This is a genomic window from Candidatus Zixiibacteriota bacterium, from assembly GCA_036480375.1.
Classification (GTDB): domain Bacteria; phylum Zixibacteria; class MSB-5A5; order GN15; family JAAZOE01; genus JAZGGI01.
Window position 1 is genome coordinate 230687 of record JAZGGI010000024.1, and the last position, 57671, is coordinate 288357.

A 57671-nucleotide genomic window follows, 5' to 3' on the forward strand; every position below is an offset into this window, starting at 1 on the left:
ATGATATTGGTGATCGTCTGACAAAAGATGTAAACGGCAATCGCACCTATGATGAGATTTATCGCGATGTCACTTCGCCGACTGCCACCACCCGCAGCGAACCTTATATTGACGGCGATTCTTGTCTTGGTGAACAATTTATCGACATTAACCGCAACGGTGTCTATGACCTGGGGATAGATAGATTTGTTACGGCTCTTGATCCCGAAATTAATATGGATCTGAACCGGAATAACCGTTATAACGGCCCCAACGATCCTTGGGAGCCGGGTATTCCTTATATAGACTTTAACGATAACGGAGTTTATGATCCTCCCAATAATCGTTATGATCCGGGCGAACCATTTGTTGATTTAAATAAAAATGGCAGGCATGATTTGGGCGGTGACAATAATACCGCATTTCTGAATTACGGGTTTTTACAGTCGGGTTCGTCAAATGAATGGGTCCATGAGGAAGTAGATAGGTATACGGCCAAAGGTAACTTCAAAAAAGCGATCGGACGGGCCCACGAAATAAAGGCCGGTTTCGAGTACCGTAATGAAATGGTTGGCGTTTCGGTTATCGAAGGATTGCAGAGGCGAAACGACGATACTCTCGATAACAATCCGTATTCCGGCCGCGGGCGAGTACGTGATTTTTATTCTCGCTCACCCAAAGTTCTCGTCCTCTATTTTCGCGATAAGATTGAGTATGGTTCGTTGGTCGCTTCTTTGGGAATGCGCGCCGACTTGTTCTTCCAGGCTAATTTAAAAGGCACGCCCACGGTTCAGGATGAAACCGGTCACAACATTCAGGATATCCGTAATAAGTTTTCTCCGCGTGTTTCCATTAACTACCCGATTTCGGAAAGAGCTATGGTGCGCTTCAATTATGGCCATTTCTATGAGTTGGCGGATTACGACAGAATGTTTAGAACCGCCAATCCCTTCCAGAGCGGAAATGTACCTGTTATCGGGAACCCAAATCTGGATTATACGAAAACCATAAACTATACATTTGGCGTTAATTACGCTTTCACCGATGAGTATTCAATTAAACTGTCCGGTTACTATAAGGATTACTTCGATATTATCGCGCAATCTACCTATGACCGCGGGGGAGTTACTCTCTTTTCATATTATGACAATACCGATTATGCCCGAGTCCGCGGGTTCGAAATGGAGTTAGCCCGTGAAGCGGCTCGGTTCATTAACGGTACGCTCAGTTATGAGTATGCTTTCGCCTACGGAAAATCTTCATCGGATTCCGAAAACTATCTACGTCTGGTTGAAGGTGACGATATCTCAATCGATGAAAATCCCTTAGGTTGGGATATTCGGCATCGCATTGGTCTCTGGCTGCAATTGTACTTCACCAACCGCGATCATCCTAAGCTATTCGGAATAGGCATCCCCAATGACTGGGATATGTCGGTCTACTGGCGCTTCCAGACGGGATACCCCTACACCCCGGATCGTTCCTTCCCGAATATGGTTCTGGACGTCGGTGAAAGCCCGCTGACTAATTCAATGCGCAAACCCTCGACTTCAAATACGGATATTAAATTCCGTAAACGTTTTCGGATTTCGGGTATGCAGTACACATTTGAAGCTCAGGCCAATAACCTATTCGATAATAAAAATGTTGTGGGAGTATCTAGATTTACCGGCCGCCCCGACACCAATAATAATCAAAGCGGTATCATTGGTGGAGGTACTGAATTTAACGCCTATCCCGGCAACTGGGGACGCGGACGTCAAATAATTCTGGGATTTGGAGTCCAATTCTAATTATGAAAATAATCTGCCGTTTGATATAGAAGCAATGGGAGAATGCGGATGAAAGTTGAAAGAAAAATATCGGTATATAAACTTACCTTGTTATGCTTTGCCGTAATGTTAGCGGTCTATCTGCCGGCTGATGTTTACGGACAGGCCAAGGTAGGTACCTCGGGGGCGAAATTCCTTGACATCGGCGTCTCGGCCCGGGCCATGGGTATGGGTGAGGCTTATTCGGCTATCGCCAATGATGTCTCTGCGATATATTACAATCCCGCCGGACTGACTCAAATGTTTTCCCGGGAAGCAATGTTTACTCATGTTGATTACTTCGCCGGAATAACATATGATTTCGGAGCTGTGGCTTTCCCGGTTGAAATGTTATCGGGTGTCATAGGAATCGGTTTTTATACGCTAAATTCCGGGGAAATACCTTATACGACTTATGCCTATCCTGATGGTACCGGAGAAATGTTTTTCGCCAATGACTATGCAGCCACACTCACCTACGCGCGCAGCCTGACTGAGCATTTTTCATTGGGTGTTACATTCAAAATGCTGGGTGAATACTACGACAATGAATCCGCGACCGGCTGGGCGGCCGACGTGGGAACCCTATACGACACCGGTTATCGGGGATTCAAGATTGCTATGAGTATTGTCAATTTTGGCCCGGATATGACAATGATTGATCAATCATATCCGCTGCCAATTAACTTCAAATTCGGCAGTTCTTTCAATTTTATTGAAAACCCGGATCACTTTGCGGTGTTTGCTCTTGAGGGCGCTCACCCTTCGGATAATCTGGAACAGTACAACGCCGGTTTGGAATATTGGTATCTCGAGAAGTTCTCCCTCAGAGTCGGAAATAGATTCAATTATGATTCCGATGGATTTACATTTGGCGGCGGTCTGAAATGGCCTCTGGGAGAAACCAGCGAAATTAGAATCGATTACAGTTACCAGGATATGCACTTCCTGCGAGAGATTCACAGATTTTCATTTTCGATGGCCTTTTAAGGAGTAAAGCATGTTTAGAAATTCTGGAGGATATAAAATGTCTGCGATTCGCCTGCCGATTATTCTGGGCCTGGCCGCGATTGTCCTGGCAATGATAGTCAATATCGGATGTGAACCCGACCGAACGGGAACGGCCACGCCAAACTCGGCACCGCAAGTATTTATGGTGAATACGCCACCCGATAGCGCACAATTCTCGCGTAACCCGGAACTAAGCTGGTACGCGACCGATATAGATGGATACATCGCGTTTTTCCGTTACGCGGTTATAATTGATACCAACTTAATCCTGAATGGCCAGCTGGTAACACCGGAAGTATTCATTGAGCAGGCGTCTGACGCCGATTTTGGATGGGATTCTTTGGAAGTCGACCTTGATCATCCTCAATCCACCGCCACAATCAGGCTTTATGGAGATACCCTCGATCCGGTCAATGTGTTCACCAAACAGTACTTCTTTGTCCAGGCGCAGGATGATCGAGGCGCCATGTCTGAAATTGAATATCGAATGTATTCGCGAAACAACCACTACCCCAATACGCATGTGGGTGGAGGTACCACCTTTATTAACGCCGTTGACGCCAATTCTCCCTCGCCCGGCGTTCGTATGTCATGGTGGGGAGCTGATTCAACCGACTGGGGTCGAGCCGATCCGCCGCTCGAATATGAATGGCGACTCTACGGCCCGTTCGATGAAGACGATGATGTTATCGTCAATATAGTCCAGGAAAACTGTACTTTTGATCCGACCACCAATAGCTATATCAACTGCGATGAATTCGATGTTCTTGACCTTTCGACGATTCCCGATACCGTTTATGTAAATGTCGGCACTGAAGATAATCCGCAGTATATCGGTAAGGCACAACCAGTAGTCAGATCGAAAGGTCCCAATTATGCTAATGATAATACGGACGTTTGGGTCACTGATCGGGAAACGACGTTATATAATGTTTTCGAAGGGTTAGGCTTGGTTTTCAGTAGCAAGTATAAGTTCATTTTTTGGGTTCGCTGCCGAGACGACGGCTTTGTACCCGATCCGTCCCCCTCATTCGGTCAATTTCTTCTTTATGAAGCGAAGTTCGAGCGCGATGTACTGCTATTTGAGGAAACCGGATATATCAGTACTGATGGCCGTTGGCATCCCCGGACAATGGACACGACTAAGGCGGTTTATACTAATCTGATTCATAATGCGGGCTATACAGAATTTGATACATTGCAGTCAGGTAAAGATTTTTTCAATAGACAAACTTTTAATAGCCCAATTTCCGGTGATGTTCTTGGTGTCAAAATGCCGGATCTTGTGAATTTATTGTCCCACAAAATTATAATCTATAATTCTGATTTCGTATCCGGTGGCCCCAATGAATTAGGCTCCGGGGCGCTTGTTGGAGGCGGTTATGGTATTTATTTCGCTATTGACATGGGAGCAAGCGCGTTTATGTTAACCCGGAATATAGCCAACGCACCAGATGGAGAGAGTGAGCATTTTGCACGTTACGATAATATGAGTCCTGATTTTAAACAACACTTCGGGATTAATGCCGTAAATGTCGAGGCCTGGCTTTATTATGTGGCCAATCCAGATTATGCATTAAACCCAATATTTACAGAGCAGTTTATCGGTGCTCATTCTAATCATGAAGACTATCCGCATATTGATTTGAATTATGGTGAAGGATCGCTTTTGGACACTCGCTACCTTCGCTGGATGCTCAAACAAGATTACATTTTTACCGGTTCGCCGGAAATTGGCGTTTGCGAAAAAACCCAATTTGCCGCGCCTCTTTACCTTTATCTCTCCAAATACGGCGATGAATCAAGATTCCATGGCAAGGTTTGCGGCGTCCGACAGCAAGCTGGAGATATGAGAACGGCCGCGTTCCTGTTCACTCCGCTGGCGATGGACGAAGCTCCCATGCAGGAAGCTTTCAATACGACGATGGAATGGCTTTATGAGAAATTCGCGACCGGTGAGTCAGTATCAAGTCAAAGTCCCACCGGTCCTCAATCCTCATATGGAGATATTGCCGAACGTCGCGAAAGGATTAATCAATTCCTGAATTATCTTGATAATTTCGCAACTCCGGAAGAGAGAGAAAGATATGGCGTCAATATCAAACCGGTAGTCGTTAAATAATAAGAACAAAGAATTCTTAATAAAAAAAAGCCCGCCTTTACACAAGCGGGCTTTTTTTATTGTCAATTTGATTAATTATCAGGCCATTTCCTCATACAAATCTCAGCCAAAGAATCCGCTTGGCGATTTTTCCCCAGAGAGCGATACCCTGAAATTAAATTAATGAAAGCCTCCTTAAATTCCGAATCGAACTCAATCGCATTTCGGGAAAATAGAACCGATTTATTAAACTCTCCATTGATTCCATAAAGATATCCCAATTGATAATTAGCCAGCTTTAGTATTCTCTTTCTCGCGGCTTGTTCATCTTCAATATTCTGCCTGAACGAAATCAATCGGCGGTGATTCGTTAAGGCGTCTATAGCTTTCAAATGATTATTAATCGCCTCCGATAAACGTCCAAGATTAGATAAATACAACGCCTCTTCAAATAAATAAACAGGATCGCCATTTAAATACTGCCTGATAGCCTTGCGGGTTTCCTCAATGTCATTTTTGACGGCCGTGTCGCTAATACCCTCTACCGCTCTTAAAAGATTAACGGCCGCCTCTTTGTAATAAGGCTTTATATTAAGGGCCGCATCGGCGTAATATACAGCCGAATCATATTCCTTATTGAGAATAAATATTGCCGCCAGGTTATTTGCCGCTTCCGATGATTTGGGATTATAAAGCAACTCCATGCCGAAATACCGCATCGCTTCCCGCGTATTTCCCGTTTTTAAATATGTAATTCCCAGGTTAACATGGCCGTTTTCGAACATGGGATTGATATTTACCAGAGAATCAAATCTTGCCCTGGCCGCCCGATAATCTCCGGCCCGCAAATATTGATTGCCACGGATATAAAGAGCCTGATGATTATCAAGCCTTGCCGTCGCGGGAGAAAGATTGGATAATACAATTATCAATAGCAGCGTTGCCGCTATCGAAATAACGGATCGTGATATCAATTTGCCCGCTCGAAAATTCTCATAGACGATGTTGATGCCAAATCCGCCAATGATGCAAAGTATCGGAACAATCGGCATCCTGAAGCGCGAACTGATAAAGAAAAATGATATCGCCAGGCCATATATCGCAATCAAAAAGTATAAAGACATAACCGATTTACGCGCTTTATCAAAAAACAAAGGCACAATCGCCAATCCCAGGATGAATATTAATGGCACCGGAAATTTCGACAATACTTTATTGTCAAACACCGTCATTCCCAGCGGAATATTATTGGAAAATTCACGCCCGGAAAAGAAAAGTAACAGTTTCTTGAAATACAATTTTGAAAATTCGACCGGATGCGATAAAATATAATCAAATCCTTTACTTAGCCAATATCTTGATTGAGCGCCATATTTAATTTCCTCTCCGGTTTCACTTCTCGCAACGTAATTGGCGTCATCAAGAGTCCACTCTCTACCAAAAGGCGGCAATATGGCCGATACTCCGTCGGCTTCAGGATTATTGCCGATATAAAAGTTTATGCCGCCCTGATATGAAATCGGTATCAATTGACTTGAAGTGATGTAGTTAATGACAGTTACAGGCGCGATTGTAATCAGTCCCACGATAATAAATACGAATGCCGGTTTTAGATTTAACTGCTTAGTTTTTTCCCTTCTGGCTCGATTAAAATACCCGTAGATTATTACCGGTAAAAATACAAGTATGGTCGGCCGGGTGATTACCGCAAGTCCGAAGAACAAACCGGTCAATAACGGAAACTTAAAATCATGCCCCCTTAAATAAAAATAATAAACCAACATGGACAACAGGATAAATAGCGAATCTAATAGTAATTCACCTTCATAATACGCGCTTAACGGATATGCCAGATAAATCACAGAAGCGCAAACCGCGGCCAACTTATTCGAAATCTTTTTCCCGATCATATAAATAATCGTGATAGTCAAGCATCCAAGGGCCAGCTGGACTATTCGCACGAATATTAAAGATCCCGATGATACTTTTAGAAGTAAAGCAAGGAAGAAAGAATAAAAAGGCGCCCGGAAATAGGGAGCATTGGTCAGAAAATCGCCCTGGCCAATGACCGTTGCCCATTTATAATGGTATAGCTCATCTATCGATAATGCCGCGATCTGATTGGCGTCCTGAATTCCCCAAAGAAGATATATCAATTTCACAAAAATCGATATCGCGATAATTATAATTAATGGCTTGTCAAATCGATTTCTCATTATACAAATATAGTAAAGCCCTGAAATATTCAGCAAGGATTAAACATGGCTCAATATGCAATAACTATCATTTATGAATAATTTTGCAGAACCGGGCAATTTTCAGGCATACTTCGACCTCAATTTGACCATTCCGATTAACTCGTTGTCGCGCAATAATATCGAGCACCCTGTAATTATTTTGTGCAATGATATGCGCATAGTTAATCCCCTAAAAATCCTCAAAATACGACGGCACATCAATTGCACGAACATGAACGGAACCACTTTTCAAGGAGGCAAGAAGATGAAGCCTGCCGCCGTTACATTGATAAAGATCATACTCTTAGGATTTCTTATAACCGGCATCGCGGTCGCCGAAGTTACCATACCTGAATCAGTTAATAATCGGTTACAATCTACCCCTCCGACTTCAGAAATAGAATTAATACTCAGTTTTGAAAATGATCTGGTTACGCCCGATTATTATGGCGCCAAATCAGGAAAAAAGAGCGTTCGCGTTGATAGATACCGCCAGGTTGTCAATCGGCTGAATCAAAATATTAATTCCTTGAAAAACGCCCTCAAACCACAATTGCAGCTTATGCTGACTGAAGGAAAAATTTCAGAATATGAATTTTTTACAGTATCCAAATCCTTATTAATCAGGACAACAAATGAGCATGTTGATGAATTAATAAATTTGCCGGGTGTCAGGCTGATTAATCTGAATTCAGAAATCCCACTCGTCGCTCCGGTCGCTCAAAAATCGCCGTCATATATGGCGACATCGTCTCTGGCGAATTCGGCCCTGGCCGATATAAACGTTCCGTATTTATGGTCTCGGGGTCTGACCGGTAAAGGCAGCTTAATCTGTTCATTTGATACCGGGGTTGACGGCGACCACCCGGCCCTGACTGATAAATGGCGCGGAAATTACACCCAATCGGCATCTGCCGCATGGTTCGCGCCGCGTGGCGACTCCCTGCCGTATGATAATCTTGGTCACGGCTCTCACAGTATGGGCATTATGCTCGGCTCCACTGGTACCGATACTATCGGCGTAGCTCCCGACGCCCAATGGATATCTGCCGCCGTTATCGATCAGGGAGCCAATCTCAGCGCCACGATTGCCGATATCCTAAACGCTTTTGATTGGGTAATAAATCCGGACGGCGATATGAATACAATGGATGATGTCCCGGATGTCTTGAATAATAGCTGGGGCGTGCCTCAGAACATTTACAGTGACTGCAACAACACTTTCTGGACAGCAATTGAAAATATTGAAGCTGCCGGAATCGTTGCAATTTTCGCCGCCGGAAACGAAGGTCCTGACCCCCAATCTTTAAGAAATCCTGCTGATTTAGCCGGCTCGCCATTGAATTCTCTGGCAGTCGGTTCCGTCAATCAAAATACAAATATTATCGCCGATTTTTCCAGTCGGGGACCGTCTTCTTGTGGCGGAGCCATCAAGCCCGATATTGTCGCCCCGGGCGTAAGCATCTATTCTTCGTTTAAGGATGGTACCTATCGCTTAATGTCGGGCACCTCAATGTCGGCTCCTTTCATTAGCGGCCTCGTGGCCCTGATGCGCCAGTATAATCCGGAAGCCACCGTCACCGAAATCAAAGCGGCTTTATTGTCCGCCACAACCGATCTGGGAGTATCAGGCGCCGATAATGTTTACGGTCATGGATATATTGACGCCTCAAAAATATTTGATTTTCTGCCGGTACCAAACGTCCCTCACTTTACGGTTGGAAGCTACTCCATTTCCTCTGGCGGAGACGCCTACGCCGATCCCGGAGAAAACGCCGGAATTTCACTAACCATAAACGAACCAACCGGCAAAGCCGATTCGGTAGACGTCTGGATGATATCGCAATCTGAACATATTACCATCCTGCCCGATACAATCCGGTTTTATTTCGCTCAAGGCTCTAACTACGCCACCAATTATACTCTCTTCTCCGCTTCAATTTCAGCCAATGCCGTCTCCGGTGAACGGGTATCTATGAAAATATTTATGAACATACCGGGAATTCCTCAAGTCGATACCGCCGCAATATCAATCTTGATTGGTCGTGATATACCGGGTCAGGTTATTGAGATTAATTCCGAAAGCATTCAATTTTCTGTTTCCGATTTTGGTCAGTTTGGCTTTGGTTTAGGTTCAATCTATCAGGCCGGCGGTCATGGATTTAAGTTCAACAACAGCCCGAACCTGCTTTATGAAGCCGGTTTAATTATCGGCCGTAATCCTCAATTGATTTCAGACGGCATCCGCGACGAAAACGGCAAATTCAAGAGAAGTGATTTCCTGCCGGGAAACGAATTCTCAACCTACCAAAATGAGTTTGGTTTCGATGCCGTTGAAAGCAATTTTCATGACGGCGCTTCATTTCCGCCGATTCCGATTGAAGTAAAACAAACCGCTTGGACGACAAATCATAATTACTCGATTCTTGTCTTTGATATTTACAATCCGTCTCCGGAACGGCTTGATAATCTTTCAGCCGGATTCTTTTGTGATTTTGATATGGATCGATTCAACGACGCCCTTGGTTACGATAGCATGACCAGTATTGTATATCAGTACAACCCCAGCACCCAAATTTATGTGGGATTAGTCGGACTCAGCATGGGCGAATTTGTTATCACAGCGGGCCAAAATGAAACCGATGCCAAATCGGGTTTCACGCCGGAACAAAAATACGAATTATTGACTTCAAATGCGCCCATTCCCGTTAATGAATCAAACGGCGACTGGCACTTTTCTATATCGCAAAATTCAGGCACTATTGACGCCTTTGCAGCCTCAACCTTCGCCGTTGCCATTATTGCCGGAAACTCTCTGCAGGAACTGCGTGAAGCCGCCCTGATCGCACAGAGCGATTATGGTCTGGTTTTGGACGCGAAAGAGGAGGTAGCGTTATTGCCGCACGCTCTGGAACTATCCCAAAATTACCCCAATCCGTTTAATCCGGAAACTGCAATTCAATTCGTTCTGAAATCCACTCAGCATGCGACGCTTGACGTATATAATATAATCGGTCAGAACGTGCGAAATTTGTATGACGAAATCGCGCTCGCCGGGGAACATAATGTCATTTGGGACGGTAAAGATAATAACGGTCAACGAGTCGCGTCAGGCGTTTACTTTTATCGCCTGACTACCGCCGTTGGAGATTCCGAAACCAAAAAGATGATTTTGATGAAATAGGCTTGATAAATAAATTAGATATTTTATGTTTAGCTTTGGTTGAAATTCATGAAAGGATTTGGTGATATAATGAACCGGTCTGGACTTACAAAAATAGCTGGAATACTATTGACGATTATCATTCTGCACGGAGTCTCTCTTGCGGCGGCTCCCTCAGAAGAAGTAATATTTCGCCTCAAGGAATCGGGTCAGCTTGATTCATATCTGGATCGACTACGCCAATTGCGCGAAGCGGGAGCTGACACGCCGGGCAAACCTCTGTTGGAGCAAAGATTGGCCGCTAACAGCCAGGCCGTCTATACCTATCACGTCGTAGTTCTCCTGATTGATTTTTCCGATATGCCCTACACTGTTGGCAACGCCGATCCCACACCGGAAGAATTCGATTCCCTGCTTTTCTCCGATAATCGCAAAAATCCAACCGGATCCATGAAGGAGTTTTATTATGAAAATTCCTACGGGAATTATGTCATCGAGGGCGATGTGTTCGGTTGGTATTCGGCTCCGTATGGACACGACTTGTTCACCGACCCGTTTAACGCCCCGACATTGGTCGCCATGGCAGTTAACGCCGCCGATAATGATGTGGACTTCAGCAAATACGATAATGACAACGACGGATATGTCGACGGTGTTATCGTCGTCCATGCCGGAACGGGGGCCGAGGAATCAGGCGATCCGACCGATATCCACTCCCATAGCTTTAATATCGGTCAGTCAATCCTCGTTGACGGCGTCAGAGTATACAGATATACTATTCAACCGGAAGAATCATATATAACGAGTTCTATAATCCAGATTGGTGTTTTTTGCCATGAGTGGGGTCATATCCTGGGCCTTCCTGATTTATACGACACCGATGCCGACGCCGAAAACGAGGGTGTCGGTCGCTGGTCTATCATGGGTTCCGGCAACTATAACAACCAGTCCAAATCACCGGCTCACTTATGTGCTTGGTCAAAATACCAATTAGGATGGCTCGAACCGATTCGGGTGACGGTAAATGAATTAAACGTTGATATCCCGGCAATCGAATTTAATCCGGTCGCATATTTACTTTCCAGAAACGGAGGCGGGTCCTCGGAATACTTCCTGATTGAAAATCGTCAAAAGCTCGGCTTTGATATCGGACTTATGGGTGATGGCATCATAATTTATCATGTCGATGAATCACGCACAAATAATCGTAATGATTGGCATCCCTTAATTTTTATTGAGCAGGCCGACGGCAAATATGATCTTCAATACGGCCGAAATCGAGGCGATGCCAACGATCCTTGGCCCTATCTGGATAAATACGATTTTCACGATAAAACCGAACCCAGTTCCAAATACTATAGCGGAATCTCCTCGCAAGTTGCCTTATGGAACATTTCCGAATCTGACTCGGTTATGTCCGCCGACATTGATGTTACCTTTTCACGACCCTTGTTAACGGTTATGTCGGTAATGTATTCAGACCTCGCCTACGGAAATCAAAACGATGTCATTGAAGCCGGGGAGACCATTCAGCTTTTACTTGCCCTGCAAAATGACTGGGGCGACGCTGAAAACGTTGTCGCCACTTTAAATATAGACGATCCCTTGATAACAATAGAAGAGGGTACCGCCGAATACGGTTTGATCGCCACCGGAACGAGTGCGGTCAGCGCATTTCCTTTTGAATTTACCGTCCCATCCGAATATGCGTCACGAATTGACTCATTCTATTTTGACGTCAGCGCCAACGGGGGGTCATATACTATTTCATTCGCAGACGAAACAAATGTCGGCAAACCGCAGATTTTAATCGTTGATGCCGATGACCAAAACCCGGACAGCCTTGAAAAGGTCATTACTCAACCCCTTTACAACAATCGCAAACCGGTCCGGATTTGGGACCGCACCGATCAGGGATTACCTTTACCGGCCACGACTTCTAATTACCCTATCATGATTTGGCAGACCGGCGATTATCGAGACGATTTGTTGACGACTGAAGATATTGCCACTATGAAAGTTTATATGTCGAATGGCGGTAATCTCTTCCTCACTGGCGAAGGATTGGCTAAGCAATTATCGACACAGGATCCTGATTTTCTCAATAATTATCTGCGGGCAGAATATGTCGATATGCAGTACGGACTAATCCCCGCTCTCAATCCGACGGATGGACCTATCTCATCTGGGTTAAAATGGATGTTTTTGAATTTCCAATTGGCCTTCGACCATATTACTCCGACCGCCGAAGGCGTTGCAGAATGGGAATACGTCACGACTCCGGGAGAATACGGCGGGGTTTCATATAGCGGCGATAATTACAAATCTGTGTTTTTTGCCTTTAAGATGGAGGGTATTCGAAATACGGACCCTCAATTTACTCCCTCATGGGAGATAGTGGATCGCATAATGGAATTTTTTGGCGCAATTCCTACCGATGTGGAAAACCCGGGAGAGATGGCCGTTAACCTGCCCCAGCGATTCAAACTCTACCAAAACTATCCCAATCCCTTCAACCCCGTTACGACGATCAACTATCTCATTACCGGTTCTGGAGCGCGGCTCGATCATACCAGCATTGATATTTTCAATATTCTGGGTCAACACATTTTGACGCTGGTGAACCGCTACGAAATACCGGGAGAATATCAGGTTACCTGGGATGGTCACGGCAAGAACGGCTTGCCAGTGGCGTCCGGGATTTACTATTATCGATTAACGCGCGGCGCCCATAGTGAAATGAAAAAAATGGTATTTTTGAAGTAGAAGTGGTTCCAGCTTCATCTTCTTTATAAAGGCCGGTGTTCACTGGCCTTTATTTTTATTTGGATTTATTTCGAAATTGTTCGATTTACCTTTATTTTCCTCCCATCCGATTATCGGTGTTGACACTCGAACAAAAACGGCGTACTATTGACTGTTCTGGAGTGTTCTATGCTGAGTACGGATAAACTCATTATTGGTCAATACCAACCCGGTCAGGGATTTACCTATCGACTTGATCCGCGAACCAAAATATTGATAATCTTTATGGTCATGATCTGGGTTTTGGCGATTACTAATCTTGTATTTTATCTTTGCCTGATTGCGACACTCTTTACCTGGCTGCTTTCATGCCGCCTGGGAATCACTCGAATCTTAAACAATCTGAAACCAATCATCTGGTTTGTGACCTTTACGATTCTTATTCATTTTGTGTTTTCGGGGAAAAATGATCCGGTCAAAATATTCCAAATCGGTGAATTTAGCGTAAGTGCGACGGCTTTGAAACTGGCCGCAATTTATTCGGCGCGCATAGTCATTTTTGTTCTGGCTACTTTTGTGATTTCCCTGACAACCAGCCCATTAGCGATCTCTGAAGGAATCGTATCTTTAATAAAGCCGCTGAGATGGCTGAAAGTACCGGTTTATGATCTGGGTATGATTTTATTTATCGCTCTGCGCTTTATTCCGGTTTTGACCGGCGAATTTGAAATGATCCGAAAAGCTCAATATATACGAGGAATAAGTTTGTCGGGTAATTTGTTTTCCCGAATTAAAAAATCTATCGCGCTAATCCTTCCGGTTTTTTTCGGCGCTATGCGGCGAGCCGATGAGCTTTCGGTCGCTATTGAAACGCGCGGCTATAAGAGCGGCCAACCGCGCAGTTCGCTCCGGCCTCTGCGGTTTTCAATGGTCGATATTTCTACCCTCAGCTTGTTGGTTATGATCGCAATTGGTTATATTGCTGCGCGGAATTTGTTATAATGAGCAGAAATATAAAACTGAAAATTGAATATAACGGTTCCGATTATTCCGGCTGGCAATACCAGCCGAAACAAAAAACGGTGCAGGGCGAGATTGAGAGAGCGATCAAGAAAGTAATTTCAAAAAAAGCCACTCTGTACGTTGCCGGTCGCACCGATGCCGGAGTTCACGCCCGAGGGCAAGTAGCCAATTTTAGGACAGAATCAAAATTAACTCCATCTAAATTACGAGATGCCTTGAATTTTTACCTGCCGAATGATATATTGATTGTTTCGGCGCATGAAGTTCCGATTGATTTTCATGCCCGATATGATGCGATTTACAGGCATTATTGCTATAATATTGCTGGCGAGCGCTCGGCCTTTGACAATGATAGAACCTGGCTGGTGCGCGCGTCTTTGAACAGAGCGGCTCTTGAAAGGGCGGCCGATTATATAATTGGAGATCATGATTTCGCTTCGTTTTGCGTATCAAGTTCTTTGAAAGAAAATAATCATTGCCTGATCTATCACTCGCGATGGATAAGCAATAAGAAATGTTTGAGTTATGAGATAACTGCCGACAGGTTTTTGCATACGATGATCAGGTCGTTAGTCGGTTTAATGATAGAATTCGCGCGCGGCGCGATTACATTTAAACGCTTTAAGGAAATATTTCACGGCGGCGACCATTCCGCCCTGCCCCGGATAGCCCCGGCGCTGGGCCTTTGTCTGGTTGAAGTCGAATATTAAAATATGGGGAGATAAAAATGAAGTTTTTTATCGACACGGCCAATCTCGATGAAATAAAACAGGCGGCCGATATGGGGATTTTGGATGGCGTTACTACGAATCCATCTTTGTTGGCCAAAGAAAAGGGCTCCTACAAAGAGATCCTGACGAAAATATGCAAAATCGTTCCGGGATCGGTATCGGCCGAAGTGGTGGCGATTGATGCCGAGGGCATGATCAGGGAAGGCAAAGAACTGGCCCGAATAGCGGACAATATAACCATCAAAATCCCGACCATTCTGGAAGGTCTCAAGGCGATTAAATCTCTCGCCGCCGAAGGCATCATGACCAACGCGACGCTCGTTTTTAATCCTATGCAGGCTTTGATGGTCGCCAAAGCGGGAGCGACTTATGCCTCGCCGTTTATCGGTCGCATCGACGACATGTCTCATGACGGCATGCGATTAATCGAAAAAATCATCGTCATATATGAAAATTACGGCTATGAAACGCAGGTTTTATCGGCTTCGATTCGAACCACGCAGCACGTCATCCAGTCAGCCTTAATGGGCGCCCATGTATGTACAATGCCGTTTAAGGTTATCACTCAGTTGATCAAGCACCCGCTGACCGATATCGGACTCAAAAAATTCCTCGAAGATTGGGAAAAGGTGAATAAGGGCTAATAATGATAGAACGATATACTCTCCCGGAAATGGGAAGCGTCTGGATGGAGCAAAACAAATTTGAAAGCTGGCTGAAAGTCGAAATCGCCGCCAGCCGCGCCCTGGCCGATTTGGGCATAATCCCTAAAAAGGCCTTCCGGGTTATCGAAAAGAAAGCCGCCTTTAGCCTCAAGCGGATCGAAAAAATCGAAGCCAGAGTCGATCATGATGTGATTGCCTTTTTGACTTCCGTCGCGGAGAAGGTCGGGCCCGAAGCCAAATTTATTCATTACGGCATGACCTCTTCGGATGTTCTTGATACGGCTACAGCTTTATGCTTGAAACAGGCGTCCGAGCTTATTGATAAAAAAATAATTCGCGCTCTCTCGGCTATACGCTCTTTGGCCAAACGGCATAAACTAACACCGATAATCGGGCGCACTCACGGCGTATTCGCCGAACCGACTAGCCTGGGATTGAAATTCGCCATGTGGTACACTGAGCTTAAGCGGGGACAAAAGAGATTCAAAATGGCTGCCAATGAAGTCGCCGTTGGCAAAATTTCCGGAGCTGTCGGCAATTTCGCCAACCTCGACCCGATTGTAGAAAAAAAGGTCTGTCGCGAACTTAAACTCACACCAGCGGAAGTCTCTACCCAGGTCGTTCAGCGTGACCGTTATGCCGCCTATTTAAATACCATCGCGTTAATCGGGTCGTCTCTGGAAAAATTCGCGACCGAAATCAGGAACCTTCAGCGCAGTGAAATCGGAGAGCTACAGGAGGGATTTGCCAAAGGTCAAAAAGGTTCTTCGGCCATGCCTCATAAAAAAAATCCGATCACAGCCGAGCGCATCGCAGGCTTATCCCGAGTCTTGCGCGGCAATGCATTGGCCGGGATGGAAAACATTGCCCTCTGGCATGAACGCGATATTACTCACAGCTCGGTGGAACGAGTTATTATCCCCGATAGCTGTATCTTAATCGATTATATGCTGGAAAAATTTATCGGTGTCCTGAAAAATCTGATCGTCAATAAAAAACGCATGAAAGAAAATATTTTTATGACCGGCGGCCTCGTCTTTTCGCAACGACTTCTGCTTAAACTTGCCGGTCCGGTAGGCAGTCGAGAAAAGGCTTATCGAATTGTACAAATCAATGCAATGGAAGCTCACCAGGGCAAAGAAACATTTATTAACCTTGTCAAGTCCGACCCGCGCGTAACGGCTCATTTATCGCCCGAGGAAATTGACGAGTGTTTCGGTTTGGATTATTATTTGCGAAACGTTTCCAAAATATTCAAAAGGGTATTTGGATGACTATTGCCAGAGACGGATTGCCTATTATTTTTGGAACCTTGGTACCGGGAATTATAATTCTCGCTCTGTATTCATCATATCCGCATTGGTGGTTTATGCTTATCGGAATTGTTGTATCAATCTTCGGCTTATTCTGCGTTGCCTTCTTTCGCAATCCGAAACGCAAAATTCCGGATGATAGTTCATCAATTGTTTCTCCTGCCGATGGAAAGGTGATTAAAATTCTTGAAGTTGATGATGAATATGTAGGCACGGCCTACAGAGTCGATATTTTTCTATCCATCTTTGACGTTCATCTGAATCGCATTCCTTTCAAAGGCCGCGTTGATTTTGTAAATTACCGGCCGGGAAAATTTATCTCGGCCTTCAAAGATAAAGCCTCGGAAGATAACGAGCGAACCGATATCGGGATAGAAAGCAATCGCGGTAAATTCCGGGTGGCGCAGATTGCCGGCCTTATCGCGCGTCGAATCGTTTGCCGCCTTAAGAAAAACGATGCCGTCAATATCGGTCAGCTCTTTGGCATGATAAGATTTGGTTCCCGAACCGAAATTACCTTTCCGAAAACATTTTCGCCCGTTGTAAAAGTAGGCCAACATGTCAAAGGCGGAGAAACTATTGTCGGGAGAATCGCCTGATATGCCGAATTACCGTCCCATATTTCCTGGTATTTTTACCGCCGGTAATATCTTGTGCGGCTTCTTGTCTTTGATATACGCCGCCGAAGGAAAACCGGTGGCCGCCGCCTGGCTTATCGTCTTTGCCGGGATTCTCGACGCTTTCGACGGCAAAGTCGCTCGTTTATCCGGAGGCGTAACGGATTTGGGCAAAGAGCTGGATTCATTGGCTGATTACATATCTTTCGGCATTGCTCCCGCATTCCTTATTCATACGTTTAAGCTTAATGTTTTTGGTGAAGGGGGCCTAATCGTTGGATTGATGTATATAACTGCCTCCGGCTACCGCCTGGCTCGCTTTAACCTGCTCTCATCATCTGACGAAAAGCAGAATTTCCTCGGCCTCCCGGTTCCCATTGCCGCGATGGCGCTGATAGGCTATATAATTTTCTGCCATCATCTATGGGGCCAGATTGAGTACGCCGAATATCTCATCGTTATGATGATTCTTTTCTCGGCCCTGATGGTCTCTCAAGTGGAATATTATGCCTTGCCGGATAATTTTAATACTCGCGAAAACAGAATTAAATTATTATATATAATTGCGCTGGCGATAGCCGGCCTAATTAAGCCGAGACTATTAATGTTCCCATTGTTCATTATGTATATTTTGGGAGGATTAATAATGGAAGGTGTCAGAATTATAAAAAGCAGTAAGCAAGAATGAACATGCGGTCTGTTTTGCTATTTGAAAGGAATAGAAGTTGAGCAAATCAAAAGCGGTTGTATATATTCGTCTCAAAGACGGAGTTTTGGACCCTCAGGGAAAAACTATCGCGCATGCGATGAGCAATATGGGGTATAACGAATTCGAATCCGTCCGTAGCGGACGCTTTTTTGAATTGGAATGCGACTCACGACCCGATTTGGAAAAAAGAATTGACGAGATTTGCCGTAAGCTCCTGGCCAATCCCGTTATCGAAAACTATAAAGTGGAAATGATCGCATGAAATTCGGTGTCGTAACATTTCCCGGTTCCAACGGCGATTATGATTCCTATACTGCCGCAAAATTCGCCCTCGGAAAAGAAACAACCTTTTTATGGCATAAATCGAGCTCCCTCGAAGGATGCGATGTCGTTATCCTGCCCGGCGGATTTTCATACGGCGATTACCTGCGCAGCGGCTCGATCGCGAGATTTTCTCCAATTATGAAATCTGTTATCAAATTTGCCAATTCCGGCGGCATTGTAATCGGCTTTTGCAACGGATTTCAGGTCCTGGTGGAATCCGGACTACTTCCCGGCGCCCTGATGCGCAATTCTCATCTGCGTTTCCGTAATAGATTTGTATATCTCAAGGTGGAAGATTATAATACGCCGTTTACCAACGCCTGCGCCCCCGGAAAAACGTTAAAGATTCCGATTGCTCACGGCGACGGCAATTACTATAATTTTCAATCGGAACTTGATGATCTCGAAAAGAATGGCCAGATTATTTTCAGGTATGCGGAAGAAGACGGAACAGTTACTGAAAAGGCGAATCCCAACGGGTCGCTTCTCAATATTGCCGGGATTTGCAGCAAAGAAAGCAACGTACTGGGAATGATGCCGCATCCGGAACGGGCCGCGGAAAAGATTCTTAATTCCGATGACGGCCTATATGTATTTAAATCAATGGCCGCTCATTTTGAAAAAAAACCGGCTAAAACGGGCTAAATGCCAAATATCGGTTTGATATGAAAAGACGCGAAGTTATCTTTATTGTTACCAGTTTGATTCTGGGAGCTGTCATCGGCGGACTGGTGGGAGACATAATCGCGACCTATCTTCCACCCGGAGCGGCCAAAACCTTGTTTTCCAAATCGATTCAGATCGGAATCGACACGACTCGATTTGATTTTTATGCGATCGCCTTTACTTTTGGACTCATGATAAAAATAAACTTTTTATCGGTTCTGACCGTAGTATTAGTGATTGTTTATTTTCGCTGGTGGTATTTATAATCGGCGACTAAAGGAGGTATTATTATGTTAAGTATGCCCGGATGGGGCGAATTACTGGTAGTGTTTCTGCTTATCCTGCTTCTTTTTGGCGCCAAAAGAATTCCCGATATCGCGACCGGATTGGGAAGAGGAATCCGCGATTTCAAGAAAGCCCTTAAAGATACACAGGATGAGATTACAAAGGATAATTCGAAGACCGAAAAACTGGAAGACAAAAAAGATGATTGAATTTACCGATAGTGACACGCAGCGGGTAATTGATGTTTTGGGAGCTGACAAGTTTACTTTTACGGAAGATCACTATCGCGTTAAACTTGAAAACCGTGAAGAACGCCGCCTGCTGACCCTCGAGATTTATCCTAAAATAAAATTGGGCGATAAGGAAGGCATGCTGGTCGTGGTCTATACAGCCAGCGCCCATTTGCAAATCCACAATTGCAGCGGATATGTGTGTAGTGAAGAATTGGGCGAAGTTACCTTCGTAGCCGAAACCAACGGAATCCTTTCGGGACTTGTGGTCGAACAGGGCGCCGCCTGTTCATTCTACGCCGGCATCGATCGTAAACTTATCTCGTCGGATTTTACTAAATTGGGAGTAGAGGTAATGCTATCGGGAATCGCCCTCTCATTGGCCGAAGAAATTATTGACAAGGATTCTCCGGATAATACCAAAGAATAATCCCCAAAAGGCTGATCAAATCAGCCCCCCTATCGAGCGATACTGAATGATTCCACAAAATCAACCAATAACTTCTTTATATCCGTAGCCTTCTGGTATCTTTCAACCGGATTCTTCTTTAGAGCATTTAGGACAATATGATCATAAATCGCCGGAATTCTTTCGTTAATAGTAGAAGGCGGCACCGGGTCTTTATTGATAATGCTGTAAATCAGGGCGGTCATGTTCTCACCCTTGAACGGACGACGCCCGGTCAACATCTCATAAATCACAACGCCCAGAGAAAATATATCACAGCGGCGATCAACTTCTTTACCCTGGAGCAGCTCCGGCGAAATATAATTGGGTGTGCCCATGGCGATACCGGTTTTAGTCATCGAGGATGAATCGACGCGAGCAATACCGAAATCCATAACCTTGACCGAATAATCCTTGAGGACCATGATATTGGCCGGCTTAATATCACGATGGATGATTCCCTGTTCATGGGCGTAATTAAGAGCGTTACAAATCTGAATGATAATGTTGGCAATTATCTTATAGGAAAACTGGACTTTCTTGTTAATCAAATCTTCCAGAACCTGACCCTCGAGGCATTCCATGGCAATGTACTGCATCGTGCCTTCCGAACCAACATCGTATATCGTTACGATATTTGGATGAGACAGCTTTCCGGCCGCCTGAGCCTCACGGAATAAGCGATCTCTTAATTCAGAAAGTTCTTTTTCATCAGACACAAAATCAAGGCGAATAGTCTTCAAAGCGACCGGCCGGTCAATAGCCGGATCAACTCCCTTAAAGACCGTTCCCATGGCGCCCTTGCCAAGAACACCAGTTACTTTATACCGTCCCAGACTTTCAATCCTATCGGCGTCTCTGAACACCTGAGCGTTGATGCCGGGAGATTCATTGGCGAATTCGGATAACGGTTCCGAAGCAACCGGTTCGATTTCCGGATCCTGCACCGACTCGTTCGACGAGGGAGCTGGAATAATCTGATCGGAAATTGATGCCCCCTGGTGCTGATCATAGGCTGTTGTTTCGTCGGTGCTTGAATCCTCATGAGATTCTACGGCGCTGGTTTCGGCATTGGACATTCCGGTCGCGGTCAATTCCGGCGTTTGGGCGGGCAATACTTCTGTTTTCTGAAATTCAGGCTCATTTCCGATATCGTTTAGTTTGCGAACGGGAACATTCCCGGCGGAAACTGTCTCATCTTCCTTGTCCTTTGATTTACCCAGAAAACTAAATAGGTTGGATAATTCCAGACTGCCTCCCTCACCAACCTTGGAGTTGTCCAATAACGGGGTGGCCAACATCATCAACAATATTTCAAGACCGAAATACAAAAATCTTGGCATTAATTGATATGAACTGAATAAGACATAATTAAGATTGGCTATGATTATTATTCCGACTAACAGGATAATCATTCGATACATAAGGATCACGCGCGGCAAGATAAACGCGAACATAAGTCCTAATCCGATAATTATTAATATATCCAGCCCGATCGAAAAATTAAAGGTTTCAACATAATTAGCGTGAACGATATTTTCGATAATATTGGCCAGCAGTTCACTCTGGGGCATCTGTTCAGCAACCGGAGTATTGAAATTGTTTGTCATTCCGGTAGCCGTAAGGTTAACCAGGACCGCTTTGCTTTTTAAATTCGAAAGATTAATTTTCTCGTCAATCAAATCGATGGCGCTGTATTCTTTGAAAGTTGATCCTCTGGTGCCGTAATTTATCAGAACACGTCCGTTTTCATCGGTGGGCACGACATGAGATCCGAATTTTACCGACTCTCCGCCAAATACTTTTATTTCGTTGGCAGCATAACCCAGATGCATGGCTGCCGCCAATAACGCCGCGGAAGGATAATAAAAGCCGTCATAGTTGGCGACAATCGGAGCCCAGCGTACCGTTCGGTCGGGGGCGTATTCGGTATAAATAAATCCCAATCCGTCAGTGTATTCGCAAATCAAGCCGGAAGGCAGAAAAGGCTTACGAACATTCAGGGCCTGATGCTCATCCAAAAGTCCCAAATCTGAATCCACCTGAATCGAGCTTTTGTATAAATACTCCGGACGCGACATTCTCTGATTGGAATAATCCGATAAGGCGATATCGTAAATTAGGATGATATTGTTGGTCCAGGAAATCTGATTGCCTAATATTTTTGTCTTTCCCGTGGTATCTTCAGCCACGCGGGATGGCAACTCAAGGTTCAACAACATCGATTTGGGTTCGGCTGAATTGCACACCGCGACCAAATCCGCAACCAATTCATAATCCCAGGGCCATTCTCCGATAGCATCCACTGATTTGTCATCGATATTAACCATTATAATATCCGAAGCGGGATTGCTGCTGCCTTTTATGGCGTACATAAGATCATCGATTTTCCATTGCAGTTTTTTCATTCCGGTAAAATCGCCGAGATACAGGCTGATTACCAGAACCGCAATCAAAGTATAAAGTAAATATGACGATAAGTTCTTTGGCATAATCGTCTCATCCATCTATTTTCCGTTGGCCAGACGACTGGCTAAATATTCGGGCAATTGAGCTTTTCGCATTTTCTGCTGAGCCCGTTCCAAATCATATTCCGTTCGGCAAATATCAATTTGGTTTTTGTCCGTATCAATTATCGCGAAACAAGCGTCGGCATTGCCGTCACGGGGCTGTCCGACCGATCCAACATTTATAATATATCTGCAATCCGGCTTGGCATCAAACGACGTGATTGTATCGGTCATCGAAACCGAACCGTCCGGATGCATACAAAACACGCACGGTAAGTGAGAATGTCCCACGAAACAAATCTGCTGAGAAAAACGCTCAAAGCATTCCTCGGCGTCGCCGGGAGTCAACATATAATTCCAGTCGGCGGGGCAATCAGGAGTGGCATGGACAAAATAATAATCGAGAAAATTTGCCTCCATATCAAAATCGGATAAAATCTCAATTGTCTTTTGCCTCATCTTATCCTGTGTCCACATAATTGATTCTTTGGCAACGGGATTGAAATTACTTGAATTATCCAATCCCAGAGCGACATAATCATGATTACCGAGGAGTTTTATATCGCAAAACTTGTTTATCATTTTAACGCATTTGTTCGGATCGGCGCCATAACCGACGGCATCACCCAGGAAAAAGATCTTTTCGGCTTTTTGTCTCTCTATTTCTGCGAAAGTAGCGTTTAAGGCCTCAAGATTAGCATGAACATCTGATAGAACGGCCAGTTTCATATGTTAATTCCCCTCAACAAAGCGGAATGTCGATTTCCCGACTTGAATAATGTCGCTGTTTTTAAGAAGCGTCCGTGTTACTACATCTCCGTTAACTTTGGTTTTGCCGCGCCGTCCGAGATTGACCAGGTAATGATCGTTTCCTTCCATGACAATCTTGGCCTGAATACCGGAAATCATAAATCCTCTCGCCTGAACATGAACGAATTTGGCCTTTCCAATAGTCGTGACATCCCGATCAATCCTGAATTCCGATGTCCTGGTATTTTCCAAACCCAAAAGAACTGTTCCGCCCACCCGCGAAACTAACTCGCGTTCCCTGCGGTCATTGTCAACCAACTCACGCTGTTGCTTGGTATTTAATATCATCGTGCCGTCCATCTGTCCGGCGCGATCGGGCTTATCTGTTTCCTGATTAAACTCCAGAGAATATTTCCCAATCGTTATGATATCCTGATCCCGCAGCATTTCTTCAGATATCCTGCGGTTATTAACGAATACACCGTTTAGCGATTCATTGTCGATGATAACGGCGCTATCTTCGTTAAACTCGATTTGAGCGTGCTTGCGCGAAACCCCGCGATTTTCCAAAACGATATCATTATCCTTGGTCCGTCCGATACTGATTCGTTTTTTCTCCGTAACTACCTTTTCAATGACCTTTTCATTGAATTTTACGACTATTTCGGGCATAGGAATCTCCTCTCGATATTACTTCGCTCGAAAGTATAAAAGTCTAATCATAATTCCCGACCGGTAAATAAATTACGCCGGAGTTGCTAAAATTATGGTCTTCTGTTATTTTGTCGGCATGATGATTGGAAACTTAAATATAAAGGGGAAAGTCCTTTGCGCCCCAATGGCGGGGATTTCAAATCCTCCTTACCGAATTCTGGCGCGACGTTTCGGAGCTGCTGTCGTTTATACGGAAATGGTCTCCAGCCATGGACTTGCTTATGGGGGAGAAAAAACCGAGAAATTGCTGGATTTTGGATCCCAGGAACAACCAATCGGAATCCAACTCTTCGGCGCTGATCCCGACATTATGTACCGTGCGGCACAAATTGTTTCAAAGCGAAATCCAGCTATAATTGATTTGAATTTTGGCTGTCCCACCAAAAAAGTCGTCAAAAAAAACGGTGGCGCGGCTGTACTCAAAGACCTGGGATTAACCCGCTCTTTAGTCGAAGCGGCTGTCGCCGGCAGTAATTTTCCGGTAACCGTAAAACTGCGCTCCGGCTGGGATGAAACGACCAAGGTTTATATTGAGGCCGGGCGGGTGTGCGAGCAAGCCGGAGCTTCAGCTATTACTCTCCATGCCCGCACCAAAAGTAAACAGTTCAGCGGCCATGCTTGCTGGGACGATATCGAACGACTCAAGCGATCTGTGTCAATTCCGGTGATAGGCAACGGCGATGTATGCTCCGGTCCGGACGCCCAAAGAATGCTGGATTCAACCGGCTGTGACGCCGTTATGGTCGGCCGAGCCGCAATGGGCAATCCCTGGATTTTCCGTGATATAAATCATTACCTAATGCATAAAGAGGTTTTACCGCCTCCGGATTTGAAGGAAAAGACTGAAATTATTTTGGAACACGCCCAAATCCTGGCTTTAGGTATAGGGGAAGACCGGGCCGTTCTTCAAATGAGAAAACATGTCGCATGGTACGTTAAGGGAATGATCGGCAGTAGCGAAATCAGACGCCGGGTCAATAAAACTGAATCTTTCTCGGAATTGGGAAATTTGCTGTCAGATATCGCGAGTGGGAAAACGAGTAAGTTTCACGATTAATCGGGTTAATTATTTCACACCTTAAGTTTTTAATTAAAAATTGGTTGCCCCATTTAGTCGATGATTTTATATTCTCTCAAATTACTCTGATAATCAATTTAGAAAGGATGAATTCTCGACTATGAAAATATTGACGATTGCCGAGCAAAAAGGAAACGAATTATCAAATATAAACTTTGAATCGATAGGTGCCGCTAAAACCCTGGGCGGAGATGTAATAACCGTATTAATCTGTGGAAAGGTCGGAGATATGGGCGATAAACTGGCGGCCAAAGGCGCCCGGGTTCATGTCTTCGCCGACGCCCAACTGGAAAATTTCAATGATGAATCGTACGCCAGGATTTTAAAAAACTTTATTAAAAGAGAAAACCCCGACCTTATCATCGGCTCAGCGACATTTTACGGTAAAGCCTTGATTGGTCGTCTGGCCGCGCTATGTGGCGGGGGCCTGGCATCCGACTGCACCGGACTTTCGATGGATGGTGACACGGTCACGGCGCTCAGACCCTCCTATGGAGGAAATGTTTTCTTCACCGTACAGAACAACTCCGCCGCGCCGTTTTTTGTATCCCTGCGTCCCAAGGCGTTTCCGGAAGCGGGCGATGGAGATGCCGGTCAGGTTACGGCTGAAGACATTGACCAGGGGCTTTTGGCAACGAAAGCCAAAGTCACCGAACGGGTTACCGCGACGGGAGGCAAGGTCAGCCTTACCGAAGCCGATATTATCGTTGCCGCAGGACGAGGCATCCGGGGTGCAGAAAATTTCAATATAATTGAAGAAATGGCCGATTCGATCGGAGCCGCTGTGGGAGCATCACGAGCCATAGTCGATGCCGGATGGATTGATTATTCATATCAAGTCGGCCAAACCGGTAAGACCGTCAATCCCAAACTGTATTTCGCGATTGGTATCTCGGGAGCCATCCAGCACCTGGTTGGAATGCGTTCATCGAAAACGATTGTGGCTATTAACCGCGACAAAGACGCCCCGATCTTCAATATTGCCAACTTTGGAATTGTCGGCGACCTCTTTGAAATTGTTCCCGCCCTGACCGCCAGACTCAAAGAGGCAATGTAAAATCTTAATCAAAAGAATCCCGCCGAAATGCGGGATTTATCTAACGGACAAATTTCATGAATAAATTATCCGTTATTGACATCGGAACCAATTCCGTTCTTTTTTCAATTTTCGATGTCAAAAGTAACATCAAAGAAATTCATTTTAAGAGATTTTCACCCCGAATAGGCGAAAATCTTAAAGGAAATAAACATCCTCGCATCAGCGACGAGAATTACAAAAATTTCCTGAAAATGCTTAAAAGGTTAAAGACCTTTTCCATCAAACAAGGCGCCGAAAGAATTATAATTGCCGCGACCAATCCGTTGAGATTAGCCCAAAACGGACAAGCCATCAGGCGCCGGCTTGAAATCGATCTGGAAAATGAAGTGCGCGTTTTATCTCCCGAAGAGGAAGCCTATCTCTCATTTATCGGAGCCGTAGGATTTCATAGAGGCAATAAATTCGCCGGCGTTATCGACCTCGGCGGCGGCTCAACCGAGTTGATCTCATATAAAGGCGCCAATAGAAAGGCTTTTATTTCGCTTCCGGAAGGAGCGGTAAGTTTAACGGAAATTTTCGACGCCCGCTCAAAAGTCAATGAAAACAGATTCTACGAATTTGAAAATTATCTATCGCGTTATAACGAATCCATTGCGGCCGTCAGACCTTTTATGAGCGCCCGAATACATCTGGTCGGCGGGACATCATCGGTTCTGGCTTTCCTGCTTGATAATCAATTTCACAATCGAACAGAAGGCCTGAATATTCCCCTTAGCAGGCTATCCGATCTTGTCAAAAATCTGGCCTCCCGGAGTTTGGCTTCCCGTCGTAAATTACTTGCGGTCGATAAAAAACGAGCCGAAATAATTTTTGCTGGAGCTTTTTGGCTGTTATATTTGTTTAAACAATTGAATATAGAAACGGCGATTGCCAGTCCTCGCGGCCTCAGGCATGGATTAGCTCGGGAATTTGTTAGAAGACATTCATTTACCGCTTGACTTTGCCGTCCGATTGAGTAGATTGGCTTGGCATTGGAGGAATATGTAAACTTCGCTAATGTGTGTGGAGTAGATGAAATATATAACGATTTGAATCGACCGGCCGCTGCCCCGTCCGATGTTTTGGGGTGCGCGGTATTTTTTATTGGCGGGAAGGAATTAAATGTTTTCAAAGTCATTATACTCTCTGACAATCATATTAATCCTGATAACTTCACATCCGGCGCTGGGCCGGATGCTTTATTCCGTGGAAGAGGCGGATTCCGGCTTAACGTCTAACTCATATATTGAGATTCTTCATCATGAGGATATTCTCTGGATGGGGGGCGGCAGAGGCTTAAGCTATTCTCCGGATGGGGGATTGTCATGGTTTACTTATAATGCCCAGACTGGATTAAACTCAGATGAACCGTCGGCGATTTTTGGCCGCCCCGGACAATTGTGGGTGGCGACTTCGCATACCGAACCGTATCAGGGTGTCAATTATCCATTCGGTGATGGATTTAATCTAACCTATGACAACGGCCAAAACTGGGAAAGCATGGCGCCTTACGAAGCTTCGGGGTTCGGCCGTATTTGCTATGATCTGGTGGGCAACGAGAAAAGCACATATGCGGCATGTTTTCACGGCGGTTTAATCGTCAGTCATAATTCTGGCCAGGACTGGTCACACATGTTTCTCTCGAGCGTCGATTCCGCCGATTGGGCCGCCGACAATTGGGCCGATTTGGTATCGGGGCGGTACTATGCCTGCTTCGTTGATACCTTGCACGCCGATACTATGGTTGTTTACGGCGGTACCGCTAAGGGCATCCAGAAATTCCTTTATATACCCAAACGTGTCAAGCAGGGCGGCAATAACATAACCGCTATTGCCGGTAATAACGATTTTATCTACGTCGCACATGAAAATGGAGTCAGCCAGGCCGATTCCGCGCTTAATATTTTCCACACCTCCGGTCTTGATACCGGACTACCCAGCCACTGGATTCGAGAAATGTTTGTCTTTGGCAATAAAGTCTGGGTTGCCCCCTTTGATCCGGTTGATATGTCCGGATTGGGTTTGTATTATGTCGATAATGCCGATCAACTCTGGAGTGTTTTCGATGACTCGCTAACCGGTCCCGGTGACTTCTGGACCAAACATTCCGCGACATACTTTGAAGGTGATGGCGCTGGAATATACGATTTTAAAAATTTTAACGATTCGATATTGTACATTGCCGCCGGAGATAGCGGCGTTTTTCACTCCGTTGACTCTGGATCGACCTGGGAAAGGTTCTATATCGATTCTTCTGACATGAGTTTTACTTCACGCCGCAATCAAGTGCTCTCGATTGATGTTACTGAAGATTCAGTCTTTCTCGGCACCCGGGCGGGATTAGTAAAGGCGTCTTATGTACCTCCGTTTACATTTGATTTCGACACGCTGATAACTTTTGAGGAAAACGATTCCACCGGTTCCGTTGTCTCTATCGTTAGACATCATTATGTCACCGATTCCGCCGGTGATTATTCGTTCAAATGGATTGCCGTTGAACCAATCGATCCCGGCTCAGGTTCGGGAAACTACGCCGCCATTCAGATATTCGATCAAACCGATAATGCTCTTCATATACTTTTCAGCGATAACCCGCCAACGATAATAAATGATATAGCGGTTTCAGATTCTTTCACGACCTTTGCCACTTCAACCGGGCTCAGCGGAAACTACAATATCAACCTTACCGAAATTAACAGTTTCGCCTTTGTTACTAATGATAACTCCACCGGCCAAACTCTCGTTAGCTATAAATTTCAAACCGCGGACTGGGTCGGAAACCGCCTCTTTGCCGGTTCGACCGGAGGATTCGGATATCGGATAGATAATACCTCATGGCGCGTCTTCCGAGCTAATACCGATTCTTTAAAACATGATTTGGCTGTCGTGCGAACTCGTGCCAATACAAGCTTACCCGGCGATTGGGTCGTCGTTCTGGATCAACAGATTACCGGTACCGATACTGTCCTTTGGGCCGCCTGCCGGGGAATAACGGACTCAGTGCAGCAATACAATTCAGTCGCCTACAGCGTCGATTTTGGCGATAGCTGGACGCGGGTTCTGACCAACGAAATGATTTGGAATTTCGCCTTCGATCAAAACGGCGGAGCGTATGCCGCCGCCTCTAGCGGCCTTTACTTTGCCCCCAATTCGAGGGATGAATGGCACAAGGCTGAAATTATTGATCCTTTTACCAAAGATACTATCTGGGCCGAAACAGAAATTTATTCCGTCGAGGTCGTTGACTCAATTCTCTGGATCGGAACTTCATTCGGAATCGCCTACCGGCCAATCGAAAATGTCGACAATTGGAGCATTATCAGGGTTTTCAAATCAACCGATGCCGCCGCCGATGTTTTTGCCGCGCCTGTCCCGTTTTCGCCTCTCAATCCAAACGGCCGCCTGACCATTCACTATCGCGTAGAGCAAAGCGCCTATATAACAGTTGAAATTTACGATTTTGCCATGAATCTTGTCGCCGTCCCCTCTGAGAATAGATACCGTGAAGGCGGTGAGGATTATTTCGAAACCTGGGATGGTTATAACCAGAGCGGCGAGGTTGTCGCTACCGGGATGTATTTCTTTAAAGTTTCATACTCAGCGGGTCAGGAATATTGGGGACGTCTGGCGATAATACCTTAATTGGAGATATGTGATGAGAATACTTGTGATTAATATAACTCTCTTTTTTATACTGGCGCTATTGGCTTCAACTGTCCTGGCTGAAGGTGATGGCGGCCAGCCCGCCGTATTCAAAACCATGGCCCTGGGAGGTCGTGCCTCAGCCATGGGTGGCGCCTTTACCGCGATCGCTGAAGGAGGAGTGGCTCCATTATATAACCCGGCCGGGATTGCCCAAAGCCGCAAGCATATTATCTCCTTTTCCTACCGAGCTATGCAACTTGACCGACGCCTCGGATACGCCAATTTTCAAATGCCCGCAAAAGAAATGGCTTCATTTAGCGTAATTTGGGTTCATGCAGGTACCTCACCGTTGCAGGAAAGAGACAATCAAGGCAATATCCTGACGGGCCTCGAAACAACCTACAGTGAGAATCTTATTGGTGCGACCTTCGCCAAATTATTTGGCGAGAGTCTCTCTTTAGGCGGCAAAGCATACTATATCCAAAACACTATTTCCAATATTAATGCCTATACCGTTGGTATCGATTTCGGGGGTTTGTTTAAATTGGATATGAGAAAAACTACCCTGAAAAATGTTATTCCACTATTGAGAATGGGAATGGTTGTTGAAAATTTAGGCGCGACTTACAAATGGACAACAACCAGCTACTGGCAAACGCGAGGGTCCGAGAGGGGCTCGACTTACGAAGAAAAATTCCCGATAAATTATCGCACCGGCATAGCATTGGAAAAACCGGATAAATATATTTTCTCGGCCGATTTTGAAGTAAACTCGGAATCGCAATCTAAATTACATCTCGGCGGTGAATATTCTTATCGTAAAATGTTGTTTTTGAGAGCTGGCTTAAACGATGGTCACCCGACGTTTGGAACCGGGTTTCTAAAGATATTTACATCCTTCGCTCTTGCTATAGATCTATCGTATCTTACCGACCGAGTAGGTGAAGGCGATGATATTCTCGTTTCGTTTGACGTTTTTCTTTAATGATGGATTAAGATAATGATAAATAAAAAATATTGCATATCGATCCTAATAGAGATTTTAATTTTATTAATGGTGACCGTACCCGTTCTCGCCGAAACGGGACTACGCAACATGCTAAACTTGACTGGAGCCCGTCAATCGGCCATGGGCGAAATGGCAATGCTTGCCGGCACCGACCCGTTTAACCTGGAATATAACTCCTCATCGATTACGGGAATGTCTCGCGGCCAATTAGGCGTTTCCTATAATAGCTTTATTCAAAACCGGAACACCAGCACGCTGGCGATGATATTTCCCGCCGTCGGCGCCGATTTCGGAATGCATCTTCGTCTTTCATCTATCGACGATATTGAAGCCCGCGACGAAACTCCCAGTGCCGATCCATTATATACTTTCACTGCCCATGATTTCGCAATCAAAGCGTACGGAGCCTATGATATTACCGACCAATTCTCAGCCGGTTTATCTTTAGGCTATTTGCTTGAAAAAATAGATATTGATCGAGTCTCAACCATAGTTATGGGACTAAGTTCTCGCTATAAATTCAATCATGGCATCACTGCCCACGCCTCTGTCGAAAATTTGGGCGGAAAATTCAAATATATTTCGAAAGAGATGGATGCTCCGACAATTATAAGAATCGGCTCTCAATTTAATAAGAATGTTTTTGGATTCGCCGTCGATTACGTCAGTATTAAAAGCGGGGAGAGTCATATTCATCTGGGAGCCGAATATTTATACAATGAAATTTTATATTTGCGGGCCGGATATCAAACAGGTTATGACAATAAGAATATTAGCGCGGGCTCAGGTTTTGTGTACAGAAATTTGCGAATCGATTATGCATTTATCCCTTTTAAATCAGATCTGGGTAATTCTCATCGCTTCTCGCTTATTTTAGATATCAAGTGACGAAACCACAGTTTTCTAAGAAATGGTTATATCTCTTTTCTCGATTCATTTATGATATCCTTCCAATTTATACTTTATTAAAAACTATAAGCTAAATCATCCTTAAAAGGCATATAAAATCAAAAAAGTGTCCATTATTGAACATTGATTATCTCATATACGGACATATCGCCATTTCCTCGATAAACTTAATGTGCTATCATTTAATGTCTTACGTATATTGGCATTATCTTTGCTACATACCTAACGATTATGTGAGTAAAAAGCGGTCCTATAGCAATGTGGTGGAAGTGAGAGATCAATCATGTCGATGAATCGAAAAATGGAAAAGAAGAAAATAATCCCCAAAAAGGATTTTTTACGGTATTGAATCAATTGCGCTACTCCTCACGTAGAAATATATATATGATGCGAAAAATGCTAATTTTATTTTAAGCTTAGGGAATTCAAATTATGATCAGGCATTATATTAAGACAGCCGTTAGAAACCTTCTCAGAAAAAAACTCTTTACCGCTATTAATATCTTTGGATTGGCAACGGGACTTGCTTTGTGCCTTCTGATTCTTGGGTATATCAGTTACGAAACCAGCTTCGAGGATTTCCATGTCAATAAGGATCGCATCTATCGCCTGCAGGGCAAATATGCCGCCGGTGAAATCGAGATGGCCTCGGCTCGCGTCTGGGGACCACTGGGACAGTCATTGATTGAAAACCTTCCCGAAGTTGAATCGGCTGCAATTTTCCGTGTGCACGATATCAAGAGTTTTTATACCGGCCAAGAACGTCACCGCATTATAAATGAATATGAGGGAGCCAGTTATACTCACGGTAAGAAAATGATATTTGCCCAACCTGAATATTTTGATGTTTTTACATTCTCGATTAAAGTCGGGAATCCTCAAATCTCTCTAACCGACCCCAATTCCGTACTGATTACCGAAAAAGCCGCTGAACAGTATTTCCCCGATCAGGATCCCCTCGGGCAGGATATAATTATTAATGACAATATCAATGCGACAATTACAGGTATTCTCAATAACATCCCTCAAAATACGCAATTATATTGTGATTTTATACTCTCCTATTCTACTCTGGAACGAATGGGGGAAGATATTCATGCATGGGATACATTGGGCAATGACTACGTCTATCTCTTGCTTCGGGAAAATACCAATCCGGATGAACTCCTGCCGAAAATTCCCTCTATTCTCAACCGCTATATCTCGCCGGATGAAGTCGAAAAATATACATTTATGCTTAATCCTTTAAAAGATATCTACTTCGCGACTTTCTTCTCAGGCTATCGGGGTGAACTTTATCCTGGAGGTGAAATCTCGCTTATTTACGCTTTTGGATTAATCGCGCTCTTTATCCTATTCCAGGCCATCACGAACTTTATAAATCTCTCAACCGCCCAATCGGCCGACCGTATCAAGGAAGTTGGCGTCCGCAAAGTATTTGGCGCCATGCGCAAACAACTCATTCCCCAGTACCTCGGTGAATCCATCATCATTACCGGTATCGCGACGTGGATAGGAGTCGTGATCTACAATGTCTGTAAACCCTGGTTCCAGAGTAGCCTTCCGCGGGATATGCTTGTTGACTTTTATAATGATCCGTTTATGCTTATCGCCACGATTGCCCTTATTCCAATTGTCGGAATATTGTCCGGCTTCTATCCGGCTCTGTATTTGTCGCGCTTTACGCCGATTTCAATCCTCCAATCGCGGTCGAGTATGAAATCCACTAAATCTCTCCTTCGCCGCATTCTGGTTGTTTTCCAATTTGGCGTCGCGGTAGTTTTTATATTTTGCGCAACAATTACGGTTCGTCAAATCTCCCTGGTTACTACTATGGATATGGGGATTGAACAGGATAATATTATCATTATGAATTTCGACGGTGAGGACGCGTCGGCTACTTCTCTTCTTCTTAAAAATGAAATTCTAAATAAGTCGCGTGTCGTCTCGGCGACCGCAGGCAACCAATTCCCCGGCGTGCGCTCCAACACTTACGCGGCCTATTATCCCAATGACGAGAGAAAGGACGAAGAGAGATTTATCACATCATATTTCGCCGGCGATGAAAATTTCCTATCGATGTTTGGCATGAATCTGGTCAAGGGTAGAAATTTTTCCGATAATTCCGCGGCATACGATATCGAGGTAATTATTACCGAAGCTGTTGTTGAAGAAATGAAATGGAACGAACCCATCGGACGAAAGCTGTACGCCGGGGAAGACGTCGCTTTCGAAGTTGTTGGTGTCGTCAAGAATTTCTATAGTTCGGCCGTGGGATACGGTGATCCGGAAATGTCAGTGATAAGAAGGTCCCCTAAATTATTTGGTGCCGTCGCCGTTAAGTTGCCGGCTGATGATATCAACGAGGCTCTCGCTTCTGTTAAATCCGTCTGGCAGGATATTTATCCTGATCGGGCCTTTTTATATTCATTTCTTGACGATGCTATCAATAAGCAATTTGATGATATTCGCGGCCAACAAAAAATGTTCGGAGCCTTCGCTATAATAGCCATTTCCATCGCTTGCCTCGGTATATTTGGTCTCGTCTCCTTTACTGCCGAACAGCGCACCAAAGAGATCGGGATCAGAAAAGTCCTCGGTGCAACGGTTCCGGGTATTGTTAAATTGCTGTCGCGAGAATATGTCATTCTGGTCGCTATCTCCAATATAATCGTGTGGCCGATTTGTTATCTCATGATGTCTGATATGCTATCTTATTTACCGGTTCGGGTTTCTCTTGGGCCGCTATCTTTCGGTTTTGTGGCCCTTGTAACGTTTCTTATGGCTATGCTTGCCGCCAGCTATCAATCAATTAAGGCAGCCAACAAAAATCCGATCGATGCTCTAAGACGCGAATAACAAAATCAATGTTTACAATAAATCCTGCATAGAGACAACCCGCGAGGACTGTCTCTATTTATTTGTACGTCGAAATCCTTGCGGTTTCGACATCCATAAAGATTTGTAGGGATGGAGCCTGCAAGGCTCCAGCCAATTCCCCTGCCAATCACACTACCAAAAGATTTGCTGTCCATCTTTTATCGTAAAGATGCGTTCTTCCCGACCGCCATCTGATGAAATCAGCCAATAAAGACAGCCCGATGGAAGCTCATCAATTCTGACCGCGCTATGCGCCGCGCTAAATTCCTTTAAAGTCTGCCAACCATTGTCCCAGTAAGAGAGGGTATATTCTTCGCCGATGGTTAATGAACCCAATTTACTTGTTTCGGTAGATGCCGCCATTGCCCGTTTGGTTACTCCGGATAGATTAATTGATATGGTACGGCCGGTATCCGGAATCAAATATTCTATCCGGCAATCTTCGGTAAGTATGAACGGAGAAGCCAGCGCAACGATTTCCTTATTCTGATAACTGGCGGGCAGATAGACAATACCATTTCCCATATCCGTAAATGTCACCCGGCCGTCTTCGATTCTTCCCCAATGAATTGGCCGAAATTCACCGCTGTTGAAAACACAGATATAGCCGATGTCTGCCGAGTCGGGAATCTCTTCGGTACAGGATATGGCAACATCACAAACATCCATATAATCAGCCGTGACATCGGTGTAGTATTTTCGATTTAACCAGCGCGGAAGGGAATCTTGCTTGTTGGGCTGGAAAACAAGATTGCCCATCTGCTTATCAAATGTCTTGCGATATACTTTGGCGGCCTTATTGTGCAATTTGTATTGCCCCGGATCGGCTTCGGCTCCCATAAAGGGAACGACCGTACCGTTGGCCGTCAAAATAGCATTCCAGGCATGATTGTTTCCGGTATTAGCCCAATAGGGAGTGAAATCCGACGTGACCGCCAGGGCGTTTGCCCGCAATGCAAAAATAGCCATATTGGTCATATCCTCACAGCGGCCCAATCCTGACGCAAGCATCTCAGTCATACCTTGGTCGGTGGGATGGAAATAATAACGGGGATCGAATCCAAACCAGGTGCGGACATCTTTATTTATAAATCCGGCGGCCTCCACCGGATCTTTGGAGTTTTCAAGCAGCGTATCAATACCGGCATATTTTTTGACAAAGTGCGAACGCCAATCTTCCAGAGGTTCGTTACTGCCCCGATAGGGCAAGACATAGCGGCAAAATTCATCGAAATTCAAATGCCCGGCCCAGGGTTTTTCCCGCCAGGCGGTGAATGCCAGGTCAATTTGATTTATCAAAAAATCGGCGCTGACAGTTTCCATATCCATGATTTTATCTGTCGATTCATAATCCAATTCGCCTCGGGTCTTTTCGATAGAGTCGATAGCGATTGTCAATACTTCATAATTCTCATATGTCATAGGATCAATTTCAACGGTATTTTCCGATGTGTCGAATAAACGGTAAGTGACATAACAGTGATCTTCCATATTGCCTATCAAAAAGTAAGCGGCCTGCAGTTTCAGGGAATCGCCGCTGTCTTTGTAATGATCAATTACGCGGATAAGTTCGGCTCTGTTGTCACCTGCAAAATTCAAAGCCTCGGAAACATTTTCCGGGTAATTATCCATATTTGAACACGCCGATAAAATCGACACCGCGCCAACAATCAAAAGAATCAATAATATTTTCACTTTTTAATCTCCTTTAAGTAAAAATCAATAGTAAGTAAAATGCGAGGGATAGTCAATATTTGGAAAAGGATATAAGGAATAAGCAGCATTTGTAGATTATCGGTTGGAATTCCTGCGGTTCCGACATCATCTGTATTACATGTAGTGGTAGGTCGGTGTTCCGAGTGAAGACCCGACAGGGTCGATGCGAGAAACCCGACAAATTTGTGTAGCGACAACTCTCGAGTTGGCCCTATTGTATGTTTGCGTGTAGCGACAACTCTCGGGTTGTCGTTTTTATATAATTGTGTGTTGGGACAACTCGAAAGTTGTCGTAAGCAAGTATATGTAATTTCCTGTCATGCCAGCGAAAGCTGGCATCCATGCTGAGCTTGAATAATCCTGGATTCCCGACTCGTTCTCCCGCAAAACGGGAAAACTCTCAGTTGTAGTGAACGAGCCCACCGGGCTCCTGCCAATCGCGCGAAGCGCGATATAAATGTTTTTGGCGGCATCACAGGGATGCCGGCCAGCTTCCTGAAAGTTGGCTCATTTTATCAAAATTTATCAAAGATGCAGGGACGGTTTTCTATTAAAAATTTAAGTCTTTTATCTGAAATTTCATGACCCAATTTATGCTTGACCACTAAATCACCCAACCCCTTTTTCAGAAGTATTTTCCAATGTTTTGGGTAGTTTTTGCGTAAAAACTCGATTTTACCATATTTTATTGGTATAGTACAACACCAACAACCAGAACGTAAAATAAAACCCGCAACGGGCTCTTTATCATATAATCCATTATATGGAAGTTTTTCAATTTTATGATAATTCCATACATCTTCTTCAGTCCAGTTTTGAATTGGATGGCATTTCCAATGACTCTGCGTTTTTGAATAAAAATAATCACCATATTTACGAGCGGAAAATTCTCTTAGGCGAGACTCAAATCTAGTCAGTCCTGTAAAATATAAGTCAAATTTGTATTTTCTTAAGATTTTTGCAAGAGGATATTCCTTTAAATACCTACAACAATTCTTAGTTGCATCCTTATGACCCTTTCTGGAAAATAGGGGAAAGCCATAATTCTCCACAACCCACCAGAAGTTTTTGGTAGGTTTAGTTACGATGATGTTTAGCTTCCACGTATCGACGATATAATTTTTAAATGAGTATGTATCTGGATATTCGACCAATGTATCATTGAATAATACGGTAATATCCGGGCGATATTTATAAACTAGGTCAAGCACTACCATTGAATTTTTGCCAAATGAGCACGCTATAACTGGATCTTTATGCTTAGTAAGACATTTTTTGATCAATTGTTTAGCGGAACTTATTTTTTCCTTTAATACCTTATCAACTACCATTCAAGATTACTTTCTCTTTTGATATACTTTTCCGTTTCCATTAGCTATACAAATTATATTATTCAAGATTTTATCATTTTTTTTCATCCAAGAGGTATGAATACGATTAATTTCGCGCCATGCGTGCCAGCACCCAGTGGGATTATCAGTATTTACTTTATTCGTGAATTTTATGTAACCATATATCGACGGACAAGAAAGCATATAAAATATCTGATAAGAATAATCAAAAACGGCAAATTCTAAATCGTGATAATTAGTCACAATATAAAAAGTATAGGTACATACAGAAACTACAGTGAAAAAAAGAAGAATGCCGCATAAATGGAAGAGTAGCTTACATGTATATCCTTTTTTATATGTTTGATGGACAGCTTTTGGGTAATTTTCCATTATCGCTCCATGGAAAATATCGTTAAACCAAATTCGGATATGATCATATGATTCTTTTGTTATGAAATTATGACATGTATTTATATCTTCATTACAAATTTGACACCTTGTTATTAAATAATTACTTGGGAATTCGTTCTGGAAAAATCTGATTGCCTTTTTCTTGCCAACGCCTCTTTGAAGTTTATCTGGGCTAATATAAATTACTTTAATTAATGGAATTCCAACAAGTGAAAGGGATGGAATTGCTATTAAAGTTGCAAAACTAACTAGTGGTACAGAAATACCTAATATATCTTGAAATGTGAATAAATAGAAATAGGCTATTAGAACGAATGAGTTGACCAACAATAACTCTAAACGATTCTTAGGATTTGTAATATAGTCTTTTGGCTTACTAATTAAATCACTAAATTGTCTCACATCAATTACCACATACTATAAATGTTGAACTAATTTTTTCAATATATAAAATATTTATTTCAATAATCCAGCTAAAATTTCTTCTGATATAATCTCAACACCCAGCTTCTTTGCCTTATCGAGTTTACTGCCTGCTTTTTCACCGGCCAAAAGATAATCGGTTTTTTTCGATACCGACGACGCTACTTTACCGCCGGCGTTTTCGATGAGCTTTTTGAAATGATCGCGTGGTTTGGATAATGTTCCGGTTATCACAAAAGTCTTTCCGGCGATCCCTTCAACTTCCCGTCGTTCGCTCTTGAATGCCGTAAATTTGACTCCACCTTTTTTCATCTGGGAAATTATCTCTTTTCCCGCATCATTCGATAAATATCCGACAATCGATTCGGCCAGGATCGGCCCGATTCCGCTAATTGAATCCAAATCCTCAAACGAAGCAGAAATCAAATTATCAATCGTACCAAACCTCTCTGCCAGCGTCCTCGCCGCTGTTTCACCAACTCCGGGAATCCCCAGGGCAAAAATAATATTTGGAAGCGGCCGACTTTTCGATTCATCAATCGCATCAAGCAGATTCTGTGCCCGTTTATCCGCCATCAAATCCAGCGGCAGCAAATCTTCCTTTGTCAAAAAATAAATATCGGCCGGAGACTGCACCAGTTTCTTCTGAGCCAATTGCAGAGCCAGCTTACCGCCCAACCCTTCAATATCCATCCCGCCTTTGGACGCGAAATGAAAAATCTTTTCGACAATCTGCGCCGGACAGGCGGCGTTAATACACCTGTAGGCCGCTTCGCCTTCGAGCCGGAATATCGGTTCATAACACGATGGACAGCTATCGGGAAATTTAACGGCATGACTTCCTTCGGGTCTTTTGCTTTCGATAACTTCAACCACTTCGGGTATCACGTCCCCGGCCCGTCGGACTATTACCGCATCGCCGATATGAACGCCTTTCTCGCGCAGTTCATCTTCATTGTGAAGAGAAGCACGCTTGACTTCAACGCCTCCAACCCGCACCGGCTTGAGAGCCGCCACAGGGGTTATGATTCCCGTCCGACCGACCTGGAATATGACATCCTCGAGAATTGTCTCAGCCGTCTCGGCGGCGAATTTCCACGCCACCGCCCACCGGGGAGCACGGCTTACCTGCCCGAGTCTTTGTTGAAATTCGAAATCATTAACTTGTATGACAGCGCCATCAATATCGTAGTCAAGATATTGTCGTCTTTCAACAAGATTTTGCAATTGATTGTGTAAGTTTTCCAGATTACCTATATTATACACTGAAAATTGATCTTCTCGAATTAAGAACTTTTCGTTTCTTAAGAGCTCCAGAACTTCAGAATACTTATTAAGCCTAGGCAAATCTTGTTGTGAAATACCATAAGGCCAAAACTTTAAATTACGGCTAGCCGTAATTCGACTATCTAACTGCCGAACCGAACCTGCTGCGGCATTTCGTGGATTCGCAAAAGGCGGTAATCCAAGCGATTCTTGCATTTCATTTATACGTTTAAATTCATCTATAGGCATTACCACTTCGCCGCGGATTTCAAGAAGCGGATATATTTTTGCAGTTTCTTGCGATAGATGTAAAGGAATGTATTGAATAGTTTTTATATTTGGAGTGATGTTTTCACCAATTCTCCCATCGCCACGAGTTGATCCTGTAATTAATTGCCCGTTTTCATAAACCAATTCAATCGCAAGTCCGTCATACTTTGGCATAAAAATATATTCCATATCTATAAGCGCCCAGTGTCCCAAGAATTTTTGAATTCGCATGTCAAATTCCTTGAACTCTTCAAACGTCGTCACCTTCTGTAGCGACAACATCGGAATACGATGTTTGACTTTTTCGAATTTCTCCGACGGCGGAGCCCCAACGCGCCTGGAAGGAGATGAACTCGTTACCAAATCCGGATACTGCTTTTCTATCTCCAGCAGGCGGTCAAACAGCCTATCGTATTCGGCGTCTGATACGGTTGGATTATCGCAGATATAATACTGGTAATTGTGCTCTTCAATATCTTCGCGCAGTTTCTCCAGTTCGCGGATAATTTTCTCAGGTATATTTTTCGGATTCATACTGTAATCTATATGAGAGTGGCGGCTCAGTCAATATAAGATTACAGATACGTTTTATCGCTCAGCCCGGTCGGAGCGGGGGAGAGTTTCTCTGCGATTATCGCTGTCGTCCCACCGTCGGTATTGAGCTCCCCCTCGATATAAAAATACCGAAACCGCCGAACCGTCTCATGATATTTCCTATAACTCTCCGGAAACAAAACGACCTCAAATGTATCCCGCAAATCCTCGAACGTCAAAAAAACCATCGACTCTTTTTTCTCGCGCGTTTTAATCCGTTTGATATCCGCCAGCCATGCCGAAATTGCGACCCCATCTTTGGAACCGCTCAATTCGCATACTTCGGAAAACGTTTTTCCATCGTAGGCTGGGAAGAGCTTCAACGGATGTTCGCTCGCCGAAAATCCCAGAATCTCGCGCTCACACAGGAATTTTTCAAATGGTGTAAAGTCAGGTAAATCCGGCAAATACCCGGCCCGAGGAATAATCAACTGTCCTGAGAATATATCATCATCCCCGGTCTGTTTAATCGACAAAGCCGCCCCCACCGGCTGCCGCTTCCCCCGGCGCAATCGCAATCTCCACAGAAGGCAAGGACGAATCGTGTCAATACTATCAAAAGCCCCAACCTTAATTAGATTCTCCAGTTCCCCTGCCGACAACCGAACCTTTTCGACAAAATCATCAAACGACGCGAACGGCTTCGTCTCCAATATCTGTTCAATTGTATTCTCACCCAAATCCCGAATACGCCCCAGTCCCACATACATGATATCCCTGTCAACTGTCTCGTGCCAGCCACTTTTATTTATATCCGGATGCTTGATCTTCACTCCCAGCCGCCGCGCCTCGGCGATATAAATTGCCGCCGGATAATACCCACCCCCATTATTGAGAACCGCCTGCATAAACCGCGCCGGATAATGGGCCTTGAGATAGGCCGATTGATACCCCAAATACCCGTAGGTTGCCGCATGAGCCTTGCAAAACCCATACCCCGCGAATAAAGCCAGTAGCTTAAAAATCTCAATCGCCTTTTTCCTCGAAACGCCATTCTTGACCGCCCCGTCCAAAAATTGATTACATAACTTTTTGAATTTTCCGCTTTTGCGCCCCTTGGTCATCGCCCGCCGCCCCAATTAAATCCTCAACGGGAGCCGTACCCCATAAAAGCGAAAAATTACTTCGACAACCCGGGAGTGCGTAACTCATAGCCGGTCGCCTTTTGTTTGTATTCATTGCCGAGCGCCAGCGTCTGTCCGGTCGTCACCGACAAAAATCCGAACCGATTGCGGATATCATCGATACTCCCCAAAAGTCGTTCGTTTTTTTCGGTGCGGTCGAAAATAAACGACTCCGAGTAAACCGAATTTTTCAATCCCGACAAATTTACGCCAACGAACCGAATCCCCAGGCGGCGTTTGTACATCGTCGTAAACATCCGTTTGGCGTGCTTATAGAGAACCTTCTCATCCCAGGTTGGAGGTGAAACCGATATATGTCCCTCGATATTTTCAAAATCGGCATAACGAAACTTGACTGTCATCCGCGCCGTCTTCTTACCGATATCGCGCAGCCGTCGGCAGGCCCGCTCCAGGAGATAATAATAATGACCCAGCAGAATTTTCCGGTCAGTGAAATCTTTGGCCAGCCCGGTTTCCCGATTAACCGAACGAATCGCCGAAAAATCACGAACAAGCGGCCCGTCCTTGCCGATCGCATACGACGCGAACTTGCGCCCATTCTGCCCGAACAGCTTTATCAGGTAATTTTCAGGAATCGCCTGCAATTGCCCGATTGTTTTGACCCCCATCTCGTTCAGTATCCGTTTCCCGACCCGTCCGATTCCGGGGATTTTCCCGACCGGCAGGGGACAGAGAAATTCCTTTTCGGTCCCCGGTTCAACAATTGTCAAATTATTTGGCTTGACGATTTCCGATGCGATCTTGGCTACCACCCGCGAAGACGCCACTCCAACCGAAGTGCTCAGAACCAACTCCGACCAGACCCGTTTCTTGATTGTTTTGGCAAGCTTTTCCCACGATGGATACAACCGCTCCAAACCTGTGATATCAAGACAGGCTTCGTCCGGAGAAATCTGATCCAGCTTTGGAGTAAACTCCCGTAAAATATCCATCAACCGGTCGGAGTACTGCTCATAGACAAACCAGTCGCCCTTGATAAGAACTCCGTCGGGAATCAATCTGGCCGCCTCGCGCAGGTTCGTCCCCAGTTTGACTCCCCGGGCGCGGGCTTCATAGCTGGAACAGTAAACGATTCCCCGCTCGTTCTTCAACCCGCCGACCATCACCGGCTTCCCGCGCAGATGCTTATTGATTGACTGCTCCACCGCCGCCAAAAACGCATCCACATCTATGTACAAATACATCACCATAATTTCTTTCACGTTCTGTCAGGTCCTGATTTCGCGAAGCGAAATTGTGACCTGACAGTTTCCGCATAGGCCGAAATCCCCGCGGTTTCGACAGTCGTCGTTCTGTCAGGTCTTGATTTTGCGAAGCGAAATTGTGACCTGACAGTTCCCCCGTAGGTTGAAACCCCTGCGGTTTCGACAATTGTGGGTGCTCCACAGGGACGGGGTGTGTTCTTATCTCCGCATGATTATTCTACGGCAATACTGTACAAATGTACATCACATATTTGGAAAAGTGATTGCAATAAACACACAACTATTTAATGTTAATGGCATAACTGATAAAAAAAACTAAAATAGCATAACTAAACCTATATGAAGGAGCTTATGCCAGTCGAGGAATTACATGTTCTAAGTAAGTCGTTTCAGGCCTTATTTAATGACGCAGATTATTTTCTGAGCGAGGCAAAGCGACTTAAACGAAAATTAGATAACGATTCCGAATATTTTGATCAGAATATATTATCAAGAGTGCGGGCCTGTTCTAGGGCATGTATAATTGCAAGCGTAGCAGGCTTGGAGTCATTCGCAAATTCAGTTTTGGAAGCGTTCAAAAAGCATGATATTTCGGTTCTTGATCCTGAATGGATGAATAAAAAGCATAGGAGCAGAGATCTTGAGTACTGGCCGGTGTGTGAAAAGATACGGTTTATTCCCGTACTGTGTAATGTTGAAAAAAATCCCCCACAGGACTATTTTGCAGAAGATAATAAAGACCTTGAACAGTTGAGTGAATATGCGAAAATTAGAAATTCAATTGTCCATGGTAGAGTTACAAAAATAAAATTTAATATAGAAATTGGCAAGGATGGAAATCATTTAGTTGATGATAATCTCGATGAAAACAAATGGCCTATTACAGGTATTCATAAGGAAGTATATAGGTTAGAATTTGGAGATGCTTCTTCCGTTTATACATGTGTGATCTCGGTCGTGAAGGACATTCTTATATATATGAATAGTCAAGTATCTAAAAGATTTTTACTGTATCAAGAATTTTATCCAAAATCTCAAGAGAATTTAGCAATTGTGCGCGAAAATGCTGAAAAAGAACCCAATTGGTACTTGAATATTAAGGAGAAATCATGAAGAAAATATCATTTAGGCATAGCGCTGGATATGGAAAAAGAATGGAATATTGGATTATCGGCAAAATGCTAAAGGAAGGCTTGGACGTATATGTTCCAGTTGTTGATGATTTTGGTATTGATGCCGTTATAAGAAAAAGGGATGGTTCCTTTTGCGAAATACAAATAAAGGCTCGTTCAAAGGATGTTATTTTTGGAGATGCTGCCCTCTTCGCTGCAATAACTCATCAAAAAAGAAATAATTATTATTTTGTGTTTTACTCTGAGAGAATGGACATGATGTGGATTCTATCATCCAACGAGTTTATTAAAGAATCGGTTGTAAATAAATCAGGAAAAAACATAGGGAAAAGATCAATTTGGTTCAACGGTAAGAGAACTCGTGAAAATAGAGAAATACCAAAAGACAAATTTAACAAATATGTTGCTTTTAACTTTGATCGATTTAAATAAGTACGTTTCCATTTGGAATCACACAATTATCCCACAATTCCCCCATTGATTCCGAAACAATCATCATTAAGTAGTATGGATTATCAAAAGAAAACAAATGCACCCGTGGGCGCACGTCGCGACGAGCCCGAGATGATATTCTATCTTCTCCACAAAAGACAGGGACACCGCGCGACAGCCAAAAAACAGGCCCCCGCCTGCCTGAATCACCACCGAGTTGATATGACCAAAAACGTTAATCTGAGGAAACAAACCCATTTTAGAAGTTGCTCACTGTTCCGTCGGTTCCTTAGCGAAGCGGTGAACCGACGGAGGTCAACCGCGCGACAGCTGAAAACAGGCTTTTGCCTGCAAAACGAACCCAATTTGCTGTAACCTGAATAGAGATATGAACTAACAAGGAATTTACAAAAAATAAAATGTGGATAACTCTCAGATATGAAGGAAATTATTACTGGCACCCCGCATTCAGCGCACCAATCAATTCCCCGCACGAATTATTGGCAGGGGCGCAGGGGGATGTTGGCAGGAGATTAAAAACACTCAAAGCCGTATCGCAAAATATCGGATCAAGATTAAGATTACCGCTCGAATCGGCTTGCGGCGCAATCCGGTCAATCCAATCACCGCCGCTATTGCCAAAAATATTGGTACATGAAATCTGCGGTATGCTGGTTCCATCGGATGATAGCACCGCCCCACCCTGGGTGGAAAACGCGATAATACAATTTCGAATAGGAGGCGAGGCTCCGGCAATAACATAAATCGCTCCGCCGACAATCGAAGAATTGCCATAAAAGGTACAATTCTCGATAACCGGATCGCCGCCTTTGGCGCGAATCGCGCCGCCGCTGACCGGAGCCGTATTGTTCTTGAAAATGCAATTCCTGATAGTCGGCGACGATGAACGAATCTCAATCGCTCCCCCATTATTATGATTGCCGTTTCGAATTGTAAATCCATCAATGACGATTCCGTCTTCCTTGGCTTCGATGTCAAACGCAAGGTGCTGATGGAAACTATCAGCCTGACAATCTATAACGGTTACCCGGGGTCCGTTCTCGGATTTTATGACGATATCTTTCCCATTAAATGTGATATCACGATTGCCAAATCCTTGATAAACGCCGTCAGCAACCAGAATGGTATCACCATCGGACGCCTCATTTATCGCCGCCTGAAACGTGGCTTCATTACCCGGTACGCGGATGATATGATCGTTTATTACAGGAGGGGGAGTAATTTTATCATCATCCGAATCGCACCCAGCGATTATAAAAACAGCCGCGAAAAAAAACGAATATGGAACCGAAAATTTCATCACTCTATTACTCAATAGCGATTAGGTTATCTAATAATTGTTACGAGAAAACGAATGATATTTTGGCAAAATAAAAGCGGAAGGCAGAAATGCCTCCCGCCCTGAATTAATTTGCGAGCTCAATGAATTAAAACCTCGAAAGAGCCTCTTCGACTGAATCAGTTACGTCAAAAACTTCAGAAAGCCGGGTAATAGTTATGATTTTATCGATCTTCTCCGTCAAATTGGCCAGTTTCAATTCCCCTTTTTGATCCTTGAAACTCGTCGAATGATGAATCAACCGACCCAGACCGGTCGAATTAATCCAGGCGCAGCCGGACAAATCCAAAACTGCCCTGGTTCGTCCTCGGCCAATCAGGGCGTATAGCTTTTCGTCCAGTGGAAGAAAATCATCACCGCCCATGATTTTGCCTTTAACTTCAATGACGTCAATACCGTCTTTTTCATAATGCTCAAATTTCATCAAAAGTCCCCTTCTGATTTTTAAATTCCTATATATATACGTTTTTTCAATCAAGTTTGTCAAAAGTTACGAAATTATTTTAAATAGGCAATGAATTTATTTTGACATTATTTGACATTGCCGTGGGACAGGGGTATAATTGATTGAAATTATGATCGGAATATACCGATTGTAATAGAGTTTTTACATGTAAATAAGGGCGGATTTTATGATAAATCTGGATAGCATATTCAAACCTCGCTCAATTGCCGTAATTGGCGCCTCCTCAAGGCGCAATACCATCGGCCGCGAGATTTTACATAACATGATTATTTACGAGTTTAACGGCAAAATTTTCCCGGTCAATCCCAAGGCCGGCGTCATTCACTCCATTAAGGCTTATTCAACGATTCTTGACGTTCCCGACGCCGTTGATCTGGCTATAATCGTCATTCCCAAGGAATATGTCGTCGACGTTGCCAAACAATGCGGCGAAAAAGGCGTCAAAGGCCTCATCGTTATTTCGGCCGGATTCCGAGAAATTGGGGGTAAAGGTATCGAGCGTGAAAACGAACTTCTAAAAGTCGTTCGCGATAACGACATGCGCATGGTCGGGCCAAATTGCTTTGGAGTAGTCAATACCGATCCCAATGTTAGGCTTAACGCAACCTTTGGAAAAGCCCGGCCCAAAGCAGGCAATATTTCTTTTGTGTCTCAGTCGGGCGCGTTAGGCGAAGCCATCCTTAATCTCGCGGATCAATTAAATCTTGGCTTTTCCATGTTTTGCTCGGTAGGCAACAAGGCCGATATTTCCGGTAATGATTTGGTCGAGTACTGGCGCGACGACGAACAGACTAAAATGATTTTGATGTATCTGGAAAGTTTCGGTAATCCAATGCGATTTACGAAAATTGCCCGTCAAACGACTCACTTCAAACCGATTGTCGCCGTAAAATCAGGCCGAACATCTCAGGGAGCCAAAGCCGCCTCGTCGCATACCGGGGCTTTGGCCGGAGCCGATGTCGGTTCGGACGCTTTGTTCAAGCAATGCGGAGTCATGCGAACGACTTCCATCGAGGAATTATATGACGTCGCCATAGCTCTGAGCCGCCAACCGGTGCCCAAAGGCAATCGCATCGCGATTGTTACCAACGCCGGAGGTCCCGGAATTCTTGCTACCGACGCCATTGCCTCGCAGGGCATGCAATTGCCCCCTTTGCCGGCCAAAATAAAAAAAGAGTTGAAAAATTTCCTGCCCGAGGAAGTGTCTTTGAATAATCCTCTTGACCTCGTGGCCGGAGCCGGTAAAGAGGAATTCAAATTAGCCCTTGAAGCGGTCAGCAAAGATAAAACTTATGATTCGATTATTCCCATTTTCGTTCAGCCGATAACTATCGATGAGCTTGAAGTGGCCCAATCGATAATCGACGCCAAAGAAAAATCAAAGAAGCCGTTTTTCGTCTGCTTCATGGGCGTCGGATTTCGCTCTCCGGGTATGATGAAACTTCAGGAAAGCGGCATTCCGGTTTATATCTTCCCCGAAGCTATCGCCAAAGCGCTGAAATGTATTGATCAATATCGCGAATACCTGCATCGCAAACGCGGTAAGTTCGTGGTTTTTGACGTTGATAAGGACAAAGTCGAATCCATCGTTAAAAAGAACAAAAAAGCCGGTAATAATGCCATCGTCGGCAATGACGCCCTTGATATTCTTCAGGCTTACGGAATCCCGATCGCACCCTATACGATCGCATTAAGCGCAAAACAGGCCGTGGAAGTAGCCAAAAATGTCGGATACCCGGTCGTTATGAAACTCAACACCCCCGAAATTCTCCATAAAACCGAGGCTCGTGCCGTCACCGTTGATATCCGGAGCGATAAAGAACTGAAAGACGCCTTCACAGACTTAAAAACCAAAATAGGTCCCCTCAAAAAGGGTGAAAAATTTACAGTCGGAATTCAATCGATGGTATCGGGGGAAATCGAAACGGTTATGGGAATGAGTGTCGATCCCGCTTTTGGACCGCTTATCATGTTTGGTCTTGGAGGGATCTATGTGGAAATCATGAAAGATGTCTCTTTCCGGATAACGCCCCTGACTGACGTCGGCGCCGAAAGCATGATTAAAAGTCTGAAATCATATCCTCTTTTGACCGGATTCAGGGGCGCCAAGCCGATAGATTTGGATTTATTGAAAGAAGCTTTGCTTCGTTTGTCGCAGCTAATTACCGACTTCAGTGTTTTTAAAGAAATTGATATTAATCCGTTCATTGCCTCAGCTGAAAAGGATTGCTGTAAAGCGGTTGACGCCCGCTTCCTGTTGAAAAAGGAATAAATGGTCAAAAACATCTTGTTGCGCACAAGGATCATTTTTATATTGTTCCGAAATTTTCACTTGCGCCAAAACGCTTTATAAAGGTTGTAAATGTCTGAAATAAGAACTCGTATCGCTCCTTCGCCGTCAGGTTTTCTTCATGTCGGGACGGCCAGGACGGCCATTGTCAACTGGCTCTACGCTCGTCATACGGGCGGTAAATTCATTCTGCGGATAGAGGATACCGACACTTCTCGCTCTTCGGAGGATATGGTTGATGCCATCATCGATTCAATGAAATGGCTCGGACTCGATTGGGATGAAGGCCCGTATTTTCAATCTCAGCGGAGTGAACTATATCAACAATATCTGGAAAAACTGCTCACCTCGGGAAATGCTTACCGCTGTTTCTGCACCCCCGAAGAACTCGCCGCCAAGCGCGAAAAAGCGAAAGCTGAAAAAGCCGATTATAAATACGACCGTACCTGCCTGAGACTTAGCAAAGAAGAGATTGACAAAAACCTAAATCAAGACAAACTATTTGTTATAAGAATAAAAGTTCCCGAAGGAGAGACGAAATATGATGATCTGGTGTACGGCGAAATGGTGCGCCAGAACAAAGATATTGAGGATTTTGTGGTGTGTCGCAACGACGGCCGGCCACTCTACAACTTTGTCGTAGTTGTCGACGATCATGAAATGAAAATCACCGATATTTTGCGCGGAAACGATCATCAGACCAACAGTTTCAAGCAGATACTAATTTATAATTCCCTCAATCTGCCGGTTCCTCGTATGGGCCATCTACCTCTGATTTTCGATGAAAGAAAAAAGAAAATATCAAAACGGGATAAAGCCGCCAACGCCTCCGATTACGCCAAAGAAGGCTTTCTGCCCGAAGCGGTAGTCAATTATCTTTCAATGTTGGGATGGTCGCCCAAAGATGACAGCGAAATCTTCACCATACCTGAATTAATAGAAAGTTTCTCTATCAATGGATTCAATAAATCTAACGCGATTTTTGACCCGGTCAAAATGAGACATTTCAATTCCGAGCATATTCGAAAAAAATCCAACCACGAATTGGCAACACTTCTCGCCCCGATGCTGATTGAGGCCGGAGTCTATACCAAATACGGATTTGAAACCCGCTGGCAATACCTGATGGAGGTTGTTGAACTCCTTAAAGACCGCGCCTCGGTATTGGATGAGTTTGTCGAACGCAGTCGTTACTTTTTTGAAGCCCCGCTTACGTATGAAGAGAAGGGCGTCAAAAAACAATTCAATTCCGATAACGCCGACCGGCTCGACGAACTCGCCAACCGATTTGAAAAAATCGAAAGATTCAATCATGATAACCTTGAAAACTCGCTAAAAAATTATGCCGAAGAATTAGAAATAAAAACCGGACAGTTAATACATCCCACTCGCCTGGCGGTAACCGGAATGATTACCGGCCCGAGCCTGTACGCGCTTCTGGCCCTTATCGGCCGTCAGGAAGTTGTCGAGCGGATGCGAACGGCAGCCCGGTATATCAGGGAAATGTTAAACAATGAATAATCCGAAACCATCCAAAGACCCAAAAGAAAAATCGCTCGATTTTATTCGGCAAATTATTGCCGATGATGTCGCCAGCGGCAAGCACGGAGGCAAAGTCATCACTCGCTTTCCCCCGGAACCCAACGGCTTTTTGCATATCGGCCACGCCAAATCCATCTGCCTGAATTTCGGAGCGGCTAAGGAACATGGCGGGATAACTCATTTGAGATTTGACGATACCAATCCCACGAAAGAAGAAACTAAATACGTTGACGCCATCAAAAACGATATCAAATGGCTCGAATTCGACTGGGGAGATCGCCTCCATTTCGCCTCGGATTATTTCGGAAAATTATATGATTATGCAGTTCAACTGATACAAATGGGCAAAGCCTATATCTGCGATTTGAACGCCGAGGAAATTCGTCAATACCGAGGTACTTTAACCGAACCCGGAAAGGACAGTCCTTATCGTGACCGGTCAATTGAGGAAAACCTTGACCTTTTCGAACGCATGCGAGTCGGTGAGTTTCCCAATGGTTCCAGAACTCTGCGGGCTAAAATCGACATGGCTTCAGGCAATTTAAATATGCGCGACCCGGTAATATATCGCATCCTGCACGCCTCGCACCACCGAACCGGCGACAAATGGTGCATATATCCGATGTATGATTTCACTCATTGTCTCTCGGATTCAATCGAGGGCATAACGCACTCCCTGTGCGATATATCCTTTGAAGACCATCGTCCGCTATATGACTGGGTTCTGGATGAGTTGAAAACCGAATGCCATCCTCAGCAAATCGAGTTTGCCCGACTTAATATTTCCTATACTGTCCTGAGTAAAAGAAAACTGCGTCAGCTTGTGGAGGCAAACATTATTTCCGGCTGGGATGATCCCCGCATGCCGACTTTATCAGGGCTTAGACGGCGGGGATATACGCCGCATGCCATCAGGGCTTTTTGCGATCATATCGGTGTGGCCAAACGGGAGAGTATGGTTGATCTAACTTTACTCGAATATTTCCTGCGCGAAGATTTGAACAAACATTCCCCCCGAGTGATGGCGGTTTTGCGTCCGCTGAAAGTAGTCATTGAAAACTATCAGGAAGACAAAGTCGATGAACTGGATTGCGTCAATAATCCTGAAGACCCCGAGGCCGGAACCCGCAAAGTTCCATTCTCTCATGAATTGTATATCGAAAGAGATGATTTCATGGAAGACCCGCCCAAAAAATTCTTCCGTTTGGCGCCGGGGCGGGAAGTCCGTTTGCGATATGCCTATTTTATTAAGTGCGAAGAAGTTATCAAAGACGACGACGGGAATGTTATCGAATTGCGCTGCACCTACGATCCCGAAACCCGCGGCGGCAACGCTCCTGACGGACGAAAAGTAAAGGCCACGATGCACTGGGTTTCGGCTGTGCATTCCATCCCGGCCGAAGTCAGGCTCTACGATACGCTTTTTACTAAGGAAAATCCACTCGATGCTTCGGACGGGAAAGATTTTACTGAGCCGATAAACCCCGATTCGCTGGAAATTATTAAGAACTGCCGTGTGGAACCGTCTGTGGCAAATGCTCAACCGGGGGATAGATTTCAATTCGAACGGCTTGGATATTTTTGTGTAGATAATATAGATTCGACGCCCGATAATCTTATTTTTAATCGAACCGTTACGCTCAGAGATACTTGGAAGAAAATCCAAAAGTCAATGAACAAATCGTAGCGATTCGGATTTAGGAGTATAAGCGATGGACAAAATGATTAGGTTTGCTTCGGCAATTATCCTGCTAATTGCGCTTGCGGGTATTTCCTGTATTGAGAAAAAACCGGAGGAAATTCCCGAAATTCCCTTAGAGCAGGAGATGGTTTTAATACCCGGTGGGGTATTTATCATGGGAGATTCTACCGAGGGCGACCATTACCCGCCTCACGAGGTTTCGATTGATTCATTTTATGTTGATAAATATGAAGTAACCAACGCACAATTCTATCAATATTGCCAGGAAACAGACGCCATACTACCGGAATTCTGGGGCATGGCTGACTTTCACAGCGGAATGAATTATCCCAATCATCCGGTCACCGGCATTAGCTGGTCAGAAGCCAAATCATACGCCGAATGGGCCGGAAAAAGATTACCTACCGAAGCCGAATGGGAGTATGCCGCGCGGGGCGGTTTGAGCGGCAAAAAATATCCATCGGGAGATGAAATTGATTCAACTCTGGCCAATTACACGATAGACGGAGTCGCCAAAGGGACTATACCCGTTGGAAGTTTTGTCCCCAATCAATTCGGGCTCTATGATATGGCCGGAAATGCCAACGAGTGGGCTTTGGATTTCTACAGTGAATCATATTATTCAACCGGTCCGACTGATAACCCGACCGGTCCCGAAAAAGGCAGGTTCAAAATCATTCGCGGGGGAGGATGGCATTCTGGTCCTTATTGTAACCAGGTTTATTTCCGAAACGCCTTACCGCCCAACTGGAGGGATTTCAATATCGGATTCAGGTGCGCAAAAGATATTGAATAATTTGCGTAACAGGGTGTAATTGTTGTAGACTATGGTTTGTAAATTTAATCGGGTGGATGCCATGACTGAAAAAATTGAAAAGCTGAAAAAAGAAATTGAACGACTCGAACAGGGAATCGAAAAGAATCACTTCGGTCGCTTATTCGATAAAAGCAAAGAGTCCAAAGATCATAAACGATTGAAAAAACTGAGAAAAGAACTTAAAGAATTGGAAAAGACATCATAAGTTCTTTTCCGGGCATTAGAATGTGAGAGTAATTTATGTCATCCGACGCACTATCAAAAGATGTAATTAAGCAGGCTATCGTGGCCGAAATTGACGGTCAGAAATTCTATAAATTCCTGTCGGTTAAAGCCACCAATCCGGACGCCAAACGCAAACTTAATAATCTGGCTCAGGATGAATTCAACCATGAGGCGCTGCTTATAAAAATGTACAAAGATATTTACGGCGAAGAAGTAGATGAATTGCCAAAAGAAGGTGTCAGCGTTTTATCTAAGTTTTTTACCGATCATCGTGAAGACGAAAATTTATCGGAAATGCAATATATTGATATGGCCATTGAAGCCGAACTGGCCGCTACCAACTATTACAGGAACGGTTCGGCGACCGCTCCTAACGATAAAATTAAAAAAGTCTGCGAGGATATGGCCGCAGAAGAATTCAGACATTATGAATCTTTGAAGGCGGAACGCGAGGCAATATCTGGCGGACATTTCTGGTTCGGTTTTGATGAGGGGGCGCCATTAGAAGATTAAATCCACGATCAATGCCATATTAATTTCTGCAGGGCAAGAGGGAAAATCATATGCTAAACGTAGGAGATAAGGCTCCTGATTTTACGCTCCCATCCCATTTGGGTGAAAAAATAATGCTGTCGGATTACCGGGGACAAAAAAACGTTGTCATCGCGTTTTATCCGCTTAACTGGACTCCGATTTGTAGCGGTCAAATCCCCGGGTACCAGGAAGAATTAAAACGATTTGAAGCGTTCAATACGCAGGTGTTGGCGATTTCGGTTGATTCGATTCCGAGCCATGAATCTTGGGCGTATTCTATGGGGGGAATCGACTATCCGTTGCTCTCGGATTTCTGGCCCCACGGGGATGTGGCCAAGAAATACGGCGCCTTGACCGATATGGGCTTTACCGAGCGGTTGATATTAGTTGTCGATAAAGAAGGCATTATCAGGTATATCGATCATCATGATTTGGATGATGAGCCCGACGTTGAGGAACTATTCAGAGTCCTCGCGGAACTAAAATAAATTTTTTGCGCAAATTTATCCGAGCAACGTAATTATCTCAAAATTAATAATCATTGAGGTGGTGTTGGTTTGTTTAATATTGGCGATAAAGCGCCCTATTTCAATCTCGACGGCTCAAGGGATTCAGCCTTTCGTTTAGCTGCCCTTGAGGGGGAACGGAAGAAATTCGAGAAACTAAATACAGAAATCTTAGGAATTAATCCCGCATCAGTCAAATCCCATGAAAATTATTGCGATAAAAAAGGATTTGAATTTACAATATTATCTGACCCGGATAAGAAAATAGCGAAAAAATATGATTCTCTCAATACAGGGGGAATGTTGATACGGCGCTCGGTTTACGTCATCGAATCCGTCGGCAAGATTATATTCGCCGAAAAAGGAATGCCTGAAAATCAGAAAATGATGGACGCCATTATGGTAGTATCATGAAATGATTTTGATTTCTTGACGCCGCCAACAAAAATTTATATAATCCTCGCAAAAGAAAACTATTACGCCGAAAATTTTTGCGTATAATATTGAATATGATTTCGGCGGGATAAGGGACAAAATTGTATGTATTTTGCGGTACCGGATAAATATCGTCAAGCGACTGATGAGGAATTAAAGCAATCCATCCTTGACGCCAAAAAATCGATGGGCTCAAGAATGACAATTTTGGCTCATCATTATCAGCGTCTCGAAGTCGCGTTCATGGGGGATTTTGTAGGCGATTCCTACGATCTGTCAAAAACCGCTTCACAGCGTAAAGATTCGGAGTTCATTGTTTTTTGCGGCGTCCATTTCATGGCCGAATCGGCCGATATTCTATCGGGCGATAATCAAAAAGTGTATTTGCCCAATCCACTGGCCGGATGTCCTATGGCGGATATGGCCGATATCGATGATGTCCTGGCCGCCTGGGACTATCTGAAAGATATGGGCGTCTCCGAAAAAACAATTCCGGTATCATATATGAATTCCGCCGCCCAGTTAAAAGCCTTTTGCGGCCGGGAAGGCGGATTGATTTGCACTTCATCAAACGCGAAAGCCGCTTATAATTGGGCTCTTGAACGGGGAGAAAAAATATTCTTTTTCCCCGATGAAAACCTCGGATATAACACCGGTCGATGGCTCGGTTTTTCCGATGACGAAATGGTTGTTTGGGATTTTCGAAGCGACAGCGGTGGGATTGATCCTGACCGTCTGCGCCGAGCGAAATTAATTCTCTGGAAAGGCCATTGTCACGTTCATACTAATTTCACAGCGAAGCATGTGGATGAGGTGCGCCAGCAATTCCCTGATGCCAAAGTCGCGGTTCACCCGGAATGCACCTGGGAAGTGGTCGATAAAGCCGATGCCGTTGGTTCGACGAAATTTCTGGTTAATTTTATCAAAGAACAACAGGCAGGATCGACGATAGCGGTTGGAACGGAGATAAATTTAATCAATCGCATGGCTCATACTTATCCCAATAAGAAAATATTCGAGCTGTCCGGACAGAAATGCCCGGTATGCGCCAATATGTATCGTACGACATTAGCTGACTTGGCGAATACCATTGAAAATCTTGATAGTTTTGACCGAATTGTGGTTCCTGAAGATATCAAGTCGGAAGCCAGAATCGCATTAAAACGTATGCTTGAAGTATATTGATACGTTTCATCCGGGGGGCTGCTATCAATAATAAATTGGAGGTTGCAATGACATTTGAAGTTGTCGTTCCCCAGATGGGGGAATCTGTGTTGGAAGGAACAATTGTCGAGTGGAAAGTTGCCGAAGGTGATAGAGTAACGGTCAATCAACCGCTGGTTGAAATTATGACCGATAAAGTCAATGTCGAAATTCCATCCGAAGTTGATGGCGTCATAGAAAAATTACATGCTCAACCTGACGATGTCGTTCCGGTCGGGACCCTGATTTGTACCATAAACACTTCCGGAGATGTTCCCCAAGCGGCTCCCGATAAGAAGACCGCAACCCCGCCTAAAGAAACCACTCCAGAGCCGCAGGCTGCTGCCCCTCAACCTCCACAGCCAACCGTATCCGGCAAAAAACCGAAGATGGCTCCCGCAGTTCGTAAACTTGTTCGTGATTTTGGATTGGATCCCGCTGCCATATCAGGAACCGGCCCCGATGGCCGCATCACAAAGGAAGATGTCAAGAAAGCCGCCGCTGCCCGTTCCGTGGTAGCCAAGGCGCAACCCACCGCAACTACCACAAAAATGCCGATCTATTCTCCCCCCGCGGCATCTGCCGGAGAACAACTCGAAGAACGTATTCCTCTGGTTGGCGCTCGAAAATCAATCGCCGAACACATGGTGCGTTCCAAACAAACATCAGCGCATGTTACTACTTTTGAAGACTGCGATTTTACGGAATTGGTTACATACCGGAATAAATACAAAGACAGCTTTTATCAAACCTACGGCGCCAAGCTTACCTTTATGCCGTTTATAATTAATGCGGCAGTTGAAGCCTTAAAGGAATTTCCGACACTTAACGCCTCTATGACTGATACCGAAATCATTATCAAAAAATATTACAATATCGGTGTCGCCGTGGCGCGAGAAAGCGGACTTATCGTCCCCGTCGTGAAAAACGCGGAGCTCAAATCAATTATTGACCTTGCTGTTGAAATTAATAACCTTGGTGAACGGGCCCGTGATGACAAGTTGACTCTTGATGACGTGCAGGGCGGAACCTTCACCATCACTAACGCCGGTATGTTTGGCGCCACCGCCTCGACGCCGATTATCAATCAGCCTCAGGTCGCTGTTCTGGGCGTTCATAATATTTCCGAAAAGCCGGTTGTACGAGAAGGCCAAATCGTCATCCGTTCCATGTCAACCTTCGGCTTATCATTCGATCACCGATTAATCGACGGCCATACGGCGGTTCAATTCTTGCATCGTTTAATCGAATACCTGGAATCGCCGATGCTGCTGTCTATGAGACTTCGTTGATGACCCCGACCTATTTCGGCTGGAAAATGAATCTGGGTCAGCGTCCTTATAAGGCCGCTCATGAATGGCAAAAACGGATGGTGCGCTATCGATTAAACGGCATGATCCGTGATACTATCTTTTACACCACCCATCCTCATGTCATTACCATCGGCCGCGATTTCCAGAACTCATGTCCGTTGAATATAGACGAGATAGAAGTACATCAAATATCCCGTGGAGGAGGCATAACCTATCATGGCCCGGGGCAACTGGTTATTTATCCCATATTTGATCTGCGCCGAAGAGGCCGAGATTTACGAGCATTTATTCATAACATTGAGGAAGGCATCATCCGCGCCTTTGACGATTACAATCTCAAATGCGGCCGCAAAAATGATCATATTGGTGTCTGGGTCAAAGATCATAAAATCGCATCGATTGGCGTAGCCGTTCAGCGATGGATTTCATTTCATGGCGCGGCCGTCAACCTGACGACTGACCTCAATAAATTCTATATGATCAATCCCTGTGGACTGACACCGGAAACGATGACCAGCGCCGAAAAAGAAATTAATCAGAAAATCACTCTGGATGATTTTGAATCTAATCTCAGCGAGCATTACTCCAAAATCTTCGACACGAAATTTGATGCTATTGACATGAACGAATTGGCGGAAATTATCGATCTCGAAGAATCTTCGCAAACATTATAAAAATTTTCCCGATGTTGTTGACGGAGGCTACTCATTGGCGTAAA

General features: G+C 44.5%; 48 protein-coding genes (1 of these 48 cut by a window edge). 36 read left to right on the forward strand and 12 right to left on the reverse strand.

The annotated features are described in order from the left end of the window. The 3 genes in view from V3V99_07070 to V3V99_07080 are tightly spaced (at most 48 nt apart) and all read left to right on the forward strand, a layout consistent with a single transcriptional unit that may run on beyond the window. Positions 1–1772 carry the 3' portion of a TonB-dependent receptor gene (locus V3V99_07070; protein ID MEE9442412.1) on the forward strand. 1591 nt of this gene lie to the left of the window's left edge, so the window shows 1772 of its 3363 coding nt (coding positions 1592–3363); its start codon lies beyond the left edge, outside the window; it ends in the stop codon at positions 1770–1772. Positions 1773–1820: 48 nt separating this feature from the next. Next, positions 1821–2780, forward strand: coding sequence for a PorV/PorQ family protein (locus tag V3V99_07075; protein MEE9442413.1), 960 nt, complete (start codon positions 1821–1823; stop codon positions 2778–2780). 10 nt (positions 2781–2790) lie between these two features. Beyond that, positions 2791–4923 carry a hypothetical protein gene (locus V3V99_07080; protein ID MEE9442414.1) on the forward strand — a complete coding sequence of 711 codons (2133 nt, stop codon included), beginning with the start codon at positions 2791–2793 and terminating at the stop codon, positions 4921–4923. 71 nt (positions 4924–4994) lie between these two features. Here V3V99_07080 and V3V99_07085 read toward each other — a convergent pair whose 3' ends face one another. Further along, on the reverse strand, positions 4995–7064 hold the full coding sequence (locus tag V3V99_07085; GenBank protein ID MEE9442415.1) for a glycosyltransferase family 39 protein: 2070 nt from the start codon (positions 7062–7064) through the stop codon (positions 4995–4997). Positions 7065–7404: 340 nt separating this feature from the next. On the opposite strand from V3V99_07085, the gene V3V99_07090 reads away from it, so the two are divergent. The 13 genes from V3V99_07090 to V3V99_07150 all read left to right on the forward strand — a co-directional run bounded on the left by V3V99_07090 (position 7405) and on the right by V3V99_07150 (position 20040). Then, positions 7405–10323: a S8 family serine peptidase gene (locus V3V99_07090; protein MEE9442416.1), complete on the forward strand. Its 2919-nt coding sequence runs from the start codon at positions 7405–7407 to the stop codon at positions 10321–10323. A 69-nt stretch (positions 10324–10392) separates the two neighbouring features. Further along, positions 10393–13068, forward strand: coding sequence for a M6 family metalloprotease domain-containing protein (locus V3V99_07095; protein ID MEE9442417.1), 2676 nt, complete (start codon positions 10393–10395; stop codon positions 13066–13068). 168 nt (positions 13069–13236) lie between these two features. Then, on the forward strand, positions 13237–14049 hold the full coding sequence (locus tag V3V99_07100) for an energy-coupling factor transporter transmembrane component T (protein ID MEE9442418.1): 813 nt from the start codon (positions 13237–13239) through the stop codon (positions 14047–14049). Further along, a complete protein-coding gene (gene truA / locus V3V99_07105) occupies positions 14049–14780 on the forward strand; it encodes a tRNA pseudouridine(38-40) synthase TruA (GenBank protein ID MEE9442419.1) in 732 nt (243 codons plus the stop codon). Before V3V99_07100 ends, truA begins: the two co-directional genes overlap by 1 nt. A gap of 17 nt (positions 14781–14797) precedes the next feature. After that, positions 14798–15445 (forward strand): fructose-6-phosphate aldolase, encoded by a 648-nt coding sequence (gene fsa, locus V3V99_07110; GenBank protein MEE9442420.1) that lies wholly within the window; start codon positions 14798–14800, stop codon positions 15443–15445. A gap of 2 nt (positions 15446–15447) precedes the next feature. Beyond that, on the forward strand, positions 15448–16740 hold the full coding sequence (purB, locus tag V3V99_07115) for an adenylosuccinate lyase (GenBank protein MEE9442421.1): 1293 nt from the start codon (positions 15448–15450) through the stop codon (positions 16738–16740). Continuing rightward, the gene (locus V3V99_07120) at positions 16737–17378 is read left to right on the forward strand and encodes a phosphatidylserine decarboxylase family protein (GenBank protein MEE9442422.1); all 642 of its coding nucleotides are present in this window, start codon (positions 16737–16739) and stop codon (positions 17376–17378) included. Before purB ends, V3V99_07120 begins: the two co-directional genes overlap by 4 nt. After that, positions 17338–18084, forward strand: a complete 747-nt coding sequence (pssA, locus tag V3V99_07125) for a CDP-diacylglycerol--serine O-phosphatidyltransferase (protein MEE9442423.1) — start codon at positions 17338–17340, stop codon at positions 18082–18084. The genes V3V99_07120 and pssA overlap by 41 nt, the downstream gene beginning before the upstream one ends. A 37-nt stretch (positions 18085–18121) precedes the next feature. Next, a complete protein-coding gene (gene purS, locus V3V99_07130) occupies positions 18122–18367 on the forward strand; it encodes a phosphoribosylformylglycinamidine synthase subunit PurS (protein MEE9442424.1) in 246 nt (81 codons plus the stop codon). Next, positions 18364–19074, forward strand: a complete 711-nt coding sequence (gene purQ, locus V3V99_07135) for a phosphoribosylformylglycinamidine synthase subunit PurQ (GenBank protein ID MEE9442425.1) — start codon at positions 18364–18366, stop codon at positions 19072–19074. The genes purS and purQ overlap by 4 nt, the downstream gene beginning before the upstream one ends. Before the next feature lie 20 nt (positions 19075–19094). Continuing rightward, on the forward strand, positions 19095–19361 hold the full coding sequence (locus V3V99_07140; protein ID MEE9442426.1) for a DUF4321 domain-containing protein: 267 nt from the start codon (positions 19095–19097) through the stop codon (positions 19359–19361). A 24-nt stretch (positions 19362–19385) separates the two neighbouring features. Next, positions 19386–19589, forward strand: a complete 204-nt coding sequence (gene tatA / locus V3V99_07145; protein MEE9442427.1) for a twin-arginine translocase TatA/TatE family subunit — start codon at positions 19386–19388, stop codon at positions 19587–19589. Continuing rightward, positions 19582–20040 (forward strand): hypothetical protein, encoded by a 459-nt coding sequence (locus V3V99_07150; protein ID MEE9442428.1) that lies wholly within the window; start codon positions 19582–19584, stop codon positions 20038–20040. Before tatA ends, V3V99_07150 begins: the two co-directional genes overlap by 8 nt. Positions 20041–20069: 29 nt before the next feature. Here the strand turns inward: V3V99_07150 and V3V99_07155 are convergent, their stop codons facing one another. The 3 genes from V3V99_07155 to V3V99_07165 are packed head-to-tail and all read right to left on the reverse strand — an operon-like array spanning position 20070 to position 23990. Further along, positions 20070–22565 (reverse strand): serine/threonine-protein kinase, encoded by a 2496-nt coding sequence (locus tag V3V99_07155; GenBank protein ID MEE9442429.1) that lies wholly within the window; start codon positions 22563–22565, stop codon positions 20070–20072. Then, a complete protein-coding gene (locus V3V99_07160; GenBank protein MEE9442430.1) occupies positions 22566–23297 on the reverse strand; it encodes a metallophosphoesterase family protein in 732 nt (243 codons plus the stop codon). Positions 23298–23300: 3 nt separating this feature from the next. Beyond that, complete coding sequence (locus V3V99_07165) at positions 23301–23990, reverse strand: FHA domain-containing protein (GenBank protein MEE9442431.1); 690 nt, start codon at positions 23988–23990, stop codon at positions 23301–23303. 94 nt (positions 23991–24084) lie between these two features. Here V3V99_07165 and dusB point away from each other — a divergent pair, with 94 nt between their 5' ends. From dusB to V3V99_07200, 7 genes are all read left to right on the forward strand, one after another. Then, a complete protein-coding gene (dusB, locus tag V3V99_07170) occupies positions 24085–25089 on the forward strand; it encodes a tRNA dihydrouridine synthase DusB (protein ID MEE9442432.1) in 1005 nt (334 codons plus the stop codon). A gap of 121 nt (positions 25090–25210) precedes the next feature. Beyond that, positions 25211–26167, forward strand: coding sequence for an electron transfer flavoprotein subunit alpha/FixB family protein (locus V3V99_07175; protein ID MEE9442433.1), 957 nt, complete (start codon positions 25211–25213; stop codon positions 26165–26167). Between the two features lie 56 nt (positions 26168–26223). Then, positions 26224–27147, forward strand: a complete 924-nt coding sequence (locus V3V99_07180; GenBank protein ID MEE9442434.1) for a hypothetical protein — start codon at positions 26224–26226, stop codon at positions 27145–27147. A gap of 163 nt (positions 27148–27310) precedes the next feature. Beyond that, entirely contained in the window at positions 27311–29830 is a 2520-nt protein-coding gene (locus V3V99_07185) for a hypothetical protein (protein MEE9442435.1), read from the forward strand. A gap of 13 nt (positions 29831–29843) precedes the next feature. Then, positions 29844–30818, forward strand: coding sequence for a PorV/PorQ family protein (locus V3V99_07190; protein MEE9442436.1), 975 nt, complete (start codon positions 29844–29846; stop codon positions 30816–30818). Between the two features lie 15 nt (positions 30819–30833). Further along, on the forward strand, positions 30834–31730 hold the full coding sequence (locus V3V99_07195) for a PorV/PorQ family protein (protein ID MEE9442437.1): 897 nt from the start codon (positions 30834–30836) through the stop codon (positions 31728–31730). A 453-nt stretch (positions 31731–32183) separates the two neighbouring features. Further along, positions 32184–34610, forward strand: coding sequence for an ABC transporter permease (locus tag V3V99_07200; protein MEE9442438.1), 2427 nt, complete (start codon positions 32184–32186; stop codon positions 34608–34610). 153 nt (positions 34611–34763) lie between these two features. On the opposite strand, the gene V3V99_07205 is transcribed toward V3V99_07200, so the two are convergent. The 6 genes from V3V99_07205 to V3V99_07230 all read right to left on the reverse strand — a co-directional run bounded on the left by V3V99_07205 (position 34764) and on the right by V3V99_07230 (position 42992). Further along, positions 34764–36326 (reverse strand): transglutaminase-like domain-containing protein, encoded by a 1563-nt coding sequence (locus tag V3V99_07205; GenBank protein MEE9442439.1) that lies wholly within the window; start codon positions 36324–36326, stop codon positions 34764–34766. Between the two features lie 536 nt (positions 36327–36862). Beyond that, positions 36863–37678 carry a phosphoadenosine phosphosulfate reductase family protein gene (locus V3V99_07210; protein ID MEE9442440.1) on the reverse strand — a complete coding sequence of 272 codons (816 nt, stop codon included), beginning with the start codon at positions 37676–37678 and terminating at the stop codon, positions 36863–36865. 6 nt (positions 37679–37684) lie between these two features. Then, positions 37685–38494 carry a hypothetical protein gene (locus V3V99_07215; GenBank protein ID MEE9442441.1) on the reverse strand — a complete coding sequence of 270 codons (810 nt, stop codon included), beginning with the start codon at positions 38492–38494 and terminating at the stop codon, positions 37685–37687. A 54-nt stretch (positions 38495–38548) separates the two neighbouring features. Continuing rightward, positions 38549–40585: an NAD-dependent DNA ligase LigA gene (gene ligA / locus V3V99_07220; GenBank protein MEE9442442.1), complete on the reverse strand. Its 2037-nt coding sequence runs from the start codon at positions 40583–40585 to the stop codon at positions 38549–38551. Between the two features lie 41 nt (positions 40586–40626). After that, entirely contained in the window at positions 40627–41709 is a 1083-nt protein-coding gene (locus tag V3V99_07225) for an OB-fold nucleic acid binding domain-containing protein (protein MEE9442443.1), read from the reverse strand. Between the two features lie 56 nt (positions 41710–41765). Further along, a complete protein-coding gene (locus V3V99_07230) occupies positions 41766–42992 on the reverse strand; it encodes a DNA polymerase IV (protein ID MEE9442444.1) in 1227 nt (408 codons plus the stop codon). Between the two features lie 354 nt (positions 42993–43346). On the opposite strand from V3V99_07230, the gene V3V99_07235 reads away from it, so the two are divergent. Both V3V99_07235 and V3V99_07240 read left to right on the forward strand, forming a co-directional pair. Next, on the forward strand, positions 43347–44108 hold the full coding sequence (locus V3V99_07235; protein ID MEE9442445.1) for a hypothetical protein: 762 nt from the start codon (positions 43347–43349) through the stop codon (positions 44106–44108). Beyond that, positions 44105–44560 (forward strand): hypothetical protein, encoded by a 456-nt coding sequence (locus tag V3V99_07240; GenBank protein MEE9442446.1) that lies wholly within the window; start codon positions 44105–44107, stop codon positions 44558–44560. The genes V3V99_07235 and V3V99_07240 overlap by 4 nt, the downstream gene beginning before the upstream one ends. Before the next feature lie 451 nt (positions 44561–45011). Here V3V99_07240 and V3V99_07245 read toward each other — a convergent pair whose 3' ends face one another. Then, positions 45012–45881, reverse strand: coding sequence for a right-handed parallel beta-helix repeat-containing protein (locus V3V99_07245; GenBank protein ID MEE9442447.1), 870 nt, complete (start codon positions 45879–45881; stop codon positions 45012–45014). A 127-nt stretch (positions 45882–46008) separates the two neighbouring features. Next, entirely contained in the window at positions 46009–46344 is a 336-nt protein-coding gene (locus tag V3V99_07250) for an STAS domain-containing protein (protein ID MEE9442448.1), read from the reverse strand. A gap of 208 nt (positions 46345–46552) precedes the next feature. On the opposite strand from V3V99_07250, the gene V3V99_07255 reads away from it, so the two are divergent. The 11 genes from V3V99_07255 to lipB all read left to right on the forward strand — a co-directional run bounded on the left by V3V99_07255 (position 46553) and on the right by lipB (position 57627). Next, positions 46553–48658 carry an acetate--CoA ligase family protein gene (locus tag V3V99_07255; GenBank protein ID MEE9442449.1) on the forward strand — a complete coding sequence of 702 codons (2106 nt, stop codon included), beginning with the start codon at positions 46553–46555 and terminating at the stop codon, positions 48656–48658. Positions 48659–48748: 90 nt separating this feature from the next. Beyond that, entirely contained in the window at positions 48749–50197 is a 1449-nt protein-coding gene (gene gltX, locus V3V99_07260) for a glutamate--tRNA ligase (GenBank protein ID MEE9442450.1), read from the forward strand. Continuing rightward, the gene (locus V3V99_07265) at positions 50190–51905 is read left to right on the forward strand and encodes a glutamine--tRNA ligase/YqeY domain fusion protein (protein MEE9442451.1); all 1716 of its coding nucleotides are present in this window, start codon (positions 50190–50192) and stop codon (positions 51903–51905) included. The genes gltX and V3V99_07265 overlap by 8 nt, the downstream gene beginning before the upstream one ends. A 25-nt stretch (positions 51906–51930) precedes the next feature. Next, the gene (locus tag V3V99_07270; protein ID MEE9442452.1) at positions 51931–52716 is read left to right on the forward strand and encodes a formylglycine-generating enzyme family protein; all 786 of its coding nucleotides are present in this window, start codon (positions 51931–51933) and stop codon (positions 52714–52716) included. Between the two features lie 61 nt (positions 52717–52777). After that, positions 52778–52942 carry a hypothetical protein gene (locus tag V3V99_07275; protein ID MEE9442453.1) on the forward strand — a complete coding sequence of 55 codons (165 nt, stop codon included), beginning with the start codon at positions 52778–52780 and terminating at the stop codon, positions 52940–52942. 35 nt (positions 52943–52977) lie between these two features. After that, on the forward strand, positions 52978–53475 hold the full coding sequence (locus V3V99_07280; GenBank protein ID MEE9442454.1) for a ferritin family protein: 498 nt from the start codon (positions 52978–52980) through the stop codon (positions 53473–53475). A gap of 50 nt (positions 53476–53525) precedes the next feature. Then, positions 53526–53984 carry a peroxiredoxin gene (locus V3V99_07285; GenBank protein MEE9442455.1) on the forward strand — a complete coding sequence of 153 codons (459 nt, stop codon included), beginning with the start codon at positions 53526–53528 and terminating at the stop codon, positions 53982–53984. Between the two features lie 69 nt (positions 53985–54053). Then, positions 54054–54416 carry a peroxiredoxin family protein gene (locus tag V3V99_07290; protein MEE9442456.1) on the forward strand — a complete coding sequence of 121 codons (363 nt, stop codon included), beginning with the start codon at positions 54054–54056 and terminating at the stop codon, positions 54414–54416. Positions 54417–54542: 126 nt separating this feature from the next. Beyond that, complete coding sequence (gene nadA, locus V3V99_07295; protein ID MEE9442457.1) at positions 54543–55622, forward strand: quinolinate synthase NadA; 1080 nt, start codon at positions 54543–54545, stop codon at positions 55620–55622. Between the two features lie 47 nt (positions 55623–55669). Continuing rightward, the gene (gene sucB, locus V3V99_07300) at positions 55670–56932 is read left to right on the forward strand and encodes a dihydrolipoyllysine-residue succinyltransferase (GenBank protein ID MEE9442458.1); all 1263 of its coding nucleotides are present in this window, start codon (positions 55670–55672) and stop codon (positions 56930–56932) included. After that, positions 56932–57627: a lipoyl(octanoyl) transferase LipB gene (gene lipB / locus V3V99_07305; GenBank protein ID MEE9442459.1), complete on the forward strand. Its 696-nt coding sequence runs from the start codon at positions 56932–56934 to the stop codon at positions 57625–57627. Before sucB ends, lipB begins: the two co-directional genes overlap by 1 nt. Positions 57628–57671 lie beyond the last annotated feature (44 nt).

Excerpts from the sequence above, each read along its gene's own strand:
- V3V99_07285 (MEE9442455.1), top strand. The coding sequence starts at position 53,526 with ATGCTAAACGTAGGAGATAAGGCTCCTGATTTTACGCTCCCATCCCAT.
- sucB (MEE9442458.1), top strand. The coding sequence starts at position 55,670 with ATGACATTTGAAGTTGTCGTTCCCCAGATGGGGGAATCTGTGTTGGAA.
- V3V99_07275 (MEE9442453.1), top strand. The coding sequence starts at position 52,778 with ATGACTGAAAAAATTGAAAAGCTGAAAAAAGAAATTGAACGACTCGAA.
- V3V99_07235 (MEE9442445.1), top strand. The coding sequence starts at position 43,347 with ATGCCAGTCGAGGAATTACATGTTCTAAGTAAGTCGTTTCAGGCCTTA.
- V3V99_07270 (MEE9442452.1), top strand. The coding sequence starts at position 51,931 with ATGGACAAAATGATTAGGTTTGCTTCGGCAATTATCCTGCTAATTGCG.
- lipB (MEE9442459.1), top strand. The coding sequence starts at position 56,932 with ATGACCCCGACCTATTTCGGCTGGAAAATGAATCTGGGTCAGCGTCCT.
- pssA (MEE9442423.1), top strand. The coding sequence starts at position 17,338 with ATGTCAAAGGCGGAGAAACTATTGTCGGGAGAATCGCCTGATATGCCG.
- V3V99_07255 (MEE9442449.1), top strand. The coding sequence starts at position 46,553 with ATGATAAATCTGGATAGCATATTCAAACCTCGCTCAATTGCCGTAATT.
- V3V99_07095 (MEE9442417.1), top strand. The coding sequence starts at position 10,393 with ATGAACCGGTCTGGACTTACAAAAATAGCTGGAATACTATTGACGATT.
- V3V99_07120 (MEE9442422.1), top strand. The coding sequence starts at position 16,737 with ATGACTATTGCCAGAGACGGATTGCCTATTATTTTTGGAACCTTGGTA.
- V3V99_07265 (MEE9442451.1), top strand. The coding sequence starts at position 50,190 with ATGAATAATCCGAAACCATCCAAAGACCCAAAAGAAAAATCGCTCGAT.
- V3V99_07165 (MEE9442431.1), bottom strand. The coding sequence starts at position 23,990 with ATGCCCGAAATAGTCGTAAAATTCAATGAAAAGGTCATTGAAAAGGTA.
- gltX (MEE9442450.1), top strand. The coding sequence starts at position 48,749 with ATGTCTGAAATAAGAACTCGTATCGCTCCTTCGCCGTCAGGTTTTCTT.
- nadA (MEE9442457.1), top strand. The coding sequence starts at position 54,543 with ATGTATTTTGCGGTACCGGATAAATATCGTCAAGCGACTGATGAGGAA.
- tatA (MEE9442427.1), top strand. The coding sequence starts at position 19,386 with ATGTTAAGTATGCCCGGATGGGGCGAATTACTGGTAGTGTTTCTGCTT.
- V3V99_07195 (MEE9442437.1), top strand. The coding sequence starts at position 30,834 with ATGATAAATAAAAAATATTGCATATCGATCCTAATAGAGATTTTAATT.
- V3V99_07140 (MEE9442426.1), top strand. The coding sequence starts at position 19,095 with ATGAAAAGACGCGAAGTTATCTTTATTGTTACCAGTTTGATTCTGGGA.
- V3V99_07080 (MEE9442414.1), top strand. The coding sequence starts at position 2,791 with ATGTTTAGAAATTCTGGAGGATATAAAATGTCTGCGATTCGCCTGCCG.
- purB (MEE9442421.1), top strand. The coding sequence starts at position 15,448 with ATGATAGAACGATATACTCTCCCGGAAATGGGAAGCGTCTGGATGGAG.
- ligA (MEE9442442.1), bottom strand. The coding sequence starts at position 40,585 with ATGAATCCGAAAAATATACCTGAGAAAATTATCCGCGAACTGGAGAAA.
- V3V99_07185 (MEE9442435.1), top strand. The coding sequence starts at position 27,311 with ATGTTTTCAAAGTCATTATACTCTCTGACAATCATATTAATCCTGATA.
- V3V99_07210 (MEE9442440.1), bottom strand. The coding sequence starts at position 37,678 with ATGGTAGTTGATAAGGTATTAAAGGAAAAAATAAGTTCCGCTAAACAA.
- V3V99_07175 (MEE9442433.1), top strand. The coding sequence starts at position 25,211 with ATGAAAATATTGACGATTGCCGAGCAAAAAGGAAACGAATTATCAAAT.
- V3V99_07180 (MEE9442434.1), top strand. The coding sequence starts at position 26,224 with ATGAATAAATTATCCGTTATTGACATCGGAACCAATTCCGTTCTTTTT.
- V3V99_07075 (MEE9442413.1), top strand. The coding sequence starts at position 1,821 with ATGAAAGTTGAAAGAAAAATATCGGTATATAAACTTACCTTGTTATGC.
- V3V99_07240 (MEE9442446.1), top strand. The coding sequence starts at position 44,105 with ATGAAGAAAATATCATTTAGGCATAGCGCTGGATATGGAAAAAGAATG.
- V3V99_07245 (MEE9442447.1), bottom strand. The coding sequence starts at position 45,881 with ATGAAATTTTCGGTTCCATATTCGTTTTTTTTCGCGGCTGTTTTTATA.
- V3V99_07160 (MEE9442430.1), bottom strand. The coding sequence starts at position 23,297 with ATGAAACTGGCCGTTCTATCAGATGTTCATGCTAATCTTGAGGCCTTA.
- V3V99_07150 (MEE9442428.1), top strand. The coding sequence starts at position 19,582 with ATGATTGAATTTACCGATAGTGACACGCAGCGGGTAATTGATGTTTTG.
- V3V99_07200 (MEE9442438.1), top strand. The coding sequence starts at position 32,184 with ATGATCAGGCATTATATTAAGACAGCCGTTAGAAACCTTCTCAGAAAA.
- V3V99_07250 (MEE9442448.1), bottom strand. The coding sequence starts at position 46,344 with ATGAAATTTGAGCATTATGAAAAAGACGGTATTGACGTCATTGAAGTT.
- dusB (MEE9442432.1), top strand. The coding sequence starts at position 24,085 with ATGGTCTTCTGTTATTTTGTCGGCATGATGATTGGAAACTTAAATATA.
- V3V99_07225 (MEE9442443.1), bottom strand. The coding sequence starts at position 41,709 with ATGACCAAGGGGCGCAAAAGCGGAAAATTCAAAAAGTTATGTAATCAA.
- V3V99_07155 (MEE9442429.1), bottom strand. The coding sequence starts at position 22,565 with ATGGATGAGACGATTATGCCAAAGAACTTATCGTCATATTTACTTTAT.
- V3V99_07100 (MEE9442418.1), top strand. The coding sequence starts at position 13,237 with ATGCTGAGTACGGATAAACTCATTATTGGTCAATACCAACCCGGTCAG.
- V3V99_07190 (MEE9442436.1), top strand. The coding sequence starts at position 29,844 with ATGAGAATACTTGTGATTAATATAACTCTCTTTTTTATACTGGCGCTA.
- V3V99_07090 (MEE9442416.1), top strand. The coding sequence starts at position 7,405 with ATGAAGCCTGCCGCCGTTACATTGATAAAGATCATACTCTTAGGATTT.
- purQ (MEE9442425.1), top strand. The coding sequence starts at position 18,364 with ATGAAATTCGGTGTCGTAACATTTCCCGGTTCCAACGGCGATTATGAT.
- truA (MEE9442419.1), top strand. The coding sequence starts at position 14,049 with ATGAGCAGAAATATAAAACTGAAAATTGAATATAACGGTTCCGATTAT.
- V3V99_07280 (MEE9442454.1), top strand. The coding sequence starts at position 52,978 with ATGTCATCCGACGCACTATCAAAAGATGTAATTAAGCAGGCTATCGTG.
- fsa (MEE9442420.1), top strand. The coding sequence starts at position 14,798 with ATGAAGTTTTTTATCGACACGGCCAATCTCGATGAAATAAAACAGGCG.